This is a genomic window from Xanthomonas sp. NCPPB 1067 (assembly GCF_020783795.1).
Lineage (GTDB): Bacteria > Pseudomonadota > Gammaproteobacteria > Xanthomonadales > Xanthomonadaceae > Xanthomonas > Xanthomonas melonis.
Window position 1 is genome coordinate 1 of sequence record NZ_JAJGQG010000008.1, and the last position, 57,671, is coordinate 57,671.

Sequence of the window (57,671 nt, forward strand, 5' to 3'; positions counted from 1 at the left end):
CGCACCGCGCGGCCCGGGCGGCCGGCCTCCGGGCGGTGGCAACCGTCGCCCGCCCGGTGGCGGCAATCGCGGTCGCTAAGTCCTGGCGGCGGAGACCTGCAATAAAAAACGGCCCTGCAAAGGGCCGTTTTCATTTGCGCCTGCCGGCGGCGTGACCGCAGGTTGCGTGCCACCAGCCAGGCCTGCAGCAAGGTTGCCTGCACATTCGGCTCGACGATCGTGGCATCGGGCAATCGGCAGGTGCCGCGTCATCGCAACACGCGCGATCGGAGGCGCGCGCGCTCCTGATGACGCGCGCTCCTGATGAAACGGCTTACTTGCGGCGCTCGATCACGAAGTTGCCGACATTGACGCCCAGGTCCACGCCTTCGCCGGTGCCGGCCAGCGCAAGCGAGATATCGCCCTTGGTGACCACCTGTGCGGTACTCGACTTCACCACGCCCGCGTGCGCTTCGGCAGCGGCGTAGGTGCCGAACAGATCGTCGAGGCTGTACGCACCGGAGAAGGTGCCGCGGCCGCCGGTGATCTTCGACTTGCCGACGGTCAGCCCGCCCCCCTTGCTGGAGATCTTGACCGGAATCACCGCGCCGTTGTCGCACTTGATGGTGCCGGTGCCGCTGGCGGTCTTGTAGAACACCGACCAGCCGGAGAGGTTGAACGAAAGCTGGCAATCGATATTGCCGGCGGCCTGCGCCTGTGGAGCCAGCGTTGCCGCGCCAAGCAGCGCGAGAAGAGACAGTGACTTGAGCATGGATGCGTTGCCGGTGGTGGAAGTGGCGCGAGACTAGCAGCGCCGATGTAGCAGTCGCGACAACGCCCGGGCATGGGCGCCGATGCCGTTCAGCGCAGCATTAGCTGCCGCCACGACGCAGCGGCCGCTGCAAACCGCGCCCATGGCATGGGATCATGGCGGCATGTCACGCCCTGCCCTCCTGCTGTTCGCCGCCCTCCTGGCGCTGCCGCCGTCTGCACGGTGCGCCGATGCGATTCCCACCCAACGCTATACCGTGGTGCGCAGCTATCCGCACGACACCACCGCCTTCACCGAGGGCCTGTTCTTTCGCGACGGCCATCTTTACGAAAGCACCGGGGAGCTGGGCCAGTCCCGGGTGCGCAAGGTCGAGCTGGAGACCGGCCGGGTGCTGCAGCAGGTGGAAACGCCGCTGCCCTACTACGGCGAAGGCATCGTGGCCTGGGAAGACCGGCTGATCCAGCTGACCTGGCGCAACCAGCGCGGCTTCATCTACGACCTGGCCACCTTGCAACCACGCGCGCAGTTCAGCTACCCCGGCGAAGGCTGGGCACTGACCAGCGATGCGCACACCATCTACATGAGCGACGGCAGCGCGCGCATCCGCAAGCTGGATCCGCAGAGCCTGAAGCAGACCGGCAGCATCACCGTCACCGCACGCGGCCGGCCACTGGACAATCTCAACGAGCTGGAATGGGTCAAGGGCCAGCTGCTGGCCAATGTCTGGCTGACCACCCGCATCGCACGCATCGACCCGGCCAGCGGCAAGGTCATCGCCTGGATCGACCTCAAGGCACTGGTGCCGGACCCCGACACACTGACCGACCCCAGCAACGATGTCCTCAACGGCATCGCCTACGACGCCGAACACGACCGCCTGTTCGTCACCGGCAAGCGCTGGCCGAAGATCTATGAGATCGAGGTGGGTGAGTAGCCGGGATTGGGGATTGGGGATTGGTAACAACAGGCACGCTGGCACCTGAGCCGCAGTGGCTTTTACGAATCCCGAATCCCTAATCCCTAATCCCTAATCCCGAACTTATCCGCATCCAGCATTGCGGGGAAGCGGGCGCGGTGTTCGGCCAGCGCGGTTGCGCTGATGGTGGTGGTGACCACCTGCTCGCGCTCGCAGATTTCCACCTGCGGTTGGCCGAGGAAATCGATCACCGCGCTGTCACCGGCGTAGTGCAACTGATTGCCGTCCACGCCGATGCGGTTGACGGCGGCGACGAAGCACAGGTTCTCGATCGCGCGGGCGCGTAGCAGCGTCTTCCAGGCGTAGGCACGTGCCGACGGCCAGTTGGCCACGAACAGCTGCAGGTCGAAATCCAGCTGACCCGGGCGCTCAACATCGAAGCGGTTGCGGCAGAACACCGGGAAGCGCAGGTCGTAGCAGACCTGTGGATTGATCCGCCACCCCTTCCATTCCACGCAAAGACGCTCGCGTCCGGCCGCGTAGCGAAGGTGTTCGTTGCCGAAGCGGAACAGGTGCCGCTTGTCGTAGGACTGCAACGCGCCATCGGGGGTGGCCCACAGCAAGCGATTGAACACCCCCTCGTCGGTGCGCAATTGCACGCTGCCGGTCACCGCCGCGCCCAGACGCGCCGCCTGCGTGCGCACCCAGTCCACCGTCGGCCCGTCCATGCCTTCGGCCTTGTCGATGGCGTCGTTGGAAAACCCGCTGGTGAAGGTCTCCGGCAGGATCACCAGATCGGTCTGCCCGGCCAACGGCTCCAGCAACGCGCCGTAGTAATCGCGATTGCCGGCCGGATCGTGCCAGCGGGTATCGCCTTGGATCAGGGAGATGCGAAGGTCGGTCATTGAAGGCTCGGGATTCGGGATTCGGGAGTGGGGATTCGAACGGCGGGTCTCGGGTAGCTTCCTGTCATCAGGCATTCTGCGAACTCGTCAACAAACGGCCAACCGCCGTTACGAATCCCGAATCCCCACTCCCGAATCCCAGCTCGTCAGAGCTGCTGCAAACGCTCGATCGCCGCATCCAGCGTTGCATCGTTCTTGGCAAAGCACAGCCGCACCAGGCGCTGACCAGCCGGGGCATTCTCGTAGAACGGCGACAACGGAATCGCGGCCACGCCCTTCTCGATCGTCAGCCACTTCACGAATTCGGTATCGGGCAGATCGCTGATCACCGAGTAATCCACCAGTTGGAAATAGCCGCCGGGCACCGGCAGCGGCGTCAGGCGGGTGGTCAGCAACTGCTCGCGGAAACGGTCGCGCTTGGCCTGGTAGAACGCGCCCAGTTGCTCGTCGTGCTCGGGCTCGTCGCGGATCATCGCAGCGAAGGCGTGCTGGGCCGGACCGAAGCTGGTGAAGGTGTTGTACTGGTGCACCTTGCGGAATTCGGCGGTGAGCGCCAGCGGCGCGATGGCGTAGCCGATCTTCCAGCCGGTGCAGTGGTAGGTCTTGCCGAAACTGGAGATCACGAAGGCGCGTTCGCGCAGTTCCGGCCAGCGCAGTACCGACTCGTGACGGCGGCCGTCGAACACGATGTGCTCGTAGACCTCGTCGGACAGCAGGAAGATGTCGGTGCCGCGCAGCAGGTCGGTCAGCGCCTGCAGGTCGTCGGCCGAAAGCATCGCGCCGGAGGGATTGTGCGGCGAGTTGATCATCAGCAGGCGCGTCTTCGGCGTGATCGCCGCGCGCAAGGCCTGCCAATCCACCGCGAACGTCTGCGGATCCAGCGCCACGTGCACCGCGCGCGCGCCGGCCAGGTCGATCGCCGGCTCGTAGCAGTCGTAGGCCGGGTCCAGCACGATGACCTCTTCGCCCGCGCGCACCACGGCGTGGATGGCGTTGAAGATCGCCTCGGTGGCGCCGCTGGTGACGGTGATCTCGCTGTCGGCATCGACCTGGGCGCCATAGCAACGCTGCGCCTTGCCGGCGATGGCCTGGCGCAGTGCCGCCACGCCAGTCATGGGCGGATACTGGTTGTGGCCGGCCGCCATGGCCTTGGTCAATTCGTCGACCAGCCGCTGCGGCACCGCGAAATCGGGAAAGCCCTGGCCCAGGTTGACCGCGCCGTGCTCGGCCGCCAGCTGCGACATGACGGTGAAGATGGTGGTGCCCACCTTGGGCAGCTTGGTCGTGAGGGGCATCGCGCCGGTCCGGTCAGCAATCGGGGGACCGCGAGTGTACGCAAAGCGGCCCGGCCGGTGCGCCAGGCGCCGTGCAAAACAGCGTTCCCGGACACATCACGCCGCGCGCATGCGCCCCCGGCGGCGGCCATCGTCGCTACAATGCGCGCCCTGCCCTTCGCGTGGCATGTCGGTCGCGCGCGCGAGGGCATGCCCCCGCTCGCCCACCCCATGCCGTCCTGCGACGGGAGTCCGCTGCGCCGATGATCGAACCGCTGCACACTGCGCCCCCGCTGCTGGCGGCGCACGCGCTGGCCTTCAGCCGCAACGAGGAGCCGGTGTTCGGCCCGCTGGATTTCCACGTGGATGCCGGCGAAGCCCTGCTGGTGCAAGGCGACAACGGCGCCGGCAAGACCACGCTGCTGCGGGTACTGGCCGGGCTGTTGCAGGTGGAGCGTGGGCAGATCCAGATCGACGGCAAGACCGCGCGGCGCAGCGACCGCAGCCGCTTCATGGCCTACCTGGGCCACCTGCCCGGCCTGAAGGCCGACCTCAGCACGCTGGAAAACCTGCACTTCCTGTGCGGGCTGCATGGCCGCCGCGCCAAGCAGATGCCCGGCAATGCGCTGGCGATCGTGGGCCTGGCCGGTTATGAGGATGCCCTGGTGCGGCAGCTATCGGCCGGGCAGCGCAAGCGGCTGGGCCTGGCGCGGCTGTGGCTCTCGCCGGCGCCGCTATGGCTGCTGGACGAGCCCTACGCGAACCTGGACCTGGACGGCATCACCCTGGTCAACCGGATGATCTCCGCACACCTGCGCGGCGGCGGCGCGGCGCTGGTCACCACCCACGGCGCCTACGCCGCGCCACCGGTGCGCACCCGCATGCTCACCCTGGAGGCCGCGGCATGAGCACGCCGTCGTCACAGCCGTCCCTGTTGCAGGCCGCCCGCGCACTGCTGCGACGCGATCTGCAATTGCTGTGGCGCCGCCGCAGCGACGCGCTGCAGCCGGCACTGTTCGCGCTGCTGATCGTGGTGCTGTTCGCGCTTGGACTGGGCGGGCGCCCCGATCTGCTGGCCCAGGCCGCGCCGGCGGTGCTGTGGCTGTCGGTGCTGCTGGCCGGCCTGTTGTCGCTGGATGCCCTGTTCCGCAGCGACGTGGAAGACGGTTCGATGGAGCAATGGCTGCTGGCGTCGGTGCCGCTGGCCTGGTTGATCGCCGTACGCGTGCTGCTGCACTGGGCCACCAGCGCGCTGCCGTTGATCGCGGTGACACCGTTGCTGGGCGAATTGCTGCACCTGCCGCATGACCAATTGCCGGTGCTGCTGGCATCGTTGGCGCTGGGTACACCGCTTCTGAGCCTGCTCGGTGCCGTGGTCGCAGCGCTGACCGTCACCATGAAACGCTCTGGTATTCTCGTGGCGTTGCTGGCGTTGCCGTTGTACGTGCCGGTGCTGGTGTTCGGCGCCGGCAGCGTGGCGGCCAGCGGGCAAGGACAGGATGCGGTGGGCGCGTTGTTGCTGTTGGGCGCAGGCTTGGTGATCGGCATCGTGCTGGCACCGCTGGCGGCGGCGGCGGCGATCCGGATCTCGCTCAGCTGAGCGAGGTTGCAGATGCCCCATTGATGGGACACCGTAAGTCGCAAAGCGGTGTCGTACCGAAAGCTGTCTCCATGCAAAGAGCCATTGCCATGCCAAGAGCCATCGCCATCGCATGAACTTCGCCGTCCGCTGGTTCCACCAGCTCGCCTCGCCCCCGATCTTCGACCGTTTTACCGCGCGCTGGGCGCCGTGGTGCTACGCGCTGGCCGCACTGCTGCTGGGCGCGGGGATCTGGCAGGCCTTGTTCGCGGTGCCGGCCGATTATCAGCAAGGCGACAGCTTCCGCATCTTGTATATCCACGTGCCCAGCGCGTGGATGAGCCTGTTCGTCTTCGGCCTGATGGCGGTTTACGCAGCCATCGCGCTGATCTGGCGCATCAAGGTCTGCGAGATCCTGGCCATGGCCTGCGCGCCGATCGGCGCGGCGTTCACCGTGATCACCCTGCTCACCGGCAGCATCTGGGGCAAGCCGATGTGGGGCGCCTGGTGGGACTGGGACCCGCGCCTGACCACCGAATTGATCCTGCTGTTCCTGTATCTGGGCGTGATCGGCCTGTACCATGCCATCGACGACCGTCGCCAGGCGGCGCGCGCGGCTGGCTTGCTGGCGATCGTGGGCGTGGTGCTGTTGCCGGTGATCCGTTATTCGGTGGTGTGGTGGAATTCGCTGCACCAGGGCCAGAGCATCCGCCTGTTCGGCCCCTCCACCATCGATGCCAGCATGCTGCTGCCGCTGTGGCTGATGGTGATCGGCACCAAGTTCTGGTTCGCCGGGTCCTTGCTTACCCGTGCGCGTGCGGACAACCTGCGCCGCGAAGCCGGCAAGGCCTGGATCGTACGCGAGCCGCAGGACACTGCCGCATGAGCTATCTGCCGTATGTCATCGCCGCCTACGCCGTATTCGTGCTGGTGTTGCTGTGGGACCTGATCGCCGGCCGTTGGCAGGTGCGTCGCGCATTGAAGACCGCCCAGGCGCGCCGCCTGCGCGAGCGCAAGCGCACCCTGCCCAGCGATGCGGAGCTGAGCCGATGAATCCGCAACGGCGCCGCCGCCTGTGGCTGGTGATTGCATTGGTGCTGGCCGGCGGGCTGGCGACCACGCTGGTGGCGATGGCCCTGCAGCGCAACGTGGCCTACCTGTACACGCCGTCGGAAGTGCTGCGCGGCGATGCCGGCGAGCATGCGCGCTTCCGGCTTGGTGGCATGGTGGAGAAGGGTTCGTTCCAGCGCGCCTCGGGCTCGCTGGAAGCGCGGTTCCGCGTCACCGACGGCGACGCGCAGTTGCCGGTGCGCTACGACCGCATCCTGCCCGACCTGTTCCGCGAGGGCCAGGCGGTGGTGGCCACCGGCCGCATGCAGCAAGGCGTGTTCGTGGCCGAAGACGTGCTGGCCAAGCACGACGAGACCTATATGCCCAAGGAAGTGGCCGACAAGATGGGCAGCGCGCATCGCAAGCATCGGGTGGAGGGGATGCAGTGAGGGGGAGAGATGTCGGGACCCGGGACCCGGGACCCGGGACCCGGGAAAAGCCAAAGGCCGTCGGCGGAGGCTCGATCGCATCCGTCGGCTGTATGGGCAATATTCCGGGCACCGCTGTTGCGGGTCCCGGGTCCCGGGTGCCGGGTCCCGAGACTCACCCAAAGCTCCACGACGCCTTCAGCCGACGCTCGATCGTATGCACCCTCTACACCCGCCGCACCCCGGGTACCGCTGTTGCGGGCCCCGGGTCCCGGGTCCCGGGTCCCGGCTCCACCCGCGCCCCCCATGCTTCCTGAGCTCGGCACCTTCCTGCTGGTGCTGGCCCTGCTGGTCGCGCTGGTGCAGGCCGCCTTGCCGCTGGCCGGTGCGCAGCGCGGGCATGCCAGCTGGATGGCGGTGGCGCGGCCGGCGGCGTTGGTGCAATTGGGTCTGATCGCCGCAGCTTTCGCGTTGCTGACGCATGCGTTCCTGGTGCAGGACTTTTCGGTGCGCTATGTGGCCGAGAACTCCAACAGCCTGTTGCCGGTGATCTACCGCTACTCGGCGGTATGGGGGGCGCACGAGGGCTCGCTGCTGCTGTGGACGCTGGTGCTGGCGCTGTGGACCGGCGCGGTGGCGCTGTGGTCGCGGCAGTTGCCGGCGCAGGTGGTGGCGCGCGTGCTCGGGGTGATGGCCTTGATCAGCGTGGGCTTTCTGGCCTTCCTGCTGTTCACCTCCAATCCCTTCGCGCGCCTGCTGCCGGTACCGCCGGAAGGCGCCGACCTCAATCCCCTGCTGCAGGACCCGGGCCTGATCATCCACCCGCCGATGCTGTATTGCGGTTATGTCGGCTTCGCGGTGCCGTTCGCCTTCGCCATCGCCGCGCTGCTGGAAGGGCGGATGGACGCGCGCTGGCTGCGCTGGACCCGGCCCTGGACCAATGTGGCCTGGGCGATGCTCACCGTGGGCATCGCGCTGGGCAGTTGGTGGGCGTATTACGAACTCGGCTGGGGCGGCTGGTGGTTCTGGGACCCGGTGGAAAACGCCAGCTTCATGCCATGGCTGGTCGGCACCGCCCTGCTGCATTCGCAGGCGGTGACCGAAAAGCGCGGCAGCTTCGCCAGTTGGACGCTGCTGCTGGCGATCGCCGCCTTCGCGTTGTCGCTGCTGGGCACCTTCCTGGTCCGCTCGGGCGTGCTGACCAGCGTGCATTCGTTCGCCGCCGACCCGTCGCGCGGCCTCTTCATCCTGGTGTTCCTGCTGGCGGTGGTGGGCGGCTCGCTGCTGCTGTACGCGCTCCGCGCGCCGCGCCTGGCGCCCGGCGACGACCCGCGCCGCGCGTTCGCCGGCAGCTCGCGCGAAACGCTGCTGCTGCTCAACAACCTCCTGCTGACCTGCGCCTGCGCGATGGTATTGCTGGGCACGCTGTACCCGCTGCTGGCCGACGCGTTGGGCTTGGGCAAGCTGTCGGTGGGCCCGCCGTACTTCGGCACCTTGTTCGTGGTGTTGATGGCGCCGCTGGTGGCATTGCTGCCGTTCGGTCCGCTCACCCGCTGGCAGCGCGAACAGGCCTCGCGGCCGCTGGCGCTGCTGGCGCCGTGGGCCGGCCTGGCGCTGGCTGCAGGCGTGCTGGCCTGGTGCATGGCGCCGCAGGGGCAATGGAAGGCGGCCATCGGCGTGGCCGGTGCAGCCTGGGTGCTGCTTGGCACGCTGCGCTTTTTGTGGACGCGCCGCGCGGCCAAGGGCCGGCGATTCACCGCCGAGATGCTGGGCATGGCGCTGGCGCATCTGGGGGTGGCGGTATTTCTGGCCGGCGCGCTGCTGGTCGAGTCGCTGAGCCTGCAACGCGAAGTCGCCCTGGCCCCTGGCCAGCAGGTGCAGATCGGGCGCTATGCCCTGCACTTCGACAACCTGGAAGCACTGCGCGGGCCGAACTACCTGTCTGACCGCGCCAACCTGCAGGTGTTCAAGGACGATCTGCCGGTTGGCATGCTGCATGCCGAAAAACGCCGCTACGCCAGCGGCGGGCAGACCCTGACCGAGGCGGCGATCCGTCCCGGTCCGTTCGGCGACCTGTACGTCGCCCTTGGCGAACCGCTGGGCAACCAGGCCTGGGCGGTGCGCGTCCACCTCAAACCGTTCGTGCGCTGGATCTGGCTGGGGGCGCTGCTGATGGCGCTGGGCGGCCTGGTCACCGCGGCCGACCGGCGTTTTCGTCGTTCTGCGGAGATCCAAGATGGTTGAGTCACGTTCGCCCCGCCTGCCCACCGCGGTCCTCGTGGGTGCCATCGTGCTGCTGCTCGCGCTGGCGGCACTGCTGGTCTATGCGGTGGTGCGCTCCGGACAGGGCGATCGCGATGCCCTGCCCTCGGCGCTGATCGGCAAGCCGGCGCCGGAATTTGCGCTGTCCTTGCTGCACGACCCCAGCATCGTGGTGCATGCCCGCGAGCTGCGTGGTGCGCCGTACATCATCAATGTCTGGGGCAGCTGGTGCCCGGCCTGCCGCGAGGAACATCCGGTGCTGAGCAAGTTTGCGCTGACCAAGCGGGTGCGGGTGATCGGCTACAACTGGAAGGACGAGCGCAGCGATGCCTTGCGCTGGCTGGAACAACTGGGCAACCCGTATCTGCTGGTGGTGGCCGACACCGACGGCCGCACCGCCATCGACTTCGGCATTGCGGCGGCGCCGGAAACCTTCCTGGTCGACGGGCGCGGCGTGGTGCGCTGGAAGTACAGCGGCATGCTCACCCAGGCCATCATCGATACCCAGCTGATTCCGGCGCTGAGCGCGATCGAACGTTCGCCCGCTGCCGCACCGGACCTGCACGCCAAACCATGAGCCGCGCCTGGCTGCTGACGTTGCTGCTGTTGCCCTGGCTGGCGCTGTCCCAGCCGGTCGGCGACCATGCGCCATTGCAGTACCGCTCCGCCGCCGAAGAAGCCCGCTTCCACGCCCTGACCGCCGAGCTACGCTGCGTGCAATGCCAGAACCAGTCGCTGGCCGATTCCAATGCGCAGATCGCGCAGGATCTGCGCCGCGAGGTGCTGGCCCTGATGCAGCAGGGGCGCAGCGATGCGCAGATCCGCCAGTTCCTGGTCGCGCGCTATGGGCAATTCGTGCTGTACCGGCCGCAGGTGGAATCGCGGACCTGGTTGCTGTGGTTTGGCCCGTTGCTGGTCCTGCTGCTGGGCGGCACGGCGGTCGTGATGCTGGTACGCCGCCGCAGCGCCGCCGCACCCACGCTGCCGCCCGACGAGCAGGAGTGGTGATGGTCGGTTTCGTGATTGCGGTGGTGGTCGTTGCACTGCTGGCCTTTGGCGTGGCGTTGTGGCCGCTGTGGCGGCAGACGCGCGGGCTGGCGGCCAGCATGGCGGCGCTGTTGCTGGCAGCCAGTGTAGCGCTGTACTGGTTGGTGGGCACACCGGGCGCGATCGAGCTGGCCGCCAACCGCCCGGACACGCCACGCACGCTGGACGAGGCCATCGTGCAGCTGCGTGCCGCCCTGGCGCGCAATCCCGACCAGGCCGAAGGCTGGGTGCTGCTGGGGCGCTCGTTGTCCAGCCAGCAGAAGTTTGCCGAGGCACGCGATGCCTTTGCGCGTGCGGTGGCGCTGCGGCCGGACGAACCCGACGTGCTGGTGGCTGCTGCGCAGGCGCGCATGCTCGCCGACGATAGCGGGCGCCCGGATCCGCAGGCGATGCGCCTGCTCGAACATGCGCTCACCGTACAGCCGGACCACCAGCGCGCACGCTGGTTCCTGGGCGTGGTGCAGCGTCAGGCAGGTGAGCCGGCCAAGGCCAGCCAGACCTGGGAACCGCTGCTGCGCGTGGTCGATGCCGACACCCGCCCCGGCCTGCTCGAACAGATCAACGCTGCGCGAAAGGAGGTCGGATTGGCGCCTATCCAGACGCCGGCTGCGCCTGCCGCCGATGCAGCCAACAGCAAACGTATCCAGGTGCGCGTGACGCTGGATGCCGAATTCGCCAAACGCGCCGCACTGCCCGGCGACACCAGCGTGTTCGTGATCGCCCGCGCCGCCGACACGCCGATGCCGGTGGCGGTGGAAAAACACGCCCTCAGCGAACTGCCGCTGACCATCACCCTGGACGACGGCGACAGCCCGATGCCCACGCGCACGCTGTCGTCGCTGGACAAGGTGCAGGTGGTAGCGCGGCTGTCGCGCAGCGGCAATGCGATGCGCCAGACCGATGATGTCGAGAGCGTGCCGGTGATGGTGGAACTGCCAGGCAAGAACGAGTTGGAATTGATCATCGGCCGCCAACTGCCGGACTGTACTGATAAAGCGTTATGTAAGCATAGTTGACCAAGCTTGCTTGGGTCCGCGCTGATTCTTGGAGCCGCAACTAGGCTCATCTCGCACAGCCCGAATCCCCCGCGATCGGATGCTAACGCGACGAGATCGCTTAAGACGTACATTGCTTACCCCTTGGCAATTTATGAGGCGACTCACATGTCATTGAGATGTCTAGGAAACCCTACGTTATCAGGATGACCAGCGATCGGAGACAGCAGGCGGCATGATGCCCTGAGTTCCGAAATGAGACCGTTACGCAAATGAACACCGCGGTGTGCAGAACGGTGGAGCTGTCCTTGTATAGTTCAATCTCAATACCGGTGTTGGCTTTTTCCGGCAGCAAAGCTACTTCATCAGCGGCCTGGGACACTTGGATGTCCAATGAGATCAGCGTCGCTGCGGACTTTTCTCTCGAGTCAGGCAATAAGCGTACCTCAAGATTTGGATTCTCAATGAGCCGAGAACTGTAACCATTTAAACCTATGATTTTTCCGATCTCCATCCTACTTCAGATGAGGCTCTCCTTTAAGCAGGAGGAGCCGCCCTTCTCATTGCGATCAAATAGTTGACAAGGTCCGCTGAACTCCATCGAGTCATGCTCAAAAAACCTATAAATCTATTAGCGCCGACAAGGAATTTAAAATGCGTTATTCCGTTGATAAAATTCCTCACGAATTGAAGGTTCCATTCAATATGAGGAAATGCCCTTCAGCAAAAATAATATTATCTCACCCATCACCAGATGGCGTGAGTGATGATGAACTCCTGAAAAACTACGCTTACGCCATAAACGGCCAAGGGAAAGAAAAAAAATTCTACGCTGAAAGATATGGGGGCCATGGAATATTCAACAATGGCGGCGGTGCACGATGCGCCCTGACAGACAGTTTTCAAATAAAAGGAATTGGTGTAAACCCACTTGGAGGACGTAGTACACCTTCGTCGTATTCCACAGGCTCAATGGGCCTCATCGAAGCGGTTCGCGAATTCATATGGTCTAAAGTTTTGCAACTTGCGCTGCCCCACGGTTCGCCGGATGTTGTTGCAGTCATGAGTCTTGATAAGACAAATCAGAAGTCTAGTCATACTGATCAGCGTTACGCAACAATAAGGGAATCGACAACTAGAATTGCATATCTAGAAAGAGCGTTCCATTTCAAGCCTCGTGACGGGTACGTTATAGACCACGACTCGTTACGTGTTAAAGCAGCTATTGAGACGTTTGCGTCTGGCCACCTAGACATACGAATTGATACGAAATCTAATATTTTTCCTAAGAACTTCTTAGATTCACTTATCAATCTCGCCGTGAAACAGGCAGAACAGTATGCCGCCGCCAAAGTAAGACGCATCATGCACGGAGCTTTAACCGGTTCTAATTCTTGTATCGATGGGGGCTGGATGGACTTTGGATCTATTGATCACCTCCCGAGCTTTGCTACAACGTCGAACTTTGTATTTGGTTTCTGGGGGGAGAATCGTTATCTTTTTGAATCCATAAAAAATATCTGCCACAGCGCCGAGTTGCATAGTTCAGGAAAATTCAATGCCAATGGAGGTTATAACTATTTCACAAGCTATTTTGATAAGACCTACGAAGAAAACTTGATGAAGAATTTCTGCTACCTACTAGGATTCGACGAAGCATTTGTCACAAGCTCCTCTGGGGCGATAATTCACCATCTTGTAAATATTTCGCGCCACATTGCAAAAGCAGTTTTTAACCAAACAAACCCCAACGCCGACTGTTTTTTTGAGCATCCCAGCAAATCCGTTCTAGACCTTGCAATTCTTTGTTCAGAAGCTATCGGCTGTGACAACGCCAACTTCTCTGTTACAAAATTCAAGACACTAAACAACTCTCTAATTTCTGATCTACGCGCCCTTTCCAATGCATATGTAGCTCATGCCATAGATTCTGGCATACCAAAGAACAACGCATTTCGTGCACTGGTCACGACCAGCGTCAGACGTACAGCCTTTTTTAAGAAGCTCAATTCTACTGAGATGAACAAATGCATCAAAAGCCATTCACTAAGCAACGATGACTTGAATAGATATTCTCAAATGATGCTTTCTGAGGCTGCAGTAGCGTTCAGCCCTAGAGCTGCTTGGCCAACACAAGTTGGCAGTATCGATGGCATCACTCATCACTACTGCCCATCCACCGGAATAGTGGTGTCAGATGCTAATGAGCACATTTCAATCGACGAATGGTGTTTCTTAGTCAAAAAAGCCCCAGAGATGACTAAATCCATTACAGAGATTACGGAGAAAGCCTTGGGACGCGAAGATGTCTAGTAAATTTCGAATTAAATATCCTATCGCAAGATCAACTCATGCAAGGAGCTTAGGATGGGCTACAGCCATCCTGGCATCGAGCAATTCATGTGACCGGCCATTCAAATATGCGAGAGAAGTTTTAGCGCCAGCTATTCGGCACGAGCAGATTGGATTTGTATCTGATGAATACAATCAGGACATCGCCTTTTTTATCTGGGCGACGCTGCACAGTTATACAATTCAGGAAATTGAGAAAAAAAAATCGTATCCATTGTACGAGAGTGATTGGAGTGAACTGGGGCCAGTATCGCTTATTGATCTTGTTTCTACAAAGAAGCTGAGCCGCACTCAAATTGAGCTTATATACTCAGAGACCATAAAGAAAAGTAAAACAATTACAGAACACCTCCTCAGACTTAAAAATAATTTTAGTTTTAAAAAAGTTAAAGTGGGAGTTCTACAGTAATTTCGAGTCACCAATCCCTCTCATCAATGGTGACACAAAAAGCGCAACCATTTGAATGCTGCTAGATTGCCAAAACTCAAAAACGAATCTTCTCCGTTACGATACGCAACATCGAGTGAAATAGATTTCAGCATGCAACTCGGCCTAGTTAGGCGAAAATGGACTTAAAATGCAAGTATATAGTTTAAAAATTGACTTAAAAGAAACCACCGCCCTCTACAGTGAGGCACTACAGAAAATCACCGAGAATCCTGATCATCGCTACTCGACTGAAATCTTGGGTGGTGCTCACATTGTTCGCACGCGAATTTCATCGCTCGAAGATCATGTAAGAAGCAGCAAGCCTGCTTTGCTTAGTAAATCGATAAGTCCCCGGTTCTCTTCACGAACTCATGAATTCGTCAATGAATTTGTTTCCGACATAATTGACAGCAAAGAATTTCTATCGCGACTTATTGAAGCCTTGAGGGAACAAAGCAATGTAGGACTCATGACCACGAACGACCTATGGGCCGTTCCGAACTTCCTTAGTATTTTATTGATTCGTAAAATTTCACTAGTGGTCCTAGAAGAAAAATACGATTGCGGGGAAACAAACGCATCCATAAGCGCTAGCCATTCTATTTTGGCAGAAATCCAAAACGTTTTGTGGCTTGAAATAATGCCAAAGATATCGTGCTTGGACCTCATCCTAAAAGATGATCCAAGCGGCATTTTTATCAGCATGGATTCTGAAACTAAGGACTACTATCGGCAATCAATTGCAAGAATCGCCAAGTTAGGATTGCTCTCTGAAAAAGAAGTCGCTTCTCAAGCATTAGCCCTTGCACTAAAGAACGCTACTGATCCACAGCATGAATTATCCCACGTGGGCTATTACTTGGTGGGCCGCGGAGCAAAGCTGATATGCAGCCCACGGGGAGGCATTAACTTGCTCCTATCAACTCACAGATATAGCATTGGCATTAGGACCGCCTTCATCGTTTTAGTCGTCCTCCTCTTTGGCACTACAGTCTTCACCACACAATTTATCACTAAAATTTTTGATGCAGATACTTCTATTTTCATCGGGATAGCACTGTGGCCAGCAGTGGGCCTACTAAAATTTACAGCCTTAATTGCATCCTTAAAGTATGTTCTAAATATAACGTTTAACACCAAAAGAATACCTCGCCTTGACTATCGGCAAGCAATTCCTGTTGAGGCAAAGACGTTAGTTGTTATCCCTTGTCTCTTGACCAATAGAGAAACTATTTTAAGATTGAAGGAAAGACTGCTTATGCAGTTTCTTCGAAACCGCGCGGAGAACATCGGCTTTGCACTCTTAACCGATTGGTCAGACAGCGGCTCAAAACACCGGCGTGAAGATTTAGAACTACTTGCGTTCGCGATCGACTCGGTTCAAGACTTAAATAGGCACCATGCTTCAGGCAACTCCAGTTTCTTTCTTTTCCACAGGCCGAGACAATGGTGCGCGAGGGAGAAAGTCTGGATGGGGCGTTCCAGAAAGCATGGCAAATTGATTGATTTGAATAAATACCTAGCAGCCAAAGATAGTTCACCATTTCAAGAAATTGTAGGCGACTTAGAATTTATAAGAAATGTATCTTATGTAATAACAATAGATGACGACACCGATCTTTCGTATGGTGCCGCCGTACGCTTGATTTCCGCACTCAATCATCCGCTTAATAAACCTCGCCTATCGAGCGACAGAAAAAAAATATCTCATGGATACGGATTATTACAACCATCGGTCAGCGCCCTTGGGTTCCATGGGAATGAATCGCGTTACCAAGAAATAATTACACATGGCATAGGAATCAAGGTTTACCAATCATCATCATCCGACTTCTACACAGATGTCCTAGACACAGGCAGCTTTATTGGAAAAGGAATCTATGATATTAAGTGTGCACATGCTCTGTTAGAGCTTAATATTGATTCAGACATCGTACTTAGCCATGATATAATCGAGGGAGGGCTACTGAACTCAGCCAACATATCTGATACAGAGCTATTTGAACCAGCGCCTCGTAGTTATGGCTCTGAAATGAAACGTCAAGATCGATGGATAAGAGGGGATGTACAAAATTTTTTCTGGCTCATAACCAATCCCCGCAAAATTTTTCAAATAGGATTTATCACAAGCTGGCGAGTCTTTGAATCACTATTGAACCACTTGATTGAGCCGGCCCTGCTATCAGTTGCGCTAGCTTCATGTGGGATTGAAGGCCTTTCCTGGCTAGCCTTAGGCGTCATAGGCTATACATTTCTGCCTCCAATTTTACGCTCCCTACGAAAAATACAAAGTCAAAGAGCAAGCTTATTTAATAATTCCTTTAGAATTACTCTTGATTCGGTCAAGAAAGATTTCCAAATGGCATTTTTGAAGTTTTCAACCCTTCCACATCGAGCACTCGTTACCTTAATTGCACTAACAAGATCATTCTATCGCTACTTCATTAGCGGCAACTACCTCCTAGAATGGACAACCTTTGAACAATCTGAAAATTTAGACTTATCCAACAAAATCAACGAAGTTTTTCTATCAGGAATTGTGTTTTCTTCTTTTTGCATCTTAACTAGCTTTAAATTGGCAGATTCTAATGTTCTTGCCGCCGCTTTGTTTTCAACAGCATGGCTAGCTTCCGCTTATTATGTGCATTTTCTAAACTCGTGCCCTGCGCCGGAACCAGATAGATGCAAAGATGATTTTCTTCATCTTGCTTGGCGAACATGGAATTACTTTGATCAAGCTTTCAAAGTGGCTACATCGAAGATCGTTCCCGATAACCTGGATTATCTACAGATCGACAGACGCTCTTCACCGACAAACATCGGCATGTCGCTTGTCGCTATAGTCTCTGCTAATAAGCTAAGCTTAATCAGCAGGTCCACCAGCCTAACACTGTTGGGCGAAATTTTGGAATCAATCACAGCGCTCCCGAAGTATCAGGGCCACCTGTACAATTGGTATGACATTGATACTCTTTCAGTCATAGGGCACGGATCGATATCTAGTGCTGATAGCGCCAACTTCATAGCGTCAGTCACCGTGATAAAGGAATGGCTTAAAGATTCGAGGGATGAAAATGAATTAAAAGCCATTGCTGAAACATATCTCAAGCTATCCTATCTGCTGCAACCATCTGACATTGACCATATAATGTCAAATGCCGCAAATTCTTTGCGTCTGCTTTTTGAGAAAATTGTTATGTCGGGGATAGCTGATGTATCAGGGATACAAGACCTGATTGACTCAAGTTCTACATTAAGCAATAAGTCAGAGATAATTTCGGCAATGCTTCATGGTGTTAAAGAGTGCTTAAAAACGGAAATATTTTCTCAAAATAAATTTAACATTGATCGATTGTTGCAAATCTGTCGGCAATTAACATCACCATCCTTCTCCTTTTTTCTAAACACTCAAGCTGGACTATTGCACATAGAGCGCTATGCTAGCGGTCACAACGAAAGCCCAGCTCTTTATGACATGCTAGCTTCGGAAGCACGACTATCGACGTTCATTGGGATAGCAAAGTCAGATCTCTATCTTGACAGTTGGACTCGTCTATCACGATCTAAGATGTCAACAACTCAAGGCCCCTGCTTAATTTCTTGGAACGGCTCACTTTTTGAGCATTTGTTCGCTGAACTTTTTGCGATGTCACCTCGCGGAACCTTACTCGACCTCTCAAATCGTAATGTAGTCAAAAAAAGCATAGAAGCTGCGAATGGTCTTCCATGGGGAAAATCTGAGTGTGCATGTTTTGACGCTTTATATGGTGGAATATACGGGCCAGTAGGCGAACCAGAGTTGTCTATCAGCCGTGAAAAGCGAAGTAAAAAAATCATTGCCCCCTATGCATCGATGCTTGCAATAAACCTAGAAACGCCAAGTGTCATAATGAACTTCCATCATCTATGCCAGCTTGGTGCGCTTGGAAATAACGGACTATTTGAATCAATCTCGCTCGACAATGGCATTGATTTAAATTGCGACATTATGCGCCGACATTACTCTCATCACCAGGGAATGATCTTGGCAAGCATTGCGAACAGCAGCTCGGGAGCCATTACAAATTTATTTTTTAAAGATCATGAAATGCGGGCTGCAAGCTTTCTTCTTCGCGAGCCTTGGCCCGATAATTTCATCTTGATTAATAGATGAGGCCTCTACGCTAATGTTTTTCAAGATCTTTCCACCAGTGCCTTCGAATGAAGATACTTCCTCCCAGCTTCACGGACAATAGTACCAGGCCGTATATGTGGTTTCGTCGCCACCTGAATTAACCAATACGTCTGACCGAATCGGCAAGTCATCGCACAGTCTTTTCGCATCGTCATCGCATTTGGATCGCCCCAATACATCCTTTGAGGAGCAAGTCACAAAGAAGCGAGAGCCGGACAGATATTTCGTAGGCGGAGTGAAAATGCATGATGACAACAATATAACTACAAGGAAGACCGCAAAAAATCTAATGATTACGCTCATAATATTTTGACCACTGATTTCAAAGCAATGAATCTAGTTAATTGATATTCAAAATATATCAGAACATGCCGAATCATTGCAGACACTAACCAGCCATGTGAAATGAGAGGGTTTATTAAGAACTATCAGCAACGAATCATACATCACTGCCTGTGTCACCGTCGCATCCTATAATTACCATCTCGCACTCTATTCAGTTTTGTGTAGATGTCGCGACAAATACGCTAAGTGTGATGAATGTCGCAAAAAGTATGGAGCGCATCAGATAGCCTCTGTCTCGCTGTTCGCGACGCGAGTGATACTTAGCAGTATAAAATCAAGTGGGCTATTAGTGTAAAGTTTCGAAGCTGAAGTTCAACGCCAAGAAGTCAATCAAACGCTAGCACGCTAATCAAAGGAGTTAGATTGCAATGGATATGAATAAAACTCATTCACGTAGAAAAATACTTGCTTTAGGCGCCGCATCGTTAACAGGTATAGTTCTGGCAACTTTGCCGTCCGTCTCTTTAGCACTATCCAGTTCTGAAAGGCCGCAAAAACAACTGTTCCCTCGCGTAGCCAAGCCTAGGGGTCTACTGATGAAAGTTGAGTCAATTGACCCTCATGCATCTCCTAGAATTGGCTCCCAGCTTCTGAGGGTTGACTTGAACGATATCGTTAATATCAGTGAGAAGACAAACATTCCTGGCAATTACTTTTTTGATATCTCCACAGAGCAAGTGTCGCCTATAAGCTACTGGAATTTTACCTTAACAATTTACAACGTTTTAGGCGAACCTCTCGCGAGTTCTACCACTGACGAACATGGAATCGTGACATTTCAAGACCAAAATTTGAGATTTTACTTTTCAGGGGCCTACGGCTGATTTTTATATAGCTTTAATTTAGTCTAACTTAGCACATCCGAACACCGACGCGACAAGGAGAGTTCTCGTGGCAGAAATAACTAGTAGAATTTTAAGAGACGAATACGGCAACCCCATTGGCGGTGAAGTCGATATAAGGAACGATGTATGGACCTGGGGTGGAGCGGCTAAGACGAGTGAGGGGATGATCTATGTCGAAAACAACTCGTATTTCAAAACTCGGGTTCAGTATGACACTTCTACTGGAATCCTAGGGAGCGTTAGTAAGTCAACGAAGGTTGGACCTTTCACGTTCACGGGTGTTGTAAACAGCAACGGAATAATGACAGGAAGCGCTGAGGCCACCTTCGGCAACAGTTCGGTGATTGTTACGCCAAGCATGGCCACGTATGGATATAAGGCTCCTTTGGGTCCGGGTACTATCTCAGCCAAACTAAGTACGGACAATTCGTGGCGTTTGGAATTTGGCGCTACTGGAAGTGGCTGGTCGCGCTACAATTTCAGCGGCGGGTATGCCTCTTCCTCAGGTTACTTCTTCAATGCGAGTATTTTTTCTATTGGCGCATAGTTAATATATTCCATGGTGAAATTTTTCATTGCGTTGTTCGCCCTCCTTGCCTGGTCTGATGGCTGGGCACAGGAGAGCTCTCTGGTTCTCAATCCCACGTTGGATTCCGCCGACCTAGCTATGAGGTCAGGCGATCTCTCAGCATTAGATTTCATGCTAGTCAAAGAAACAAGCAGTCTGTCTAGAATGGAGATGCTGAAGGCTTACGTTGCAAGAGTTCGCGGCGACATCAGCAATTCTGACATACATGCCGCTCGTTGCGCTGATATCGCCAGGCGGTCTTTGCAGAATGATTACAACATCAACTTCAAGTGCAAAAGCTTACTTGCCGGCAATGCGGTGATTAGAGGGGATTACCCTAAATGGTCGACCCTGATTCATTCTGCAACCAGCGATGTCGAGGAGTTTGTGCGGAAAACCGTGCTTTATGAGGCACCTGGTCAATACACCAAAGATGTCGAAATTCTTGCGCCAGCCGCTGTTTCTGTTCCGCGAATCGAAAGTAAAAGCCCAAGATTTTCCATCGATAAATCCGAAGCTCGTATAGAGAGAATATTTCGCAGCGAGAATCCGTTAGAAGAAAGCGAACCGTTTAGGGTAAAGGCGGAGATAAACGATATCACTGCTGATTTTGCTTTCGATACCGGCGGATCGGCAACCGTCATCGGAGGCAAAACTGCGCACGCGCTAAAGCTTTCCCCCAAAAAAAATAGCGGACATATCCTTTATGATCTGGTTTTCGAAGATCGCCAAATTGATGTTTTTTTTGCGCATATCAAAAGCTTTAAACTTGGCGCCTTTACAGCCACGGACATAACTGTTCTTGTAAGCAATGACCCTTCGGTGGAAAATGTGATTGGGCTCGATCTCATACAAGGCATGGGTCAATTTAAAATTTCATACTCACAAATTAATCTTCGTTCCAGCGACGCATGCAGTAATGACTTACGCATAGCGTCAGACTTGTTCGGCGGAACGAAATTTATCATGGGCCCAGTTGAAATTAATGGCAAAGAAGTGCTGGCGGACATTGACACAGGAAACGGCGAACAGCTTGTCGTGTACGAATCCGATCAGCTGCACAGCCCAGTTGAAGCGAGTGTCCAAGGATTGCCTTTTAAAAAACATCCAAAACTAAAAAAAAATAATGGCATTGGCTCCACCTACAACCTTGGCAACGACATATTAAAATATTATGACATGACCATTGACGTAAAGAATGCGCGTTTCTGCCTAGACAGGGCATTGCAAAGCATTGAACCGTTCCGGAATTCCGGGAGATTCCAATTTTTGAAAAGATAGGGGCATGAGTAAGACGAAGTATTCACTACAAGTGAGTAAGCTGGAAATTTCGCGGGTGCGGGAGCATCAGCGCGCAGTGCCGGATAGAATTGCGGCATGACCGAATTCATCCCCCCTGGCACGCTGTTCCACGCCCTGCCCTCGCCGTTTCCGATGAAGCGCGGTGGCGCCCTGTATCAGGCGCGTATCGCCTATGAGACCTGGGGCACGCTGGCGGCCGATCGCAGCAATGCGCTGCTGATCGTCACCGGGCTGTCGCCCAATGCGCATGCGGCCGCCACCCAGGCCAACCCGGAACCGGGCTGGTGGGAAGCGATGCTGGGGCCGGGCAAGCCGATCGATACCACGCGCTGGTTCGTGATCTGCGTCAATTCGTTGGGCAGCTGCAAGGGCTCGACCGGTCCGGCCTCGATCGACCCGGCCACCGGCGAGCGCTATCGACTGCGCTTTCCGGACCTGTCGATCGAAGACGTGGCCGACGCTGCGGCCGACGTGGTGCGCGCGCTGGGCATCGAGCAACTGGCCTGCCTGATCGGCAATTCGATGGGCGGCATGACCGCGCTGGCGCTGCTGCTGCGCCATCCCGGCATCGCGCGCAGCCACATCAACATCTCCGGCAGCGCACAGGCCCTGCCATTTTCCATCGCCATCCGCTCGTTGCAGCGCGAAGCCATCCGGCTGGATCCCAACTGGAACGGCGGCCACTACGACGATGCCAGCTACCCTGAATCGGGCATGCGCATGGCGCGCAAGCTTGGCGTGATCACCTATCGCTCGGCGCTGGAATGGGATGGCCGCTTCGGCCGCGTGCGGCTGGATTCCGAACAGGCCGACGACGACCCGTTCGGTCTGGAATTCCAGGTGGAAAGCTATCTGGAGGGCCACGCGCGTCGCTTCGTGCGCTTCTTCGATCCCAACTGCTATCTGTATCTGAGCCGTTCGATGGACTGGTTCGATCTGGCCGACTACGCCGAGCCGGCTCCGAGCGCACAGACGCCGTTGGCTGCGGCCCGCAACGCCAGCGCGCCTGTTGGCAACGCATCGGCAAGCCAGGGCGCCAGCGATGGCCAGGTACTGGCCGGCCTGTCGCGCATCCGCATCGCGCGCGCGCTGTCGATCGGCGCCAATACCGACATCCTGTTCCCGGTGCAGCAACAGGAACAGATCGCCGACGGCCTGCGCGCCGGTGGCGCGGACGCCCGCTTCATCGGCCTGGATTCGCCACAGGGCCACGACGCCTTCCTGGTGGACTTCGCGCGGTTCGGCCCGGCGGTGCGCGACTTCCTGGACGCCTGCTGATTGCCAGATCCGCATCCCGATCGAGATCGCGTTCCTCGCAGTCCGCAAGCGGCAAGCCGACTGGACCGGGATCCCGATCGAGGCCGACCACCAACCGCCTGCTGCCGCGCCGGCTGCTGGCTGGTCTGTTTGCCATCGGGGTGATGGCCTTACTGCTGACAGGTCGCCTGCCGATGGCGATTGCGCTCTGGTACGCGGCCACCAGCATCGCGGCACTGATCGCCTATCGGCTGGACAAGACCGCCGCCACGCATGGCCGCCGCCGCACGCCGGAAGCGACCCTGCACGCCATCGCCCTGCTCGGCGGCTGGCCCGGCGCCTTGCTGGCGCAATCGCTGTTCCGGCACAAGACCGTCAAGACCTCGTTCCAGATCGCGTTCTGGATCAGCGCGATCGCCAACGCCGCGGCACTGGCCTGCGCGGTCTCCCTGGCGCCATGATCGGCATCCACGGCGGCGTGCTCGCGCAACCCGCACCGGAAAGCCGCCATCAGCCCATCGGCTCCAGCACTCCACCCTGCATGCGGTAATGCCGGTGCACCACACCGGCAGGCACGCTGTCGTGGGTGATCATCACCAGGCTGCGCTCGCCGAGCGCTGCGGCCAGATCGAGTAACAGCGCGTGGGCGGTATCCACATCCAGCCCGTCGGTGGGTTCGTCCAATAGCAGGATGGGGGCATCGCGCAGCAGTGCGCGCGCCAGCGCCAGCCGGCGTGCCTGCCCGGCGGATAGCGTGGCGCCGTTCTCGCCCACCCAGGTGTCCAGCCCGTTCTGCGCGCCCGCCCAGTCGCGCAGACGCACCTGGGCGAGCACAGCCCATAGCGCGGCGTCGCTGGCGGTGGCGTCGCCGATCAGCAGGTTCTCGCGCACGCTGCCGGCAAACACCGGGGCATGCTGCGGCAGCCAGGCGATGCGCCGATGCCATTGCGCCTGCGTGCACTGTCGCAGATCGATGCCGGCATAGCTGACCTGCCCCGCCTGCGGGTCCCACAAGCGCAGCAGCAGCGCCGACAAGGTGCTCTTGCCGCTGCCGCTGTCGCCGCTGATGGCGATGCGCTCGCCGGGTGCCAGGGTCAGGTCGAGCCCATGCAGCACCGGGCGCACGCCACCAGGCCAGCTGAAGCACACCTGCTGCAACTTCAGCGTGCCCGTGCGCGGCACTTCGACGGGCTGCAGCGGATCGCTGACCGACGGCGCCTGATCGACGATGGCCTGCAGCCGCCCGGCGGCCACACGCGCGCTCTGCAACGCCTGCAGCGCAAGCCCCGCGCCAGCCCATACTTCCAGCAAGGCTATGGTCAGAAACACCAGCGCGGCGGCCAGTTCGGCGCTGATCGCCCCCTGCTCGGCGGCGCGCAATGCCAGCCACAGCATGCCGGCCAGACCGATTCCGCCGCAGACCGCATGCAACAGGTTGCCGGCGATCAAGCGCCGACGCTGCATGCGGTCGCCGTCCACCAGCGCCGCAGCGGCCGCATCGACCTGTTGCAGCCATGCTGCCTGGGCCTCGACCGCGGCCAGATCCGCCGCGCCTTCCAGGCCTTCGAACGCCTGCGTACGCAACTGCATGCGCTGCTGCGCGCGCAGCCGCTCGCGCTGCGCACCGCCACGCGCCACCTGCCACGGCACCAGCCCGCCGATCGTCGCACCCAACGCCAGCAGCAACAGCGCCGCAGGAGGATGGATCAGGGCAGCGGCCACCACGCCGGCCACCCAGATGCCCAGCAGTGCCGCCAGCGGCGCCAGCGCACGCACGCTCACGCCATCGACCTCGCCGATGTCGGACATCAACCGCGCCAGCAGATCGCCGGTCCGCGTGGCCGACAGGCGCCCCGGTGCCAGCGGCAAGGCGCGGCGGAAGAACCACACGCGCAGATCGCGGGCGATGCGCAAGGTGGCATCGTGGCCGATCAGTTTCTCGCCGTAGCGCGACGCGATGCGCGCGAACGTCAGCGCGCGGATACCGGCCGAGGGTGAAAAGAAATTGAAGCCGGCGCCCATGCCGACCACGCCGGCCAGGGCCGCGGCGGTCAGGAATCCACCGGACAGCGCGAGCAGACCGACGCCGGCCAGCAGGGTGACCAGCACCAGCAGCGCCGACAACGACAGGCGCCAGGCGTGCCGGGCGAACACATCGCGCAGCCGATCGTGGCGTGCATCGTTCATGGCAGCTCCGCTCGCACCGTCGCACCCTGCAGATCGATCACGGTGTCGGCCCACGCCATCACCGCGGTGCTATGCGTGGCCAGCACCAGCGCGCGCCCGCGCGCGAACGCGCCCAGCGTGCGCAGCAGTTCCGCTTCGGTAGCGGGATCGAGAAAGGCGGTGGGTTCGTCCAGCAGCAAGACCTCCGGTTCGCGCAACAGCAGCCGCGCCAGCGCGACGCGACGCGCTTCGCCACCGGAGAGTCCGAATCCACGTTCGCCGATCAGCGTGTCCAGTCCGTCCGGCAACTGCGCGGCGAAGCGCATCACCTGCGCGGCCTCGGCCACGGCATGCAGCCGCGCATCGCTGGCCTGAGGATCGGCCAGGCGCAGGTTGTCGGCGATGCTGCCGTGGAACAGGTACGGCCGTTGCGTGGCATAGCCCACGCGCGTGCCGGGGCGCAGGATGACGCTGCCCGCCTCCGGACTCAGCCAGCCGGCCAGGCCTTCCAGCAGTGTGCTCTTGCCGCTGCCGCTGGCGCCGATCAGCGCCACCCGTTGCCCGGGTTCCAGCACCAGGGAAAACCGCTCGACCACCAGCTGCGGCGCGCCGGGAGGACGCAACGCCAGTTCGCGCGCCTGCAGCAAGGGCATCTGCGCCTGCGCCGCCTCGGCCGCAGCAGGCAGCGGCAGTGCGACGGCGATGGCGGCGTTGTCCGCAAACCCTTCCAGCAAGCGCTCGGACTCGGCCACCGCGGCCAGCGCATTGGCACGGTCGTGGTAATGCGCTGCCAGCCGCCGCAAGGGCGCGAAGAACTCCGGCGCCAGCAGCAGGCAGAACATGCCGGCGCCCAGCGTGGGGAGCCCGTGCAGATCGAGCATGCCCAGATAGCTCAGGCCGAAGTACAAGGCCACGATCGCCACGCTCACCGAGGCGAAGAACTCCAGCACCGTGGACGACAGGAACGCGATACGCAGCACCTTCAGCGAGCGCTCGCGCACGCCCTCGGCCGCGGCGGCAATACCGCTCAATTCGTCCTGGCCACGGCCATACACGCGCAGCAGGCCCAGGCCCTTGAGCCGGTCGGCGAAATGCCCGCCCATGCGTGCCAGCGCGCGCAGCTGCTCGCGCCCGGCCGCCTCGGCGCCCCAACCCACCAGCATCATGAAGAACGGAATCAGCGGCGCGGTCAGCAGCAAGACCAGGCCCACCACCCAATCGACCGAGAACACCGCGATCAGGATCAGCGGCGGCACCAGCAGCAGTTCGGTCCGTGCCAGCTGGTAGCCGACGAAGTAGCCCTCCAGCGCATCGGTATGCGCCAGGCTCAGTTCGCCCAACTCGCCACTGCGTTGCCGGCGCAGCCACACCGGCCCGTGCTGCACCAGGCGCCGGGCGATGCGCGCGCGTAGTGCGCGCTTGGCTACATCGGCCACCTCGCCGGTCAGCGACTGCGCCCAGGCCGTGAGCAGCGCACGGCCGAGCAAGGCCAGCAGCAGGCCGGCGCCCACCTCGCGCAGTTGCACCAGCGGCAGGCGCTGTACCAACACCGCCTGCAGCAACCAGGCGATGGCCGCTGCCTGCGCCAGCAGCAGTAAGCCCGACACTGCCACCGCCACGCCGGCCAGCAGGCGTGCACGCCTGGCCGGTGCGGCGAGCGCGTCCAGCCATTGGCCGCGCTGGCGACGTTGGGCGGGCGTTTCGCTGGCTGCTGCGCTGGGCTGACTCACATCGCGTTCCGAAGACTGCTCGTTGGCGGCGATTGTAGGCCGCCTGCTTCCCTTACCGGGACGGACAGTGTGCCGCAGGGTTTGCGGGCCGCATTGATCTGGATCAACGCGCATGGCGCGGCAAGCGCAGATGATGCGCCCACTTCATTGATCGCCAACCAACCAGGCCATCCCGCCATGATCGACTCGACAGTTGTCGAACTGTCGCGGCTGCAGTTCGCAGTCACCGCGATGTACCACTTCATCTTCCCACCGCTGACCATGGGGCTGTCGTTCCTGCTCGGCATCATGGAGAGCGTCTATGTCATGACCGGCAAGCCGATCTGGCGGCGCATGACCATGTTCTGGGGCGTGCTGTTCGGCATCAACTTCGCCATGGGTGTGGGCACCGGCATCGTGATGGAGTTCGAGTTCGGCATGAACTGGTCGTACTACAGCCACTACGTGGGCGACATCTTCGGTGCGCCGCTGGCGATCGAAGGGCTGATGGCGTTCTTCCTGGAAGCGACCTTCCTGGGCCTGTTCTTTCTCGGCTGGAACCGGCTGGGCAAGGTGCAGCACCTGATCGTCACCTGGCTGGTGGCGCTGGGCAGCAATTTCTCGGCACTGTGGATCCTGATCGCCAACGGCTGGATGCAGCACCCCACCGGCGCGGTGTTCAACCCGGACACCATGCGCATGGAGGTGGTGGATTTTGTCGCGGTACTGTTCAACCCGGTGGCGCAGGCTAAGTTCGTGCACACCGTCAGCGCCGGCTATGTGCTGGGCGCGGTGTTCGTGATGTCGATCAGCGCGTTCTACCTGCTGCGCGGCAGACACCTGGACATGGCGCGCCGTTCCTTCGCGGTGGCGGCAGCGTTCGGCCTGCTGTCGTCATTGTCGGTGGTGGTGCTGGGCGACGAAAGCGGCTATGCGGCCAACGAGCACCAGAAGATGAAGCTGGCGGCGATCGAGGCGATGTGGGAGACCGAAGCCGCACCGGCCGACTTCACCGCCTTCGGCATTCCCAACCAGCAGACCCATCGCAACGATTATGCGCTCAAGATTCCGTACCTGATGGGGTTGATCGCCACCCGTTCGCTGGATACGCCGATCCCCGGCATCATGGAACTGGTGGAGCGTGCCGAGCATCGTATCCGCGGCGGGCAGATCGCCTACGGCGCATTGCAGCGCATCCGCGCCGACAGCAACGATGCCGAGGCGCGCAAGGTCTTCGACGCACATTGGCAGGACCTGGGCCACGGCCTGCTGCTCAAGCGCTATCGCGACGACATCGGCAACGCCACGCCCGAGCAGATCGCGCAGGCGGCGATGGACACCGTACCGCGCGTGCTGCCGCTGTTCTGGACCTTCCGCATCATGGCCGCCATCGGGATCTACCTGATCGTCTTCTTCGTCGTCGCATTCTGGTTTGCGTGCAAGCACAGCTTCCAGGAAAAACGCTGGTTCCTGACGCTGGCGGTATGGACCTTGCCGCTGCCCTGGATCGCGATCGAATGCGGCTGGTTCGTGGCCGAGTACGGCCGCCAGCCATGGGCGGTGGAAGGCGTGCTGCCCACTTTCTACGCGGCCTCGGGGCTGGATCTGTACGAGATCGTGCTGACCCTGGTGGGCTTCACCGCGCTGTACACGACGCTGTTGGTGATCGCGATCAAGTTGTCGTTGAAGACCATCCGCAAGGGTCCGGATGCATTGTTCCCAGCTGGCCCAACACACAACGCACCCGTACGCAACGCAACCCTCGGCACCGGTGCCGTCGCCGGCAGCGCGCCGTAACCGAAGGAGAGACCTCATGGATTTCGTTTTGCTCGACTACGCCAGCTTGCGCGTGATCTGGTGGCTGCTGCTGGGCGTGCTGTTGTCCGGCTACGCGGTGATGGGCGGCTTCGATCTGGGCGTCAGTACCCTGCTGCCGCTGGTCGCCCGCAACGATGCCGAACGCCGGCTGGTCATCAACACCATCGGCCCGGTCTGGGAAGGCAACCAGGTGTGGCTGATCCTGGGCGGCGGCGCGATCTTCGCCGCATTCCCGCCCTTGTATGCGGTGAGTTTTTCCGGGTTCTACCTGGCGATGTTCGTGATCCTGTTCGCGTTGATCCTGCGCCCGGTAGGCTTCAAGTTCCGCGGCAAGCTGGCCGATCGACGGTGGCGCGACACCTGGGACCGGGCCTTGTTCGCTGGCGGCTTGGTGCCGGCATTGATCATGGGCGTGGCAGTGGGCAACGTGCTGCTCGGAGTGCCGTTTCATTTCGACGACAGCATGCGCACGCATTACACCGGCAATCTGCTCGGCCTGCTGACACCTTTCGCGCTGCTGGCCGGTCTGCTCAGCGTGACGATGCTGCTCGCACACGGCGCAGCGATGCTGGTGCTCAAGACCGACGGCCCGGTGGCCGAGCGTGCTGCGCGTGTTGGCAGCATCGCGGCGCTGTGTGCAGTGGCGCTGTTCGCATCTGCAGGTGCGTGGGTGGCGCTCGGCCTGCCCGGTTATGCAGTGACATCGGTGCTGGCAACCGATGCGCAGACCAATCCGCTGGCCAAGACTGCCGCGCTCACCGCCGCCGGTGGCTGGCTGCACAACTACAGCAGCATGCCGGCCACGCTGCTGGCACCGACGGTCGGCCTGCTCGGCCTGGCAATGAGCGCGTTGCTGTTGCGTGCGCGACGCGGCGGACTTGCCTTCATCGCCTCCGGCAGCGCCATCGTCGGCATCGTCTTCACCGTGGGCTTTGCGCTGTTCCCGTTCCTGCTGCCCTCCTCCACCGTGCCCAGCGCAAGCCTGACCTTGTGGGATGCATCCAGCAGTCGTCTTACGTTGTGGATCATGTTGTTGGCTACTGCCGTGTTCATGCCGATCGTGCTGGCGTACACCAGCTGGGTGTATCGCGTGCTCAAGGGCAAGGTCACCGACGATGCGGTCACGGCCAATCCCAACGCGTACTGAGCGTCGCGGCAGCAATCGCAGTGCCTGCGCTGCCGTTGCCGCACCGCGCGCCACCATCATCCTGTTCAACGATTCGAGGAGCACACCAATGTGGTACTTCGCCTGGATTCTCGGCACCGGCCTGGCGGCACTGGCCGCCGTGCTCAACGGCATGTGGTTCGAAGCACGCGAGCCGGAGCGTGGCCGACCGCCGCAGTGAAAAAAGTTGCATCGGATGCTTGCCGATTCCGCATTCCCTATGTAACATACGCGGCTCCTTCGGGGTGTAGCTCAGTCTGGTAGAGCGCTACGTTCGGGACGTAGAGGTCGCAGGTTCGAATCCTGTCTCCCCGACCAGTTTCAAAACACAAACCGGCCTCGTGCCGGTTTTGTGTTTTCAGGCGCCGCTGCACGGATGTGCACGGTGCGGACGGTCTTTGCATGTCTGTTGTCACTGCCACCGCCTCTCCGTCCGCCCAGTTGCGTGGTCGCGGCCTGGTGCTGGCCGCCATCCTGCTTTCGGCGTTCAACCTGCGCACTGCGGTCACCTCGCTGACGCCGCTGCTGGAACGCATCGCCAACGAGTACACCTTCGGTGCGCCGACCATGGGAGCGCTCGGCATGTTGCCCACTGCCGCGTTCGCATTGACAGGCGTCGCGACGCCTGCGGTGCTGCGCCGCGCCGGCCTGCTGCGCACTGCCCTGCTGTCGATGGGGTTGGCCACGCTCGGACTGGTGCTGCGGCCACTGTTGCCAGGCACTGCCGGGCTGCTGGTCGGCTCGCTGGTGGCGCTGGCCGGGATGGGCATGGGTAATGTGGTTCTCCCTCCGCTGGTGAAACGCTATTTCGGCGACCGCGTGGGCCGGGTCAGCACGCTGTACATCACCGTGCTGCAGATCGGCACCCTGCTGCCGGCATTGCTGGCAGTGCCGGTGGCCGATGCGCTGGGCTGGCGCAGCTCCATGGTGGTCTGGGTGTTGCCGGCCTTGTTGGCGTTGGCGGCCTGGGCACTGGTACAGCTGGGACACGGGCGGTTGCGCGCCACCGGGCCGGCGCCCGTCACCCCGACCCCGGAAGCCGAAGGCCGCGTTGCCCGCACTGCCCTGGGCTGGAGCATGGCAGTGACCTTCGGCATGACCTCGCTGGTGACCTATTCGATGTTCACCTGGCTGCCCACGCTGCTGCGCGAAGCCGGCGCTTCGCCCGCATTCGGCGGCACCATGGTGGCGCTGTTCTCCGCACTGGGCATGGTGGGTGCGCTGGTCATGCCGGCGTTGGCGGTGCGCATGCGCAACCCGTTCCCGATCGTGCTCGTCTGCGCCGCCTGCCATCTGCTGGCATTCGGCGGGCTGTGGTGGGCACCGCTGGCAGCACCGGTGCTGTGGGTGACCCTGCTCGGGCTGGGACCGAGTACCTTCCCGCTGGCGCTGGTACTGGTGAACCAGCGCAGCCGTACCGCCGCCGGGTCGGCCGCGCTGTCCGGGTTCTCGCAGGGCATGGGCTATGCGATGAGCTGCCTGGGCCCGTTCCTGTTCGGTTGGCTGCATGCGCACCGCGGCGGTTGGACCTACCCGTTCGTGTTCCTGGTGATCTGCATCCTGATCCAGTTGGCGGCCGCCTGGGTGGCCTGCCGCCCGCAAGTGCTGGAAGACAGCTGGGCGCCGCCAGCACGCGGCGCCCGCGCGATCAGCGCACCGGTAGAGTGATGTAGCTGGGCTGTTCGGGCGTGACGTAGATGCGTTGGGTGGCCTTTCGATACTCGCCCGGCTTGGCGAAGAAGATGTTCGGCACGTAGGTCTGCGGGTTGCGGTCGTACAGCGGGAACAGGCTGGACTGCACCTGCACCATCACCCGGTGGCCGGGCTGGAAGGTGTGGTTGGCCGTGGGCAGACCGAACTCGAACGCCAGCGGCTGGTTCGGCGCCAGCGGCTTGGGCGTGCTGAAACTTTCGCGGTAGCGTCCGCGAAAGATCGCCAGCGATACCGGCAACTCGTAGCCGCCCATCTTCGGATCGGAGGCCATCTCGTCCGGGTACACGTCGATCAGCTTCACCACCCAATCGCTGTCGCTGCCGCTGGTGGAGGCCTGCAGATGCACCTGCGGCGCACCGGCGATCTGCAGCGGCGCGGTCAGCCGCTCGGTGACGAAGGTCAGTACATCCGGGCGCCCATCCACGAAACGCTGATCGTGCACCAGCCAGGTGGTCCACATGCTGCGGTCGCCGAAATCCACCGGGCGCGGCACGAACGGCACCGGCTTGGCCGGATCCGACACGTATTCTTCGAAACCCGGCTGCCCGGCGACCGGTGCCTGAAACGACAACTTGCCGCCAGCCTGCAGATACAAAGGTTTGCTCGCCGAGGTGCAGCCCTTGTCGCAGCTGCGGGGCCAGGCCTGCAGGCGGTCCCAGCGGTTCGCGCCGGTGTCGTAGATGAACACGGGCGGCGTGGTGGCCTTGGGCGCGCCATCGACCAGGTATTGGTCGAAGAACGGGCGCAGTACATCGTGACGGAATTGCCGCGCGGTGTCGCCATCGAAGTTCAATGCGCCCAGCGAGGTGCCGTCGTAGTTCACCTGGCTATGCCGCCACGGGCCCATCACCAGATAGTTGAGGGTGTTGCTCTTGTCGCGCGGCTCCATCGCCGCATAGCTGTGGATCGCGCCCCACATGTCTTCCTGATCCCACAGCCCCTGCAGCCACATCGTGGGTACCTTGAGCGGCGTGCGCGCCATCACCTTGTCCAGCGCCTGCTCCTGCCAGAACGCATCGTAGGCGGCGTGTTCGGTGAGCTTGTGCCACCACGGCAATTGCTCCAGGCCGGCGGCCTTGGCGAAGTCGCCGGCCGAGCCGGCCTGCAGGAAATTGCTGTAGTCGTCATGCCCCTGGCGCGGGATGCCGGCCCCCTTGCCACGCTTGCTGAGCTGTCCGGTGAAGTAGTCGAAATTGACCTGGCGAAACGCGCCGTAGTTGAACCAGTCGTCGCCCATCCAGCCATCGATCATCGGGCTTTCCGGTGCGGCCACCTTCAACGCCGGATGCGGATCGGTCAGCGCCATCACCACGGTGAATCCTTCGTAGGACGAGCCGATCATGCCGACCTTGCCGTTGGATTCCTTGACGTTCTTCACCAGCCAATCGATGGTGTCCCATGCATCGGTGGCGTGGTCCACGTCGCTGGGGTTGAGCGGGCCGCGCAGCGGCCGGGTCATCACGTAGTCGCCCTCGGAGCCGTACTTGCCGCGCACGTCCTGAAACACGCGGATGTAGCCGCCTTCCACGAAGACGTCGTCGCCGGGCGGCAGCAGATCCTTCATATGCGGCGAGGCCAGGCGCTCGCTACGGCCACTGGCGTCGTAGGGCGTACGCGTCAGCACCATCGGTGCGTTGCGCGCACCCTTGGGCAGCACGATCACCGTGTGCAGCTTGACCCCATCGCGCATCGGGATCATCACCTCGCGCTTGATGTAGTCGTTGGCGGCGTCGCTTGCCACGAACGGTTTGCCGGTGATGTCCGGCGTCATCGGCGAGGTCTGGGCGAAGGCGCTGCCGCTAGCGATGGCTGCGACAGCGGTGGCGAGCAGGCAGGTGGCAAGGCGGCGCATGGAATCTCCGGCAGCAACAGTGGGCGGGATGGTCAACCGTGGCAGCGTAGGCACAGACAACCTGCGTGCGGGAGTGTCGAAGGTACCGGGTAGGCCACGCGCGGCGAGCATGCGATGCGGATTGACTGCCCCCCGACGCTCGAGCTGTCCTGAAAAGACCGCGCCGTGCTTTGCGTAGCTTGCCTGCAAGTCTTCGATCGACGCGCACACGCCAGCCGCAAGCCAGGCAAACGTCAATTCGTGGGGCCGACAATCGCGTGCTTCCGCGGGGGCGGCAGATGCTTTACAAGGTTCGTTCCCGATTGCAGCGACTGTTCGTATGCGCGACACCTCACACGGCTGCGCCAACCTGCACCGCCGACGCCTGCTCGCCCACGTCGGCGCGGCCGCACTGTTGCCCTTGCTCGGCCGTGCCGGTGGCGTGTACGCCACCACGCCACCGTTGCGCCCTAGCCGTTCGCCGCTGCTGCCCCCTGAGCATGCACTGCGCCTGCCCTATGCCGCGCCTGCCGCCGATGCCCAACTGTTGCGCGATGGACTGCCGATCGGCAATGGCCAGCTCGGTGCGCTCTGCGGCGGAATGCCGGCCTGCGAGACGCTGTTCGTTTCCGAAGGCAGCCTCTGGTCGGGCGGCAGCAACGCAGTGCTGCAGGACGATGGCCAGTTTGCGTACACCAAAGAAGAGTTCGGCAGCTTCACGCTGCTGGCCAAACTCTTCGTGGAACTTGAAGGGCATGCGCAGGCGCAGGTCTCCGATTACCAGCGCGAACTGGACATGAGCAACGGCTGCGTGCGGGTGCGCTATCGCATCGGCGACACCCGTTATACCCGGACGCTGTTCGCAAGCCACCCGGACGCGGCCATCGTGTTGCGCCTGGACTGCGAAGGCACCGGAAGACACCGTGGCCGCATCCGCCTGGTCGATACGCATGCCGGCGCCGTTTGTGCCGATGGCCACGCCGGGTTGCGCTTGGACGGCAAGCTCGATAACGGCCTGCGCTATGCCGCAGCGCTACGCTTGCACGGCGACGATGGCAGGCTCGATACAGGCGACGGCAGCCTGCAGTTTCAGGACTGCAGTGGCCTGACCATCGTCGTGTGCGGCGCCACCGACTACGCCGCCGACGGCGCATGCGGTTGGCGCGATGCCACGCGCGACCCGCTCACGCTGGCGCGCCACCGCGCACAGGCCGCCGCATCAGTGCCCGCCGCGCTGTTGCTGGACACCCATGTCGCCGATCACCGTGCGCTGTTCGACACATTGCAGGTGGAGCTTGGCCATTCCAGCGATGCGCAACGTGGTCTTGATACCTGGCAGCGGATCCAGGCACGCGCCGCCGCGCCTACGCTCCCAGATCCGGAACTGGAGGTGGCCTATCTGCAGTTCGGCCGCTATCTGACCATCGCGGCCTCGCGTGATGGATTGCCGACCAACCTGCAGGGCTTGTGGCTGGAAAACAACGACCCGCCATGGATGAGCGATTACCACAGCGACGTCAATCTGCAGATGAACTACTGGCTGGCAGATCCTGCCGGGCTGGGCCCCTGTGTCGATGCACTGACACGCTATTGCCTGGCGCAACTGCCATCCTGGACACGCATCACCCAGACCCACTTCAACGACCTGCGCAATCGTTTCCGCAATACCTCCGGCAAGATCGCCGGCTGGACCGTGGCCATTTCCACCAATCCGTTCGGCGGCAACGGCTGGTACTGGCACCCGGCCGGCAACGCGTGGTTATGCGACAGCCTGTGGCAGCACTACGAATTCACCCAGGACCGGAACGACCTCACGCGCATCTATCCGCTGCTCAAGGGCGCCTGCGAATTCTGGCAGGCGCGCTTGATCGCAATGGAAGTCACCGATGCCGACGGCCGCACCCGCCAGTGCCTGGTCGACGACCATGACTGGTCGCCCGAGCATGGCCCGGAAAATGCGCGTGGCATCACCTATGCGCAGGAACTGGTGTGGACCCTGTTCGGGCAATACCGCCAGGCCAGCGCCCTGCTCGGCCGCGACGCCGAGTACGCCGCCACCATCGCCACCCTGCAGCAGCGTCTGTACCGGCCGGAAATCAGCCCGCTCAGCGGCCAGTTGCAGGAATGGATGTCACCCACCGATTTGGGTGAAGCGCAGCACCGGCACCTGTCGCCACTGATGGGCTTGTTCCCCGGCCATCGCCTGCATCCGGATCTGGCGCCGCCCGCGCAGGTGGAGGCGGCGCGCAAACTGTTGGAAGCGCGTGGCATGCACAGCTTCGGCTGGGCCTGCGCATGGCGGGCGCTGTGCTGGGCAAGACTCGGCGATGCAGAGCGCGCTTATGCGCTGGTGCTCACCAATCTGAAGCCCTCGATCGGTCACAGCAACGGCACCGCACCCAATCTGTTCGATATCTACGATCTCAGCCAACACGGCGACCCCACCCTGGGCGGGGTGTTCCAGATCGATGCCAACTTCGGCACCCCGGCGGCAATGCTGGAGATGCTGCTGTACTCGCGCCCTGGCCAGATCACGCTGCTGCCCGCCCTGCCCAAGGCCTGGGCCGCACAAGGCCGCGTCGCAGGCCTGCGCGCACGCGGCGGCTTCGTGGTGGACATGGCATGGCGCGACGGCGTGCCGACGCAGATCAGCGTGCGCAGCGTTGGTGGCACCCGCACCCGCATTGCCTGGAGCGGGCAAGCCCACGACATCACGCTAGCGCGGGGAGAAGTGCGGCGCGTGTTGTGAGCCCCGATGCGGTGTGACGGCAGCGCCTGGGGCGTGGCGCGGCCCCAGTGCGGTATGGCGTCGCACGCAAAACGCGCTGCAGGGCGATAAGGCGCGCCTTGCAAGATTTCCGCACTGCGGCAGTACCGGTATCGGCATGCATTACCTGCTCACGCCGATCCTTCACGATGCAGGCAGACACCGCCGCTGGCTGCTCGCTGGGGTGTTCCAGCCTTGCTAATGCCGCACCTGACCTTCGCCGCGCACCACGAAGCGCTCCACGGTCAGCGCCTCCAGGCCCATCGGCCCGTAGGAATGCAGACGCGTGGTGGAGATGCCGATTTCGGCACCCAGGCCGAGTTCGCCACCGTCGGAGAACCGCGATGAGGCGTTGACCATCACCACCGCTGCGCGTAGCGCCTGCACGAAGCGCTCGGCATTGGCGGCGTCCTGCGTCGCGATCACTTCGGTGTGGTCCGAGCCGTGCACCCGGATATGCGCGATCGCGGCCTCCAGATCCGGCACCACCCGAATGGCCAGGATCAGGTCGAGAAATTCCGCGGCGTAGTCGTCGGCACTGGCAGGCGCGGCCTCCGGCACCAGTGCGCAGGTAGCCGCATCGCCGCGCAGCTCCACCTTGCGTTCGCGCAAGGCCTGCGCGGCCAGTGGCAGAAAGCGCCCGGCGATGTCTGCATGTACCAGCAGGGTCTCCAGCGCATTGCAGGCCGATGGGCGGCTCGCCTTGCCGTCGACCAGCAGGCGCACTGCCAGCTCCAGATCCGCCGACGCATCCACAAACAGATGGCACACGCCCTTGTAGTGCTTGATCACCGGCACGCGCGCATGCTCGGCCACGAAGCGGATCAGGCCTTCGCCACCACGCGGGATCGCCAGGTCGACGATGTCGGTCAGCTGCAGCAGCTCCAGCATGGTTTCGCGGCGCAGGTCCTGCACCAGCGTCAATGCCGCTTCAGGCACATCGGCCGCGCGCAAGGCACGCTGCAAAGCCTGCGCGATCGCGGTGTTGGAATGGATCGCTTCCGAACCGCCCCGCAGGATCACGCCATTACCGGCCTTGATGCACAGCGCCGCCGCATCGGCGGTCACGTTGGGGCGCGCCTCGTAGATCATCGCGATCACGCCCAGCGGCACGCGCACCTTCTGCACGCGGATACCGTTGGGGCGGATGTCGTCGCGGGTGACCTGGCCGACCGGATCGGGCAGCTGCGCCACCTCGCGCAGCGCGGCGGCGATGCCGGCCAGGCGCCGGTCGTCCAGTGCCAGCCGATCCAGCATGGCCGTGCCGGTGCCCTTCGCGCGCGCAGCGTCGAGATCGCGCACGTTGGCAGCCAGGATCAGCGCGGCATCGGCTTCCAGCGCGGCCGCCATCGCCTCGAGCAGATCCTGCTTGGCCTGCGCGGACAGTTGCGAAAGCACCTGCGCGGCATCGCGGCACTGCAGGGCTAGGGATTTGATGGTCATTGGGGGGCCGGGATTGGGAAGTCGGGATTGGGAATTGGCAAAAGCGGAAGACACCGCTCTATCACCATAACGGAATCATTGGCGGGGACACGGAGGCAATGCTCGAAAAACGCGGCGCGCATGCGTTTGCGAATCCCAAATTCCGACTCCCCAATCCACGCTACAAAAGCACCAAATCATCGCGATGCACCACGTTCTCGCCGTAGCTGTATCCCAACACGCCGTCGATCTCGCGCGAGTGGCGGCCTGCGATGCGGCGGATATCCAGGGCCGAGTACTGGCTGACCCCGCGCGCCAGACAGCGTGCTCCGCCGGCATCGCGCAGGTGGATCTCCACCATGTCGCCACGGCGGAAATCGCCCTCGGCACCGGCGACGCCACCCGGCAGCAGCGAGGCGCCCTTGTCGCTGAGCGCGGTGGCCGCTCCGGCGTCGATCAGGATCGCGCCCGGCTCCACCGGGGCGTGACGCAGCCAGTACTTGCGTGCGGCGATACGCGTACGCGCGGCGTGGATGCGGGTGCCGCGCAACCGGCCCTGTGCCAGGCCACGCACCACCTCGCCGCTGCGGCCGTTGAACAGATAGGTTTCGATACCGGCCGCACCGGCCTTGGCGGCGGCTTCCAGCTTGGTGCGCATGCCGCCGGTGCCCACGCTGCTGCCGCTGCCGCCGGCCATCGCCATGACCTCGGGAGTGAGCTCGGTCACCTCGTCGAGCGGACGGGCCAATGGATTGCTGCGCGGATCTGCGCTGTACAGCCCGTCGATGTCGGTGGCGATGAACAAGGCATCGGCATCCACCAACGCCGCCACGATCGCGGCCAGGTTGTCGTTGTCGCCCAGCTTGAGCTCGTCCACCGACACGGTGTCGTTCTCGTTGATCACCGGCAACGCGCCCAGCCGCAGCAGCTCGCCCAGGGTGGCGCGCGCATTGAGATAGCGGCGGCGGTTGCGCAGGTCGTCATGAGTGAGCAACACCTGCGCCACCGGCCGTTCGAAGAATCGCTGCCACAGCGCGATCAACTGCGCCTGGCCCAGCGCCGCCAGTGCCTGCCGCGCCGCGATCGGTGCGCCGACATCGGGTGCTTTCGGCAAGATGGCACGGCCAGCAGCCACAGCGCCCGACGACACGATCACCAACTCGCGCCCGGCCGCCAGATTGGCCGAGACGAACTGCGCCAGCCCCAGCGCAAAGCGCGGCGACAGGCCCCCGCCATCGGCGGCGAGCAGGCTGCTGCCCACCTTGAGTACAGCGCGTCGCCACGGCGGCAGCGCCTGTTCGACGAACGGGGAGACGGCATCGGCAGCCGGCAGGGTCATGGTCGCGGCCTTTAGCGGATGATCCATTCGTGCACGGTGAGCTCGGAGGCTTGCAGGGTCGCCAGCGGATCGGTGGCAGCGATGGCCTGCGCCTGCGCCAGGTTGTCCACATTGCACAGCACATAGGCACCGCCGCTGCCGTCGGTGAACCCGCCGGTCAAATGCAGCCTGCCCTGTGCGCGCAGTGCATCGAGGAAGTCGCGATGCGGTTGGATGGCGGCATCGTCGAAGCTGGGCAGGCGCATGGCCAGGACCAGATAGAGCGTGGTCATTGCCCGGCGTCCTCAGCGTCAGCAGCGATCCACGCGCTCATCGGAGCGCCTGCCAGCGGGCACGCAATGCATCCAGCTGCAGGTCCGCCGCCGCACCGGGCGACACGCGCGCTGCCAGGCTGCCTTCCGGCGTGCGCCCCTGCCCTGCCGTATCGGAGGCTTCCGCCGCGGCCTTGTAGGCCTCGCGAAACGGCACGCCGGCCACCGCCGCTTCCACCGCCACATCGGTGGCATACATGCCCGAATCGATCGCTGCGCGCAGCTTGTCCGGGCGCCATTCCAGATTCGCCAACAAGGCGGGCAGCAGTTCCAGCGCTGCCAGGCCGCGGCCGAAGCCGTGCACGATGGCGCCCTTGCTGCTCTGCAGATCGCGGTGGTAGCCGGACGGCAGCGACAGCAATTGTTCGATCTCCGTGCGCGCTGCCGCCACGCTGGCATGGGTGGCGCGCATCAATTCGATGACATCGGGGTTGCGCTTGTTCGGCATGATCGAACTGCCGGTGGTGTATTGCGCCGGCAACGCCACGAAGGCGAATTCGCCGCTGGTGAACAGCGACAGGTCCCAGGCGATGCGGCGCAGATCCAATGTGGCGCTGCCCAGCGCTTCGAGCGCGGCCAGTTCGTACTTGCCGCGCGAAAGCTGCGCATAGATCGGAGAGACCTGCAGGCGTGCAAAGCCCAGTTCGGCGGTGGTATGCGCGCGGTCCAGCGGCAGATTCACGCCATAGCCGGCGGCGGTACCGAGCGGATTGCTGTCCACCAGTGCCAGGGTGGCGGTCGCACGCACGGCGTTGTCGATGAAGGCTTCCGCCCAGCCGGCCCACCACATGCCCGCCGAGGACACCACCGCCCGTTGGATATGCGTGTAGCCGGGCACCGGCAATGCGGCCTCGGCCTGGGCGCGGTCCAGCGCCACCTTGGCGATCTCGCCGCTCAGCTCGGCCACGCGCTGCAACTTGTCCTTCAACCACAACCGCGTGGCCACCAGGATCTGGTCGTTGCGGCTGCGACCGGTATGGATCTTGCGGCCGGCATCGCCCAGCCGCTCGGTCAGGCGCGCCTCGATGGCCGAATGGCAATCCTCGTACTGCTCGTCCAGCACGAATGCACCGCTGCGGAAGTCGTCGGCCAACAGCGCCAGCTCGCGCTCCAGGCCGGCCAGCTCCTCGGCATCGAGGATGCCGATGTGTTGCAGCCCCTGTGCATGCGCCGTGCTGGCGGCAATGTCATGCAGGAAGAATTCGCGGTCCAGGATCACGTCGTCGCCAGCCAGGAAGGCCTGGATCTTGGCGTCCACCGCCACACCGGTTTTTTGCCACAACAGATTGGTCATTGGGGGTCCTTTTTGCGGGACCCGGGACCCGGGACCGGGAACCCGGAAAGGCAGGAGCATTCGCCCTTGCTTCTCCGGGTCCCGGGTCCCGGGTCCCGGGTCCCGGGTATCACAACGGAATTGCCATCAATTCGTCCCAGCCAAACGCCAGGTTGAGGTTCTGCATCGCCTGCGTCGCCGCGCCCTTGAGCAGGTTGTCCAGCGTCGCCACCACCACCACCCGCTTGTTGCCGGGCGCCAGGGTGATGCCGCCGATCTGCACGCCGTGCCGGCCGGCGATGCGGCTGACCCACGGCGCTTCGTCCACCAGCTCGATCAGCGGCTCATCGGCATAGCGCTGCGCATAGCGTGTCTGCAGCTGCTCGCGCGTCAGCGGCTGCTGCAGCCAGGCATTGACGGTCATGGTGATGCCACGAAAATGCGGCGCCACGTGCGGCATGAATTCGACCGGTACGCCGAGCTGCGTGGACACCTCGCGCTCGTGCATATGGTCGGTCAATGCGTAGGGCATCAGGTTGTCGGCGAGCAGCGCGGGATTGTTCTTGTCCGACGGCGTGGTGCCGGCGCCGGAGTAGCCCGACACACCAAAGCACTGCGGCGGGCCGGCCAACTGATCCAGCAGCGGCGCAATCACCAGTTGCATCGCGGTGGCGTAGCAGCCAGGGTTGCTGATGCGCTTGTGTCCCGCGTAACGGCCGCGGGTGAGCTCGGGCAAGCCGTAATACCAGGCAGGATCGAAGCGGTAGTCGGCGGACAGGTCGATCACCAGTGTCTGCGGCCTGGCGGCATCGATCGCGGTCACGAACGGCGCGGCCTTGCCATTGGGTAACGCCAGAACCACGACATCGGCGGCCTTGGCCGCCACCGCCTCGGCATCCAGGTTCTCGTAGCGCAGTTCGCCGCGATAGGCATCGTTGTGATCGGCCACCGCCTGCCCGGCCAGTTCGCGCGAGGACACGAAGATCAATTGCAGATGCGGGTGCGCCGCTACCAGCTTGATCAGTTCCGAACCGGTATGCCCGCGGGCACCGACAATGCCGATGGTCGTTGTTTGAGCAGTCATGCGTTTGCTTCCAGGCGGAACTGCAGGTGGCGTTTGACCCCGGCCCATTCCGTATCGATGATGGAGAACACCACGGTGTCGCGCGGCGTGCCGTCGGCGTGGCGGGTGTGATTGCGCAGCACGCCGTCCTGCTTGGCACCGAGCCGCGCGATTGCCGCGCGCGAGGTGTGATTGAACCAACTGGTCTCGAATACCACGCTCAAACACGCCAGTGTGTCGAAGGCGTGTTGCAGCAGCATCAGCTTGGTCTCGGTGTTGACGCCGCTGCGCTGCACGCGCGGTGCGTACCAGGTGTAGCCGATCGACAACCGCGGTACCGCCGCATCCAGTGCGTAATAGCGCGTGCAGCCGACGATGTCGCCGGCCACATCGCGCACCACCAGCGGCAATGCCGTGCCTTCGGCGTGCGCTTCCAACGCGGCGGCGATATAGGTATCCACCTGCGCCGGGGTCGGCACGCCGGTGTACCACAACCGCGAGAGCGCGCCATCGCCCAGCGCAGCGCGTATGCCATCGGCATGTGCAGCCTGCAGAGGCTCCAGCGTCGCATGCCTGCCGCGCAGGGTCGGCAGTTGACTCCAGGACGGTGGCAGCGCGGCCTGTGTCACCGGCTCAGCCCAGCAAGGTCGGCTGGCGCGTCGCGCAATGCGCCACGCAGTGCTGGATCTGCGCGAAACTCTCCAGCCCGTACCAGAACACCTTCCACTTCTCCTGCTTGATGCAGCCGTCGGATTCGGCGTAGTAGAAGATGTTGACCTGATTGTTGTGCCGCGAGCGCCAGAACAACTGCGGGGTCTCTTCGCGCATCACGTTCCACACTGCCCGCCCGAGGCCTTCGCCCTGCGCATCGTCGAGCACGGCGAACTTGTCCAGATAGGTCAGGCGGCCTTCGCCGAGCTGGCCTTCGTCGGTGAGGATGACCGCGGCGCGATAGTTTTCGCTGACATAGGCGCGCAACAGCGTGGTGTTGGAAAAATAGTCGGGCACCAGGGTACGGCCGAAGCTGGATTCGATCAGCGATCTGAGCCGCGGCAGATCCAGTTCGTCCCAGGACGTGGCGCGCAGCACGCGCTCGCCACGCCGTACCAGGGTGCCGGAACCCTTGTGGGTGAACAGTTCCTTGGCCAGATCCGCCGGCCGGGTGATCGACACCGACGATTCCAGCGGCAGCCGGTCGAGCAAGTCCTTGATCTGCTCGATCTTCACCCGCATGCCGCCATTGATCCACGGCTGCTGCATCAAATGGTCGTACTCGGTGGACAGGTTGATCGAATCGATCAGCTTGCCATCGGCATCCAGCAGGCCGCCGGTGCCGGTGAGGAAGATGATCTTGTACGGCTGCAGCTCCTGCACCAGCTCGTTGGCGGCAAAGTCCGCGTTGACGTTGAGGATCTGCCCGCTGGGCGTTTCGCCCAGGCTGGTGATCACCGGGATCGAGCCTGCCTGCAGGCTGGCTTCGATCGGCGCCAGGTTGACCGCCTTGACCTCACCGACCAGGCCGTAGGTCTCGCGGTCCAGATACTGCGCCTCGAACACGCCGCCGGTGATCGAGGTGGCGCGCGCGCCGTTCTGCTGCAACGCTTCGACCAGCTTGAGGTTGGAGGCCTGGAACACCTTGCGTACGATCGCCAGCGCTTCCGGCGAAGTCACCCGCAAGCCGTTGACGGTGTGCTTCTCGATGCCGGCCGCCGATAACTCGGCGTCCAGCTGCGGGCCGGCACCGTGCAGCACGATCGGGGTCAGCCCTACTTCCTGCAGAAACGACAGCGACGAGGTCAGCGCCTCCAGATCGTCGCGCAACACCGCGCCGCCCACCTTGACCACCGCAAAGCGTTTGGCGTCGAGTTGCGAAAACCGCTTGAGGTACTGGCTGATTTCCTTCGCGCTGGCCATGCTCGAAAGCAGGCGCACGATGGTCTGGCGGGTCTGTTTGTGGGGCTGTGCTGGGAGGGACATTGCGGTGATCGTGGGGAGGAATGGCCGCGCCTGGACGCGGGAGACAGGCTCAGTGCGAGCCGTTGATGATGCGACGCACCGATTCGGCGTAACGCTGCAACTGCTCCAGCGTCACGAATTCGTCGGCGGTATGCGCCTGGGCGATATCGCCCGGCCCATAGACCAGCGCGGTGTAGCCGCCGGCCGAAAACAGCGAGGCCTCGGTCCAGAAATCCACGGCATTGCCGATCGGCAGGTTCAGCGCGTCGGCCACATCGCGTGCAGCCAGGCGGCGCTCTTCGGCACGCGCAATGTCGCCCGACGGCAGGCTCGGCCCACGAAAGGTTTCCTCGAAATGCGCTGCGGCAGGATCGGCGAAGCCGGCGAAGCTCGCCAGCAGGCCATCCACATCCATCGACGGCAGCGGCCGGAAACCGAAGCGCAGCTCGGCCTCCGGCGCGATCATGTTGGCCTTGATGCCGCCATCGACACGCCCGATGTTGAAGCGCAGCCCGGTCAGCCCGCCGAAGCGTGCATGTGCCAGCGCCTCGACATGGTCCAGCGCCTTGCCGCCCCAGCGCATCGCCTGATGCAGCGCGCTTGCTGAAGGGTCCTGCTTGCCCGACGCATGCCCGGCGCGACCGGCAAAGCGCATCAGCACCGAACTGATGCCACGATGGGCGAGCACCGCTTCGCTCATGGTCGGCTCGGCGACCAGCACCGCTTCGAATACCGGGACCCGGGACCCGGGACCCGGGACCACAGGGTGGGCGGCCAGAAACGCCGCGATACAGCGCGGATCGTTGGCTTCTTCGTCGGAGGAAAACAGGAACGCCGCGTCGCCGTCGCCGGCATTGGCCGCCGCCACCAGCGCCGCCGCTGCGCCCTTGATGTCGCAGACACCCAGACCGATCACGCGGTCTTCGGTACGCCGCATCACGTGTGGGTCGGCGCTCCAGTGCGGCGAATCCGGCACGGTGTCCAGATGCACGTTGAACAGGTAGCTGGGCTTCCCGCGTACCGCGTAGAGGCTCACCGCCCCGGCACCGTGGTCGATCACCTCGACCTGGAATCCCGGCAGCTGCGCACGCAGATAATCGAAGATGCCACCTTCGGCAGCGATCGCACGCGGCGGATTGCGGGTGTCGAAGGACACTAGCGCCTGTAGATGCGTCAGTGTGTTGTCGAGCAGTGTGGTCATTGATCGCGTCTTATTGCGTCGGCAGCGTGTGGGTGGACTTCTTGATTGCGTCAGACAGCGTGTGGTCTGTCGTTCCAACGCGGATCTAGCCCTTCCCCTGCCTGCGGGGGAAGGTGCCCGACAGGGCGGATGGGGGCATGCGGCAGGTCGCCCTCATCCGGCGCTATGCGCCACCTTCTCCCGCGTGCGGGAGAAGGAAGATGCGGGCTGCCTGCGCAGGTCACCTCAGCGATTCACCTGCGCGTACAGCGTGGAGCTCATGCCGAACAGCTTGATGAAGCCTTCGGCCTCTTCCACGCCCCAGTCGGCCGACTGCGCATAGGTCGCACCCTTGGTATTGAGCAGGTGCGGCGAACGCACGGCCACCGCGTCGACGCGGCCGCCCCGGGTTTCCAGCACCACTTCGCCATTGACCTTGGACTGCGAGGACTTCAGGAACGCCTCGATGTCGGTCTTGAGCGGGTCGTGATAGAAGCCCTCGTACACCAGCTCCACCCACTTGCGCGCCACGTCCGGCTTGAAGCGGTTCTGCTGTTTGGTCAGCACGGCATCTTCCAGTGCGCGGTGCGCGGTGAGCAGCGAGATCAGGCCCGGCGCTTCGAACACGATGCGCCCCTTTAGGCCGATCACCGTGTCGCCGGTGTAAACGCCGCGGCCCACGCCATACTGCGCGAACAAGCCGTTGAGCTTGGCCAGGATCTTAGCGCCCGGCAGCGGCTCGCCGTCCAGCGCCACCGCCTCGCCTTCGACGAATTTCAACGTCACCGTCAGCGCCTCGGTCGGCCATGCGTCGCGCGGCGCGCACCAGCCACGCGCACCTTCGCCTGGCGCTTCCCAACGGTCGATCTCGCCGCCAGACATGGTCAGACCCAGCAGGTTCTCGTTGATGGTGTAGGCCTGCTGCTTGGCGCGCACGCCGAAGCCACGCTCTTCCAGATACTTCTGCTCGTAGGCGCGGGTCTGGGTGTGTTCCTTCTGGATTTCGCGGATCGGCGCGACGATCTGGTAGTCGCCCAGCGCCTTCACTGCCAGATCGAACCGCACCTGGTCGTTACCCATGCCGGTGCACCCGTGCGCGATGCTGCGGGTGCCCAGTTCCTCGGCGCGCTTGAGCGCGGCATCGACGATCAGGTAACGGTCCGACACCAGCAGCGGATACTGGCCCTGGTAACCCTCGCCCGCCCACACGAACGGCTTGACGAAGCCTTCCCAGATCGCCGGGCCACCGTCCACGGTGACGTGGCTGGCCGCGCCCAGCTCGGCGGCCCGCTTCTCGATGAAGTCACGCTCTTCGGCATCCACACCGCCGGTGTCGGCGAACACCGTGTGCACCGCATAGCCACGCTCCTGCAGATACGGAATGCAGAAGCTGGTGTCCAGACCACCGGAGAACGCCAGCACGATGTCGGTGGAGCCGGGACCGGGGACCGGGGACCCGGGACCCGGGGAAGCATTGGATTGCGACATTAGAAAAACTCCTGTGTAAATTGATTGGAATAGAAAACTAGAGCGCGAACGCAGCAGCAGTGCTGTTACGGGTCCCCGGTCCCGGGTCCCGCCCCTACCCTTGCCCCACCAGCGCCGCCATGATCGCCTTCTGCACATGCAGGCGATTCTCGGCCTCGTCGATGGCGATGCAGTTGGGCGAATCCATCACCGCGTCGGTGGCCTTGACGTTGCGGCGTAACGGCAGGCAGTGCGAGAACACACCGTTGTTGGTCAGCGCCATCTTGGCCTCGTCGACGATGAAGTGCTTGTACTGGTCGCGGATCGGCTTTTCCGGCTCCCAGTTGCCGAAGAACGGCAGCGCCCCCCAACTCTTGGCGTAGACCACGTCGGCGCCGGCGTAGGCGCTGTCGATGTCGTGGCTGACCTGCAGCGAACCGCCGCTCTCGGCCACGTTCTGCGCAGCCCAGTCCATATAGCGTTGATCCAGGATGTAGTCCGGCGTCGGGCACAGCAGGGTCACGTCCATGCCCATGCGGGTGGCGATGGTCAGCGCCGAGTTGGCCACCGCGGTGTTCAGCGGCTTGGGGTGATAGGTCCAGGTCAGCACGTACTTCTTGCCACGCAGATCCTGGGTACCGAAGTGTTCCTGCAGCGCCAGCGCATGCGCCAGCTCCTGGCATGGGTGGGTGATCGTTTCCATGTTGATCACCGGCACCGGCGAATACTTGGCGAAGCTCTTGAGCACCTGGTCTTCGCGGTCCTTGGACCAGTCCACGAACTTCGGGAACGCGCGCACGCCGATCAGGTCGACGTACCGCCCGAGCACGCGCGCCACTTCGGCGATGTGTTCTTCGGTGTCGCCGTCCATCACCGTGCCCAGATTGAACTCGATCGGCCATGCATCCTTGCCCGGCTGCAGCACCACCGCATGCCCGCCCAACTGGAAAGCGCCCAGCTCGAAGCTGGTGCGCGTGCGCATGGACGGGTTGAAGAACACCAACGCGATCGACTTGCCCTTCAGCTCGCTTCCCAGCTTGTTGCGTTTGAACAGCGCGGCCTGGGTCAACAGCGCGTCCAGCTCGGCGCGGCTCCAGTCCTGGGTGTTCAAGAAGTGCTTCAGTGACATCGATCGATCCTTTGCTGCGTGCTTCTGCTGGGTGGTCCGCCAGGGAGCGGCGGGTGCGCGACATGCGCGTTTCTTGCGGTTGAAACTTTTGTGACGCCAAAACGAAAAAACCCAGCCTGGAGGCTGGGTTTTCGAAAACAGGCAGCAAAACGCCCCGGTTACCCAGCGAAAATGTGGGATTCCGGTCGGCGGGCACGCGACGTCATGCCGGAGGCCATCCGGGCGGCGCTGGTGTCGTGCTGAAAGGCGTTCGCTTGCATAGGGCGCGAATCCTCGCACGCATGCGGGCACGGCGCAACTGCCGCGCACCTAGCGCGGCGGGGCGACGATGGCGTCTGGGATGTACGGCGTCACCGAGACCCGGATCCGCAGCCGGTTACCCGGGTCTTCCGGCAGTCGCGAGCGGTACTTGGTGCCCTTGTAGACATAATCCACGTCGAAGGCGATCGGCCGGCGGAATTCGCGCGGCACCTCCACCACCTTGCAATTGCGACGGGTACTGGTCGGCGGCACTGCGGCCGGCGCGGCCAGCTCCGGGCGACGCGAGAACATCTCCTTGACCGAATCCACCATGCGGTTGATACGGCCTTCGGCCTCGGTCGGAGCGGCGACGACCGGTGCGGCTTGCTCGGCCTCGCACTGTTCTTCGATGCGGGTGGCGCGCAAGGTCTGGTAGACCGGCTCCACATTCAACACCTGGGCGTAATCCAGCTTGACGTTTTCGATCACGACGACCCGATTCTTGACCTCGGGATCTGCCGCATGCGCCGGCATCAGCTGCCAGGCCACTACGCACAGCATGGAGAACGGGGAAAATCGCATTCAGTACCAAGAGGGCGAAGCCAGGCAATACGTTAGTGTATGGACCTTGCCGGTCCCCGGGCTGAACGCAACCCATCCGGTGACCGCGCGCAGCGCGCGGTTCGCCGATCGCCGCGACCGGCTAGAATCACGGGGTTACCCATTCCAAGATGCCGATGAGCCTGCGCCTGCACAACAACCTGACGCGGCGGATCGAGCCGTTCGCACCGCTCGACCCCGCCAGCCCCACCCTGTACGTGTGCGGCCCCACCGTCTACAACTACGCGCATATCGGCAACGCCCGCGGCCCGGTAGTGTTCGACGTGCTGGCCGCACTGCTGCGGCGCCGCTATGGCGCACTGCGCTACGCACGCAACATCACCGACGTCGACGACAAGATCAACGCTGCCGCCCAGGCGCAGGGCGTGCCGATCTCGACCATCACCGACCGTTTCGCCGCGATCTATCGCCAGGACATGGCCGCGCTGGGCGTGCTGCCGCCGGACATCGAACCGGAAGCCACTGCGCACATCCCGCAGATCGTGGCGATGATCGAGCAGCTGATCGCGGGCGGCCATGCCTATGCCGCCGAAGGCCACGTGCTGTTCGCAGTCGCCAGCTTCCAGGACTACGGCAAGCTGTCGCGGCGGGATCCGGACGAGATGCTGGCCGGCGCCCGGGTGGACGTGGCCCCCTACAAGCGCGACCCCGGCGACTTCGTGCTGTGGAAACCGTCCAGCGACGACTTGCCCGGCTGGGACTCGCCCTGGGGCCGTGGCCGCCCGGGCTGGCACATCGAATGCTCGGCGATGGCCGCCGCGCACCTGGGACCGACCATCGACATCCACGCCGGCGGCGTGGACCTGCAGTTCCCGCATCACGAGAACGAGATCGCGCAGAGCGAATGCGCGCATGGCGGCGCCACCTTCGCCCGCTTCTGGCTGCACAACGGCATGCTCAATTTCAGCGGCGCGAAGATGAGCAAGTCGCTGGGCAACATCGAAACCGTGCACGAGCTGATCGCCAGGCATCCGCCCGAAGCGCTGCGCTGCGCGCTGTTGAGCGCGCATTATCGGCAACCGCTGGATTGGTCGGATGCACTGATCGAGACCGAAACGAACAGGCTCAACGGCTTATACAAACTTCTGAATCGTTTGAAAGCCGTTGGCGGCCCGGACGCGGAGGAGTTGATTCCGACGATCCCTGCCGAGATCGAAGAGGCGTTGAACGAAGACCTCAACACGCCATTGGCTCTCAGGGTTTTGGCCAAACTCGCTGACCAGGCGCGAAAAGCACTCAATGCTGTCGCACCGCCAGGCAACCCCGATGGCGAGCAGAGCGCTACGCGTGATCTGGCAGTGAGGAAGGCCAAAGCCGAACTCCTCGGCGCTGGTCTGGCCTTGGGACTGCTGCAACAAGATCCGGCCGCCTGGTTATCGCGGGGCAACAAGGCCGGCACCAGCACCGACGCCGGCGACGATGCCCGCATCACCGCGCTGGTGGAAGAGCGCAGCGCTGCGAAGAAGGCCAAGGATTTCGCCCGCGCCGATGCCATCCGCACGCAGCTGGCCGACGAAGGCATCGTGCTGGAAGACACCCCGCAAGGCGTGCGCTGGAAGCGCGCTTGACCGATCCTTCTCCCCCCGGGAGAAGGTGGCGCGCAGCGCCGGATGAGGGTACGGGCGAAGCCACGTGCACCATCGACGAGGCTTCGCCCGCACCCTCACCCCAACCTCTCTCCCGGAGGGAGAGGGGCAATGCCCGAGTTCAACACTCTACTCATCCCCTGAAACCGCACTTGCACACCTCCACGTCAAATGCGCATGACCTACCCTTCTCCCACCGGGAGAAGGTGGCGCGTAGCGCCGGATGAGGGTGCGAGCGAAGCCGTGTGCACCTTTGCTTTTGAGAGATGGACGAAGCCATTCGCATCGCATTCCTGCGAGGCTTCGCTAGTACCCTCCCCCCAACCCCCGCTCCGCGCCCCGGCCCGCGCTGGCGGCGCGGGCGCTCCAAGGCACGCGCGCCAATGGCGCGCAAACCGCGCCTTCTCGCCCCGGAGGGAGAGGGCTTTGACCGAACGCCCCTGGATTTTTGCGAACGATTCTGGAGTTTTGATGACCACCTCTCCCTTCCCGCTCGAACCCACCGCCACCGAGGCGCAGGCCGCCATTGCCGAGGAATTTTCCTTCTTTGGCGACTGGTCCGAGCGCTACCAGTACCTGATCGACCTGGGCCGCAAGCTGCCCGCCTTCCCGGAGCAGTGGAAAACCGAAGAACACCGACTGCATGGCTGCCAGTCGATGGTATGGATCGTGCCCGAGGGCAACGCCGAACGGCTGGACTTCCACGCGGTCAGCGATTCGGCAATCGTTTCCGGGCTGATCTATCTCGCGTTGCGGGTGTATTCCGGGCGTAACGCGCAGGAAATCCTGGCGACCGAGCCGGACTACATCGCCGGCATCGGCCTGGCCAAGCACCTGTCGCCAACCCGCAGCAACGGCGTGGCTGCGATGCTGGCCTTCATCCGCGACACCGCGCGCGCGCAGCAGTGAGCGCGCCGACGCCGTCCCCGGCCGATTCGCTGCGCACCCTGTTCGCTCACCCTGGCTTCGGCCTGGTCCTGCTGTACCGCGTCTCGGCCATGCTGTCCTACCAGATCGTGGCGGTCACGGTCGGCTGGCACATCTACGAGATCACCCGCAATCCGCTCTCGCTGGGGCTGATCGGCCTGGCGGAAATCCTGCCCTTCTTCTGCATCGCGCCGTTTGCCGGCTATCTGGTCGACCACCTGCCACGGCGACGGCTCGGCATGCTTGCGGTCCTGGGGTTGGTCGCCACCGCGTTGCTGTTGCTGGCGATCGCCCAGGCATGGCTGCCGGTACGGGACGTCTGGCCGATCTACGCGGCCATTGCGTTGACCGGGGCGGCGCGCGCGTTCCTGTCGCCGGTCTACAACGCGCTGTTTGCGCGGGCGCTGCCGCGCGAGGCCTTTGCGCGCGGCGCCAGTATCGGCAGCGTCACCTTGCAGGCCGGCATGGTGATCGGCCCGGCGCTGGGCGGGCTGCTGGTCGGCTGGGGCGGCAAGGGTCTGGCCTACGGCGTCGCCGCGGGCGTGGCGATGCTCGCGATCCTGGCGCTGGCGCTGCTGCGCGTGGACGAGCCGGTCAGCGATGGCGCGCGTGCGCCGATCCTGCGCAGCATCGCCGAAGGCGCGCAGTTCGTGTTGTCCAACCAGATCATGCTGGGTGCGATGGCGCTGGACATGTTCTCGGTGTTGCTGGGTGGCGCGGTCTCCATGCTGCCGGCCTTCATCCACGAGATCCTGCACTATGGGCCGGAGGGCCTGGGCATCCTGCGCGGCGCGCCGGCACTGGGGTCGATCGTGGTCGGGGTGTGGTTGGCGCGGCATCCCTTGCAGCGCAATGCCGGGCGGGTGCTGTTGCTGTCGGTCGCCGGCTTCGGGTTGTGCACCATCGCCTTCGGACTATCGCGCCATTTCTGGCTGTCGGCGGCGATCCTGCTGGCGTACGGCATGTGCGACGGCGTGTCGGTCGTGGTGCGGCAGACCATCCTGCAGCTGGCAACCCCGGACGCGATGCGTGGGCGGGTGTCCTCGATCAACGGCATCTTCATCGGCTCGTCGAACGAGTTGGGAGCGTTCTACGATGGCGTGATGGCACGCCTGGTGGGCCTGGTGCCGGCCGTGGTGATCGGCGGTTGCGTCACCCTGGGCGTGGTGGCCACCACCGCCTGGAAGGCGCCGCGCCTACGCAACCTGGATCTGCGCGAACTGCAGTGATCCGCCCAGCGGTAGACCGGCATGCGCGACCTCGGCAGTAACCACGGCCGATCGCCGCATCCCGCCCGCCCTCCAACCCTGGCCCGATTGCGGCGGCCGACTCAGCCGCGCCACGCCTGGCCGCGACACGCGCGGCGATTGCCGGCCGGACACCCCATATGAAAAACCCCGCAGACTGGACGGGCGTCCAATCTCCGGGGTTCGGTTCGCTTCGCCGGCTGCGGCCGGCGCGCGCGTGGATCAGTCGCCCTGCTGCTTCTGCAGGTGCTCCCAACGCTCCTGAGCGTCGATGGTGCGCTCGGCGGTCAGACGCGCTTCCAGGCGGTCCAGGCCGATTTCTTCGCCGGTGTCGACACAGTACCCGTAATCGCCGTCTTCCAGGCGCTTGAGGGTGCTGTCGATCTTGGAGATCAGCTTGCGGGCGCGGTCGCGGGCACGCAACTCGAGCGAGTTCTCGGTTTCGCGCGTGGCTCGTTCGGCCTCATCGCCGATATCGCGCACTTCTTCGCGCAGGTTCTCGATGGTTTGCTTGGATTCCTCCACCATCTCGTTACGCCAATGCTGCAGGCGCTGACGGAAGTACTCCTGCTGCAACTTGCTCATGTACTCCTCGTCCGCGGACGGCTTGTAGCCCTGCGGGAGGATCGGGCGACCGGTCGCGTCGTCGGTCTTGTAGTCGACCACCTTGTACTTGGTCTTGGGCGCCGGGCTGGACGGCTTGGAGGTCACGGCCACGGCGACCTTGCCGACCGGACGGGTCGCAGCGGGCTTGGCGGGGGCTTCGGTCTTGCTCGGAGTTTTTGCGGAGGATTTCGAAACGGGCACGGGATTCTTGGCTGACGGGGTCGCGGGCTTGACCGGCTTCGCAGTGGCGGCCTTGGGGGCCGGTGCGGGCGCGGGCTGTTCAGCCTTGACCGGGACTGACTTGGCCGGAGCCGGCTTGGAGGCCGGCTTCGGTACGGGCTTGGAGGCCACCGGCTTGGCGGCCGGTTTGGCGGCAGCCGGAGCTGCCTTGTTCGCCGCCGGCTTGGCAGCGATCTTCTTGGCGGCCGGACTCACCGGCTTGGCCGCTACGGGTTTGGCCGCTGCGGGCTTGGCAGATGGCACCGGTTTGGCGGCGACCTTCTTCGCCGGTGCCTTTGCAGGCGCCTTCTTGGCAGGAACCTTCTTGGCAACCGGCTGCTTGCTGACCGCGGCCACCTTCTTGGCGGCCGGCTTCGCAGCGGCGGGTGCCGCTGCCTTTTTCGCAACGGGTTTGGCGGACTTCTTGGCGGCCTGGACGGCCTTTTTTGCAGGTTTTTTAGCAGCCACGAAACGCTCTTCCTTGGTTCCCCCGGGGCCCGGGAAAGCGGACCTTTATAACGTACGCTGCGGACCCCCGGCAACCACCTATTAATGCAACTGGCATATGATTGGCAAGTGATCTCCCGCCTGCTCATTGCGCTGTTGCGCTGCTACAAGCTGTTCATCAGCCCCCTGCTCGGACCGCGCTGCCGCTTTGCGCCCAGCTGCTCGGAGTACGCAATGATTGCCATCGGTCGCTTCGGCCCGCTACGCGGTTGCTGGCTGGCCGCACGCAGGCTGGGCCGCTGCCACCCGTTCCACCCGGGCGGCTTCGACCCGGTGCCCGATGCGCCTTGCACTGCCGCCCCGCCTCCCTCTTCTTCCTGCCGCTGCAAAGGACCCCATCCATGAGCCGAACCGTCATCGTCAATGCCCGCCTGGTCAACGAGGGCAAGGAGTTCGACGCCGACCTGCTGATCGAGGCCGGACGCATCGCCAAGATCGACAGCAAGGTCGTCCCTGCCCCTGGCGATACCGTTGTGGATGCCGCCGGACGCTGGGTGCTGCCAGGCATGATCGACGACCAGGTGCATTTCCGCGAACCAGGCCTGACCCACAAGGGCGACATCGCCACCGAATCCGGTGCAGCGGTGGCCGGCGGCCTGACCAGCTTCATGGACATGCCCAACACCAATCCACCGACGCTGGACGCCGCCGCGCTGCAGGCCAAGTACGACGCCGCTGCCGGGCGCGCCTGGGCCAACTACGGCTTCTACATGGGCGCCAGCAACGACAACCTGGCCCACATCCAGGCGCTGGACCCCAAGACTGCCCCAGGCATCAAGGTATTCATGGGCGCCTCCACCGGCAACATGCTGGTCGACAACCCCGAGACGCTGGACGCGATCTTCCGCGACGCGCCCACTCCGATCATCACCCATTGCGAAGACACCCCGACCATCGACGCGACGATGGAGCGGTACCGGCAACAATATGGCGAGGCGCTGAGCGCGGAGATGCACCCGGACATCCGTTCGCGCGAAGCCTGCCTGAAATCCTCGCAGCTGGCGGTGTCGCTGGCACGCAGGCACAACACCCGCCTGCACGTGCTGCACATCTCCACCGCCGACGAGTTGTCGCTGTTCGAAGCCGGCCCGCTGGTCGATGCGGACGGCAAGCTCCGCAAGCGCATCACCGCCGAAACCTGCATCCACTTCCTGCGTTTCGATCGCAGCGATTACGCGCGCCTGGGCAACCTGATCAAGTGCAACCCGGCGATCAAGGATGCCGAGGACCGCCTGGCCCTGATCGAGGCGCTGGCCGAAGACGTCATCGATGTCCTGGCCACCGACCACGCCCCGCACACCTGGGAAGAAAAGCAGAAGCCCTACGCCCAGGCGCCTTCGGGCCTGCCGCTGGTGCAGTACGCGCTGGTGGCGGCACTGGAGCTGGTGCACGAAGGCAAGCTGCCGATCACCCGCATCGTGCAGAAGTTCGCGCATGCGCCGGCGCAACTGTTCGATGTGGAACAACGCGGCTTCCTGCGCGAGGGCTACTTCGCCGACCTGGTGATGATCGACAACACCCCGTTCACGGTGAAGCGCGAACAGGTGCTGTCCAAGTGCGGCTGGTCTCCGTTCGAAGGCACCACGTTCCGTTCGCGCATTGCCGCGACCTGGGTCAATGGCCAGCAGGTATGGGATGGCGAGCAGTTGGTGGGCAGCGCTGCCGGCCAGCGCCTGACCTTCGACCGCTGATGCGCGCAGCCCTGATCAGCGCATGGCTGGCGATCGTGCCGGCCATCTTCGGCGCGGCTCCCGCACACACCCAGACTGCCGACACTGCTGGCGTGGTGTTTCCTGCCAGCGCGTCGCAGGGCGCGATGGTGATCGGCAAGGTGCCGGTCGGCAGCAAGGTGCACTATGCCGGCCGCAACCTGCGGGTGAGCGGCTATGGCAGCGTGGTGTTCGGCATTGGCCGCGACGCGACCGGCCCCTTGCAGGTGCAGATCACCCTGCCCGATGGCACGCAACGCACGGCCAGCGTGATGGTAACGCCACGCGACTGGCCCACCGAGCGCATCAACGGCGTGCCGCCCAAGACCGTCAACCCACCGCCGGCCATTGCCGAGCGCATCAAGCGTGAGCAGGCGCAGGTGACCGCTGCGCGCGACCGCGACGATGCGCGCCCGGATTTCGCGCAGCCCTTCATCTGGCCGGTGCAGGGCCGCATCAGCGGCCGCTTCGGCAATGCACGCGTATACAACGGCCAGCCGGGCGCCGGCCATTCCGGCATGGACATCGCCGTGCCCACCGGCACCCCCGTCAAGGCGCCCGCCGCCGGCGTGGTCACCTTCGCAGCGCCGGACCTGTACCTGACCGGTGGCACGCTATTGCTGGACCATGGCTTCGGCATCAGCTCGAACTTCCTGCATCTATCGCGTATCGACGTCAGGGTGGGCGACCGGGTGGAGCAGGGTCAGGTCATCGCTGCGGTAGGTGCGACCGGGCGTGCGACCGGACCGCATCTGCATTGGGGGATGAATTGGTTCGATACACGAATAGACCCGTTGCTGGTACTCGAGCGCGGTAAATAGGTCGCCGGCACCACTCGTGATCTCACCCGTTCCGGCGTGCCGCGGCGCGGTTCGACGTACGTGTCGACCCATTGCTGGTAAACGCACCCCTACCCGTCGCGCCTGTGTTCGCCGCCCGGCTTTGCGGTATAACCGGGGTGCCATCGATCATCGCTGGACAGCAGCGATCGCGCAGCCACGATGACGCGTGCACCGCACAGGTAACGCAACTGCCTGGTCGCCTCCCCCGACCGCTGGAGATGAGCAACATGCACAACGAGCAACTCAAGCCGACGCTCGGCACCTGGCAGTTGTGGGGAATCGCGGTCGGCCTGGTGATCTCCGGCGAATACTTCGGCTGGAGCTATGGCTGGGGCACCGCCGGAACGCTGGGCTTTCTGGTCACCACCTTGCTGGTGGCGGTGATGTACACCTGCTTCATCTTCAGTTTTACCGAACTGACCACCGCCATCCCAAATGCGGGCGGGCCGTTCGCCTACAGCCTGCGCGCCTTCGGCACCTATGGCGGCATGCTGGCCGGCCTGGCCACGCTGATCGAATTCGTGTTCGCGCCACCGGCGATCGCGATGGCGATCGGCGCTTATTTGAACGTGCAATATCCCTCGCTGGACCCGCGGTTGGCCGCGATTGGCGCGTATCTGCTGTTCATGAGCTTGAACATCGTCGGCGTGGCGATTGCCGCCACCTTCGAGCTGATCGTGACCCTGCTGGCGGTGATCGAACTGCTGGTGTTCATGGGCGTGGTGGCGCCGGGTTTCAGCGTGGCACGCTTCGCCGCCAATGGCTGGGCCGGCAGCGACGTGTTCGGCCCGGCGGCGATTTCCGGCATCTTTGCGGCGATCCCGTTCGCGATCTGGTTCTTCCTGGCGATCGAAGGCGCGGCAATGGCCGCAGAGGAAGCCAAGGACCCCAGGCGCACGATTCCGCGTGCCTACATCGCCGGCATTCTCACCCTGGTGGTGCTGGCGCTGGGGGTGATGGTGTTCGCCGGCGGCGTGGGCGACTGGCGCCAGCTTGCCAACATCAACGATCCGCTGCCGCAGGCGATGAAGGCCGTGGTCGGCACCAGTTCCACCTGGCTGCACATGCTGGTGTGGATCGGCCTGTTCGGGCTGGTGGCCAGTTTCCACGGCATCATCCTGGGCTACTCGCGGCAATTCTTCGCACTGGCCCGCGCCGGCTTCCTGCCGCACGGGTTGGCGACGCTGTCGCGCTTCCGCACCCCGCACCGGGCGATTCTGGCCGGTGGCGTCATCGGCATTGCGGCGATCTGCAGCGACAGCGTGGTCAAGATCCAGGGCATGTCGTTGACGGCGGCCATGATCACCATGTCGGTGTTCGGCGCCATCGTGATGTATGGGATGAGCATGCTCAGCCTGTTCAAACTGCGCCGCAGCGAACCAGGGCTGGAGCGCAGCTTTCGCGCGCCCGGCTATCCGGTGGTGCCGGCGATCGCCTTGTCGCTGGCGCTGGTGTGTCTGATCGCCATGGTGTGGTTCAACCCGGTCGTGGCGCTGATCTTCGTCGGCCTGCTGCTGCTCGGTGCGGCGTGTTGCATGCTCAGTCTGCGCAGCCAGATCAACACTGCGGTCGCGGGCCAATGAGCGGTTTCGCGTTCACCGCGGGCGGCGAGCAGTTCCGGTTTGCCGACATCAAGACCTTGCTGGCCAAGGCCACGCCGGCGCGTTCGGGCGACCAGCTGGCCGTGCTGGCAGCCGAGTCCGGGCTGCAGCGCGTCGCCGCGCAGATGGCGCTGGCCGATCTGCCGCTACGGCATTTCCTCGACGAAGCGGTGGTGCCTTACGAGTCGGACGAAGTCACCCGGCTGATCATCGACCAGCACGATACGGCGGCGTTCGCTGCTGTCGCGCACCTCACCGTGGGCGGCTTCCGCGACTGGTTGTTGAGCGCGCAGGCCGATGAAGCCGCACTCACGGCGCTGGCGCCCGGACTGACGCCGGAGATGGTCGCCGCGGTGTCGAAACTGATGCGGGTGCAGGACCTGATCCTGGTGGCGCAGAAGACCCGCGTGGTCACCCGCTTCCGCAATACGCTGGGCCTGCGCGGGCGGCTGTCCACCCGCCTGCAACCCAACCACCCGACCGACGACGCCACTGGCATCGCCGCCAGCGTGCTCGATGGCCTGTTGTATGGCAATGGCGATGCGGTGATCGGCATCAATCCGGCCAGCGACAGTCTGGCCGCCACCAGCGCCTTGCTGCGCATGCTCGATGCGGTGATTACCGGCTACCGGATTCCCACCCAGTCCTGCGTGCTGGCGCATATCACCACCACCATCGAGGCGATCGGCCGCGGCGTGCCGGTGGACCTGGTGTTCCAGTCCATCGCCGGCACCGAAGCGGCCAATGCCAGTTTCGGCGTCAATCTGGCGCTGCTGC

49 protein-coding genes and 1 tRNA gene (1 of these 50 running past the window's edge) are annotated in these 57,671 nt (G+C 62.8%); 32 read left to right on the forward strand and 18 right to left on the reverse strand.

Translation table 11 applies throughout. The annotated features are described in order from the left end of the window. Positions 1–313 precede the first annotated feature (313 nt). Positions 314–751 carry a hypothetical protein gene (locus LL962_RS08335; protein ID WP_228316558.1) on the reverse strand — a complete coding sequence of 146 codons (438 nt, stop codon included), beginning with the start codon at positions 749–751 and terminating at the stop codon, positions 314–316. Positions 752–914: 163 nt separating this feature from the next. On the opposite strand from LL962_RS08335, the gene LL962_RS08340 reads away from it, so the two are divergent. Further along, complete coding sequence (locus LL962_RS08340; protein ID WP_228316559.1) at positions 915–1,685, forward strand: glutaminyl-peptide cyclotransferase; 771 nt, start codon at positions 915–917, stop codon at positions 1,683–1,685. Between the two features lie 86 nt (positions 1,686–1,771). Here the strand turns inward: LL962_RS08340 and LL962_RS08345 are convergent, their stop codons facing one another. After that, entirely contained in the window at positions 1,772–2,572 is an 801-nt protein-coding gene (locus tag LL962_RS08345; protein WP_228316560.1) for an amidohydrolase, read from the reverse strand. 146 nt (positions 2,573–2,718) lie between these two features. Next, entirely contained in the window at positions 2,719–3,867 is a 1,149-nt protein-coding gene (locus LL962_RS08350; RefSeq protein WP_228316561.1) for a pyridoxal phosphate-dependent aminotransferase, read from the reverse strand. A gap of 242 nt (positions 3,868–4,109) precedes the next feature. On the opposite strand from LL962_RS08350, the gene ccmA reads away from it, so the two are divergent. The 17 genes from ccmA (at position 4,110) to LL962_RS08435 (ending at position 22,941) form a co-directional block, all read left to right on the forward strand. Further along, positions 4,110–4,754: a heme ABC exporter ATP-binding protein CcmA gene (ccmA, locus tag LL962_RS08355; RefSeq protein ID WP_104586983.1), complete on the forward strand. Its 645-nt coding sequence runs from the start codon at positions 4,110–4,112 to the stop codon at positions 4,752–4,754. Further along, positions 4,751–5,446, forward strand: coding sequence for a heme exporter protein CcmB (gene ccmB / locus LL962_RS08360; protein WP_104586982.1), 696 nt, complete (start codon positions 4,751–4,753; stop codon positions 5,444–5,446). Before ccmA ends, ccmB begins: the two co-directional genes overlap by 4 nt. Before the next feature lie 112 nt (positions 5,447–5,558). Next, positions 5,559–6,311, forward strand: coding sequence for a heme ABC transporter permease (locus LL962_RS08365; RefSeq protein WP_228316562.1), 753 nt, complete (start codon positions 5,559–5,561; stop codon positions 6,309–6,311). After that, positions 6,308–6,478, forward strand: a complete 171-nt coding sequence (locus tag LL962_RS08370; protein ID WP_104540234.1) for a heme exporter protein CcmD — start codon at positions 6,308–6,310, stop codon at positions 6,476–6,478. Before LL962_RS08365 ends, LL962_RS08370 begins: the two co-directional genes overlap by 4 nt. After that, complete coding sequence (ccmE, locus tag LL962_RS08375; RefSeq protein ID WP_104586980.1) at positions 6,475–6,924, forward strand: cytochrome c maturation protein CcmE; 450 nt, start codon at positions 6,475–6,477, stop codon at positions 6,922–6,924. The genes LL962_RS08370 and ccmE overlap by 4 nt, the downstream gene beginning before the upstream one ends. Before the next feature lie 285 nt (positions 6,925–7,209). Next, on the forward strand, positions 7,210–9,147 hold the full coding sequence (locus LL962_RS08380) for a heme lyase CcmF/NrfE family subunit (protein ID WP_228316563.1): 1,938 nt from the start codon (positions 7,210–7,212) through the stop codon (positions 9,145–9,147). Further along, positions 9,140–9,742, forward strand: coding sequence for a DsbE family thiol:disulfide interchange protein (locus LL962_RS08385; protein WP_228316564.1), 603 nt, complete (start codon positions 9,140–9,142; stop codon positions 9,740–9,742). The genes LL962_RS08380 and LL962_RS08385 overlap by 8 nt, the downstream gene beginning before the upstream one ends. Beyond that, entirely contained in the window at positions 9,739–10,173 is a 435-nt protein-coding gene (locus LL962_RS08390; protein ID WP_167395286.1) for a cytochrome c-type biogenesis protein, read from the forward strand. The genes LL962_RS08385 and LL962_RS08390 overlap by 4 nt, the downstream gene beginning before the upstream one ends. Next, the gene (locus LL962_RS08395; protein WP_228316565.1) at positions 10,173–11,228 is read left to right on the forward strand and encodes a tetratricopeptide repeat protein; all 1,056 of its coding nucleotides are present in this window, start codon (positions 10,173–10,175) and stop codon (positions 11,226–11,228) included. The genes LL962_RS08390 and LL962_RS08395 overlap by 1 nt, the downstream gene beginning before the upstream one ends. Positions 11,229–11,861: 633 nt before the next feature. Beyond that, positions 11,862–13,520 (forward strand): hypothetical protein, encoded by a 1,659-nt coding sequence (locus LL962_RS08400; RefSeq protein WP_228316566.1) that lies wholly within the window; start codon positions 11,862–11,864, stop codon positions 13,518–13,520. Then, positions 13,513–13,968, forward strand: a complete 456-nt coding sequence (locus LL962_RS08405) for a hypothetical protein (protein ID WP_228316567.1) — start codon at positions 13,513–13,515, stop codon at positions 13,966–13,968. Before LL962_RS08400 ends, LL962_RS08405 begins: the two co-directional genes overlap by 8 nt. 169 nt (positions 13,969–14,137) lie before the next feature. Further along, on the forward strand, positions 14,138–18,142 hold the full coding sequence (locus LL962_RS08410) for a glucoamylase family protein (RefSeq protein ID WP_228316568.1): 4,005 nt from the start codon (positions 14,138–14,140) through the stop codon (positions 18,140–18,142). Between the two features lie 734 nt (positions 18,143–18,876). After that, the gene (locus LL962_RS08415) at positions 18,877–19,332 is read left to right on the forward strand and encodes a hypothetical protein (protein ID WP_228316569.1); all 456 of its coding nucleotides are present in this window, start codon (positions 18,877–18,879) and stop codon (positions 19,330–19,332) included. A 67-nt stretch (positions 19,333–19,399) separates the two neighbouring features. Continuing rightward, a complete protein-coding gene (locus LL962_RS08420; protein WP_228316570.1) occupies positions 19,400–19,900 on the forward strand; it encodes a hypothetical protein in 501 nt (166 codons plus the stop codon). 12 nt (positions 19,901–19,912) lie between these two features. Continuing rightward, complete coding sequence (locus LL962_RS08425; RefSeq protein WP_228316571.1) at positions 19,913–21,202, forward strand: retropepsin-like aspartic protease; 1,290 nt, start codon at positions 19,913–19,915, stop codon at positions 21,200–21,202. 96 nt (positions 21,203–21,298) lie between these two features. Beyond that, on the forward strand, positions 21,299–22,501 hold the full coding sequence (gene metX, locus LL962_RS08430; RefSeq protein WP_228316572.1) for a homoserine O-acetyltransferase MetX: 1,203 nt from the start codon (positions 21,299–21,301) through the stop codon (positions 22,499–22,501). 173 nt (positions 22,502–22,674) lie between these two features. Continuing rightward, on the forward strand, positions 22,675–22,941 hold the full coding sequence (locus LL962_RS08435) for a DUF1294 domain-containing protein (RefSeq protein ID WP_228316573.1): 267 nt from the start codon (positions 22,675–22,677) through the stop codon (positions 22,939–22,941). A 49-nt stretch (positions 22,942–22,990) separates the two neighbouring features. On the opposite strand, the gene cydC is transcribed toward LL962_RS08435, so the two are convergent. Next, on the reverse strand, positions 22,991–24,667 hold the full coding sequence (gene cydC, locus LL962_RS08440; protein ID WP_228316574.1) for a thiol reductant ABC exporter subunit CydC: 1,677 nt from the start codon (positions 24,665–24,667) through the stop codon (positions 22,991–22,993). Continuing rightward, complete coding sequence (gene cydD, locus LL962_RS08445; protein ID WP_228316575.1) at positions 24,664–26,376, reverse strand: thiol reductant ABC exporter subunit CydD; 1,713 nt, start codon at positions 26,374–26,376, stop codon at positions 24,664–24,666. Before cydD ends, cydC begins: the two co-directional genes overlap by 4 nt. Before the next feature lie 177 nt (positions 26,377–26,553). On the opposite strand from cydD, the gene LL962_RS08450 reads away from it, so the two are divergent. The 5 genes from LL962_RS08450 to LL962_RS08470 all read left to right on the forward strand — a co-directional run bounded on the left by LL962_RS08450 (position 26,554) and on the right by LL962_RS08470 (position 31,006). Further along, positions 26,554–28,152, forward strand: a complete 1,599-nt coding sequence (locus tag LL962_RS08450; protein ID WP_228316576.1) for a cytochrome ubiquinol oxidase subunit I — start codon at positions 26,554–26,556, stop codon at positions 28,150–28,152. Between the two features lie 16 nt (positions 28,153–28,168). Further along, positions 28,169–29,320: a cytochrome d ubiquinol oxidase subunit II gene (gene cydB, locus LL962_RS08455; RefSeq protein WP_228316577.1), complete on the forward strand. Its 1,152-nt coding sequence runs from the start codon at positions 28,169–28,171 to the stop codon at positions 29,318–29,320. Between the two features lie 88 nt (positions 29,321–29,408). Then, complete coding sequence (gene cydX, locus LL962_RS08460; protein ID WP_104586970.1) at positions 29,409–29,519, forward strand: cytochrome bd-I oxidase subunit CydX; 111 nt, start codon at positions 29,409–29,411, stop codon at positions 29,517–29,519. A gap of 60 nt (positions 29,520–29,579) precedes the next feature. Next, positions 29,580–29,656 (forward strand) — tRNA-Pro (locus tag LL962_RS08465). A 123-nt stretch (positions 29,657–29,779) separates the two neighbouring features. Continuing rightward, positions 29,780–31,006, forward strand: coding sequence for a CynX/NimT family MFS transporter (locus LL962_RS08470; RefSeq protein ID WP_228316661.1), 1,227 nt, complete (start codon positions 29,780–29,782; stop codon positions 31,004–31,006). Here the strand turns inward: LL962_RS08470 and LL962_RS08475 are convergent. Beyond that, positions 30,987–32,903, reverse strand: coding sequence for a CocE/NonD family hydrolase (locus tag LL962_RS08475; protein ID WP_228316578.1), 1,917 nt, complete (start codon positions 32,901–32,903; stop codon positions 30,987–30,989). The genes LL962_RS08470 and LL962_RS08475 overlap by 20 nt on opposite strands. A 319-nt stretch (positions 32,904–33,222) precedes the next feature. Here LL962_RS08475 and LL962_RS08480 point away from each other — a divergent pair, with 319 nt between their 5' ends. Then, the gene (locus LL962_RS08480; protein ID WP_228316579.1) at positions 33,223–35,631 is read left to right on the forward strand and encodes a glycosyl hydrolase family 95 catalytic domain-containing protein; all 2,409 of its coding nucleotides are present in this window, start codon (positions 33,223–33,225) and stop codon (positions 35,629–35,631) included. A 216-nt stretch (positions 35,632–35,847) separates the two neighbouring features. Here the strand turns inward: LL962_RS08480 and LL962_RS08485 are convergent, their stop codons facing one another. From LL962_RS08485 to LL962_RS08535, 11 genes are all read right to left on the reverse strand, one after another. Continuing rightward, complete coding sequence (locus LL962_RS08485) at positions 35,848–37,092, reverse strand: glutamate-5-semialdehyde dehydrogenase (protein ID WP_104586967.1); 1,245 nt, start codon at positions 37,090–37,092, stop codon at positions 35,848–35,850. A 160-nt stretch (positions 37,093–37,252) separates the two neighbouring features. After that, positions 37,253–38,410, reverse strand: a complete 1,158-nt coding sequence (gene proB / locus LL962_RS08490; protein WP_228316580.1) for a glutamate 5-kinase — start codon at positions 38,408–38,410, stop codon at positions 37,253–37,255. An 11-nt stretch (positions 38,411–38,421) separates the two neighbouring features. Beyond that, entirely contained in the window at positions 38,422–38,682 is a 261-nt protein-coding gene (locus LL962_RS08495) for a YciI family protein (protein ID WP_228316581.1), read from the reverse strand. A 37-nt stretch (positions 38,683–38,719) separates the two neighbouring features. Beyond that, positions 38,720–40,015: an argininosuccinate lyase gene (locus LL962_RS08500; RefSeq protein ID WP_228316582.1), complete on the reverse strand. Its 1,296-nt coding sequence runs from the start codon at positions 40,013–40,015 to the stop codon at positions 38,720–38,722. 109 nt (positions 40,016–40,124) lie between these two features. Further along, a complete protein-coding gene (gene argC / locus LL962_RS08505; RefSeq protein ID WP_228316583.1) occupies positions 40,125–41,078 on the reverse strand; it encodes an N-acetyl-gamma-glutamyl-phosphate reductase in 954 nt (317 codons plus the stop codon). Beyond that, positions 41,075–41,686 carry a GNAT family N-acetyltransferase gene (locus tag LL962_RS08510; RefSeq protein ID WP_104586962.1) on the reverse strand — a complete coding sequence of 204 codons (612 nt, stop codon included), beginning with the start codon at positions 41,684–41,686 and terminating at the stop codon, positions 41,075–41,077. Before LL962_RS08510 ends, argC begins: the two co-directional genes overlap by 4 nt. 4 nt (positions 41,687–41,690) lie before the next feature. Next, a complete protein-coding gene (locus LL962_RS08515; RefSeq protein WP_228316584.1) occupies positions 41,691–43,034 on the reverse strand; it encodes an acetylglutamate kinase in 1,344 nt (447 codons plus the stop codon). Positions 43,035–43,083: 49 nt separating this feature from the next. Beyond that, a complete protein-coding gene (locus tag LL962_RS08520) occupies positions 43,084–44,214 on the reverse strand; it encodes an acetylornithine deacetylase (protein WP_228316585.1) in 1,131 nt (376 codons plus the stop codon). A 225-nt stretch (positions 44,215–44,439) separates the two neighbouring features. Continuing rightward, positions 44,440–45,681: an argininosuccinate synthase gene (locus tag LL962_RS08525; protein ID WP_228316586.1), complete on the reverse strand. Its 1,242-nt coding sequence runs from the start codon at positions 45,679–45,681 to the stop codon at positions 44,440–44,442. A 94-nt stretch (positions 45,682–45,775) separates the two neighbouring features. Beyond that, a complete protein-coding gene (locus LL962_RS08530; protein WP_228316587.1) occupies positions 45,776–46,789 on the reverse strand; it encodes an N-acetylornithine carbamoyltransferase in 1,014 nt (337 codons plus the stop codon). 309 nt (positions 46,790–47,098) lie between these two features. After that, complete coding sequence (locus LL962_RS08535; RefSeq protein WP_104586957.1) at positions 47,099–47,611, reverse strand: hypothetical protein; 513 nt, start codon at positions 47,609–47,611, stop codon at positions 47,099–47,101. Between the two features lie 155 nt (positions 47,612–47,766). Here LL962_RS08535 and cysS point away from each other — a divergent pair, with 155 nt between their 5' ends. The 3 genes from cysS (at position 47,767) to LL962_RS08550 (ending at position 51,392) form a co-directional block, all read left to right on the forward strand. After that, entirely contained in the window at positions 47,767–49,218 is a 1,452-nt protein-coding gene (gene cysS, locus LL962_RS08540; protein WP_228316588.1) for a cysteine--tRNA ligase, read from the forward strand. A gap of 489 nt (positions 49,219–49,707) precedes the next feature. Then, positions 49,708–50,145 carry a SufE family protein gene (locus LL962_RS08545; RefSeq protein WP_228316589.1) on the forward strand — a complete coding sequence of 146 codons (438 nt, stop codon included), beginning with the start codon at positions 49,708–49,710 and terminating at the stop codon, positions 50,143–50,145. Then, complete coding sequence (locus LL962_RS08550) at positions 50,142–51,392, forward strand: MFS transporter (protein ID WP_228316590.1); 1,251 nt, start codon at positions 50,142–50,144, stop codon at positions 51,390–51,392. The genes LL962_RS08545 and LL962_RS08550 overlap by 4 nt, the downstream gene beginning before the upstream one ends. 240 nt (positions 51,393–51,632) lie before the next feature. Here LL962_RS08550 and dksA read toward each other — a convergent pair whose 3' ends face one another. Further along, complete coding sequence (gene dksA / locus LL962_RS20975) at positions 51,633–52,703, reverse strand: RNA polymerase-binding protein DksA (RefSeq protein WP_104586952.1); 1,071 nt, start codon at positions 52,701–52,703, stop codon at positions 51,633–51,635. Between the two features lie 84 nt (positions 52,704–52,787). On the opposite strand from dksA, the gene yidD reads away from it, so the two are divergent. From yidD to LL962_RS08580, 5 genes are all read left to right on the forward strand, one after another. Then, positions 52,788–53,087, forward strand: coding sequence for a membrane protein insertion efficiency factor YidD (yidD, locus tag LL962_RS08560; RefSeq protein WP_228316591.1), 300 nt, complete (start codon positions 52,788–52,790; stop codon positions 53,085–53,087). After that, positions 53,084–54,433: a dihydroorotase gene (locus tag LL962_RS08565; protein WP_228316592.1), complete on the forward strand. Its 1,350-nt coding sequence runs from the start codon at positions 53,084–53,086 to the stop codon at positions 54,431–54,433. The genes yidD and LL962_RS08565 overlap by 4 nt, the downstream gene beginning before the upstream one ends. Then, positions 54,433–55,272, forward strand: a complete 840-nt coding sequence (locus LL962_RS08570) for a M23 family metallopeptidase (protein WP_228316593.1) — start codon at positions 54,433–54,435, stop codon at positions 55,270–55,272. The genes LL962_RS08565 and LL962_RS08570 overlap by 1 nt, the downstream gene beginning before the upstream one ends. 239 nt (positions 55,273–55,511) lie before the next feature. Then, positions 55,512–56,876: an ethanolamine permease gene (gene eat / locus LL962_RS08575; RefSeq protein ID WP_228316594.1), complete on the forward strand. Its 1,365-nt coding sequence runs from the start codon at positions 55,512–55,514 to the stop codon at positions 56,874–56,876. Continuing rightward, on the forward strand, positions 56,873–57,671 hold the 5' portion of the coding sequence (locus LL962_RS08580) for an ethanolamine ammonia-lyase subunit EutB (protein ID WP_228316595.1). It continues 614 nt past the right edge of the window; 799 of the gene's 1,413 nt are visible here — the first part of the coding sequence; it begins with the start codon at positions 56,873–56,875; its stop codon lies beyond the right edge, outside the window. The genes eat and LL962_RS08580 overlap by 4 nt, the downstream gene beginning before the upstream one ends.

Bases quoted from the DNA above. Each gene is read 5' to 3' on its own strand.
- LL962_RS08385 (WP_228316564.1), top strand. From the start codon at position 9,140: ATGGTTGAGTCACGTTCGCCCCGCCTGCCCACCGCGGTCCTCGTGGGT.
- LL962_RS08515 (WP_228316584.1), bottom strand. From the start codon at position 43,034: ATGTCCCTCCCAGCACAGCCCCACAAACAGACCCGCCAGACCATCGTG.
- LL962_RS08525 (WP_228316586.1), bottom strand. From the start codon at position 45,681: ATGTCGCAATCCAATGCTTCCCCGGGTCCCGGGTCCCCGGTCCCCGGT.
- LL962_RS08400 (WP_228316566.1), top strand. From the start codon at position 11,862: ATGCGTTATTCCGTTGATAAAATTCCTCACGAATTGAAGGTTCCATTC.
- LL962_RS08520 (WP_228316585.1), bottom strand. From the start codon at position 44,214: ATGACCACACTGCTCGACAACACACTGACGCATCTACAGGCGCTAGTG.
- ccmE (WP_104586980.1), top strand. From the start codon at position 6,475: ATGAATCCGCAACGGCGCCGCCGCCTGTGGCTGGTGATTGCATTGGTG.
- LL962_RS08500 (WP_228316582.1), bottom strand. From the start codon at position 40,015: ATGACCAATCTGTTGTGGCAAAAAACCGGTGTGGCGGTGGACGCCAAG.
- LL962_RS08480 (WP_228316579.1), top strand. From the start codon at position 33,223: ATGCGCGACACCTCACACGGCTGCGCCAACCTGCACCGCCGACGCCTG.
- LL962_RS08350 (WP_228316561.1), bottom strand. From the start codon at position 3,867: ATGCCCCTCACGACCAAGCTGCCCAAGGTGGGCACCACCATCTTCACC.
- LL962_RS08380 (WP_228316563.1), top strand. From the start codon at position 7,210: ATGCTTCCTGAGCTCGGCACCTTCCTGCTGGTGCTGGCCCTGCTGGTC.
- LL962_RS08435 (WP_228316573.1), top strand. From the start codon at position 22,675: ATGGCGATTGCGCTCTGGTACGCGGCCACCAGCATCGCGGCACTGATC.
- ccmB (WP_104586982.1), top strand. From the start codon at position 4,751: ATGAGCACGCCGTCGTCACAGCCGTCCCTGTTGCAGGCCGCCCGCGCA.
- LL962_RS08425 (WP_228316571.1), top strand. From the start codon at position 19,913: ATGGTGAAATTTTTCATTGCGTTGTTCGCCCTCCTTGCCTGGTCTGAT.
- LL962_RS08450 (WP_228316576.1), top strand. From the start codon at position 26,554: ATGATCGACTCGACAGTTGTCGAACTGTCGCGGCTGCAGTTCGCAGTC.
- LL962_RS08340 (WP_228316559.1), top strand. From the start codon at position 915: ATGTCACGCCCTGCCCTCCTGCTGTTCGCCGCCCTCCTGGCGCTGCCG.
- LL962_RS08335 (WP_228316558.1), bottom strand. From the start codon at position 751: ATGCTCAAGTCACTGTCTCTTCTCGCGCTGCTTGGCGCGGCAACGCTG.
- LL962_RS08345 (WP_228316560.1), bottom strand. From the start codon at position 2,572: ATGACCGACCTTCGCATCTCCCTGATCCAAGGCGATACCCGCTGGCAC.
- LL962_RS08545 (WP_228316589.1), top strand. From the start codon at position 49,708: ATGACCACCTCTCCCTTCCCGCTCGAACCCACCGCCACCGAGGCGCAG.
- proB (WP_228316580.1), bottom strand. From the start codon at position 38,410: ATGACCCTGCCGGCTGCCGATGCCGTCTCCCCGTTCGTCGAACAGGCG.
- LL962_RS08565 (WP_228316592.1), top strand. From the start codon at position 53,084: ATGAGCCGAACCGTCATCGTCAATGCCCGCCTGGTCAACGAGGGCAAG.
- LL962_RS08410 (WP_228316568.1), top strand. From the start codon at position 14,138: ATGCAAGTATATAGTTTAAAAATTGACTTAAAAGAAACCACCGCCCTC.
- argC (WP_228316583.1), bottom strand. From the start codon at position 41,078: ATGACTGCTCAAACAACGACCATCGGCATTGTCGGTGCCCGCGGGCAT.
- yidD (WP_228316591.1), top strand. From the start codon at position 52,788: ATGCAACTGGCATATGATTGGCAAGTGATCTCCCGCCTGCTCATTGCG.
- cydX (WP_104586970.1), top strand. From the start codon at position 29,409: ATGTGGTACTTCGCCTGGATTCTCGGCACCGGCCTGGCGGCACTGGCC.
- cydB (WP_228316577.1), top strand. From the start codon at position 28,169: ATGGATTTCGTTTTGCTCGACTACGCCAGCTTGCGCGTGATCTGGTGG.
- LL962_RS08485 (WP_104586967.1), bottom strand. From the start codon at position 37,092: ATGACCATCAAATCCCTAGCCCTGCAGTGCCGCGATGCCGCGCAGGTG.
- LL962_RS08475 (WP_228316578.1), bottom strand. From the start codon at position 32,903: ATGCGCCGCCTTGCCACCTGCCTGCTCGCCACCGCTGTCGCAGCCATC.
- LL962_RS08415 (WP_228316569.1), top strand. From the start codon at position 18,877: ATGGATATGAATAAAACTCATTCACGTAGAAAAATACTTGCTTTAGGC.
- LL962_RS08370 (WP_104540234.1), top strand. From the start codon at position 6,308: ATGAGCTATCTGCCGTATGTCATCGCCGCCTACGCCGTATTCGTGCTG.
- eat (WP_228316594.1), top strand. From the start codon at position 55,512: ATGAGCAACATGCACAACGAGCAACTCAAGCCGACGCTCGGCACCTGG.
- LL962_RS08570 (WP_228316593.1), top strand. From the start codon at position 54,433: ATGCGCGCAGCCCTGATCAGCGCATGGCTGGCGATCGTGCCGGCCATC.
- LL962_RS08365 (WP_228316562.1), top strand. From the start codon at position 5,559: ATGAACTTCGCCGTCCGCTGGTTCCACCAGCTCGCCTCGCCCCCGATC.
- LL962_RS08495 (WP_228316581.1), bottom strand. From the start codon at position 38,682: ATGACCACGCTCTATCTGGTCCTGGCCATGCGCCTGCCCAGCTTCGAC.
- LL962_RS08395 (WP_228316565.1), top strand. From the start codon at position 10,173: ATGGTCGGTTTCGTGATTGCGGTGGTGGTCGTTGCACTGCTGGCCTTT.
- LL962_RS08535 (WP_104586957.1), bottom strand. From the start codon at position 47,611: ATGCGATTTTCCCCGTTCTCCATGCTGTGCGTAGTGGCCTGGCAGCTG.
- LL962_RS08405 (WP_228316567.1), top strand. From the start codon at position 13,513: ATGTCTAGTAAATTTCGAATTAAATATCCTATCGCAAGATCAACTCAT.
- cydC (WP_228316574.1), bottom strand. From the start codon at position 24,667: ATGAACGATGCACGCCACGATCGGCTGCGCGATGTGTTCGCCCGGCAC.
- LL962_RS08390 (WP_167395286.1), top strand. From the start codon at position 9,739: ATGAGCCGCGCCTGGCTGCTGACGTTGCTGCTGTTGCCCTGGCTGGCG.
- metX (WP_228316572.1), top strand. From the start codon at position 21,299: ATGACCGAATTCATCCCCCCTGGCACGCTGTTCCACGCCCTGCCCTCG.
- LL962_RS08530 (WP_228316587.1), bottom strand. From the start codon at position 46,789: ATGTCACTGAAGCACTTCTTGAACACCCAGGACTGGAGCCGCGCCGAG.
- cysS (WP_228316588.1), top strand. From the start codon at position 47,767: ATGAGCCTGCGCCTGCACAACAACCTGACGCGGCGGATCGAGCCGTTC.
- ccmA (WP_104586983.1), top strand. From the start codon at position 4,110: ATGATCGAACCGCTGCACACTGCGCCCCCGCTGCTGGCGGCGCACGCG.